The organism is Leucobacter sp. cx-42, assembly GCF_014529985.1.
Classification (GTDB): domain Bacteria; phylum Actinomycetota; class Actinomycetes; order Actinomycetales; family Microbacteriaceae; genus Leucobacter.
In genome coordinates this window covers 1-57,671 of the sequence record NZ_JACVMU010000010.1, presented here as the reverse complement: position 1 = coordinate 57,671, position 57,671 = coordinate 1, and the positions used below count along the sequence as shown (strand labels likewise).

Genomic DNA, 57,671 nt, shown 5'->3' with positions numbered 1-57,671 from the left:
CGCATTGCGCGAGACGCCGACGACCTGGTGCCCGCGCGAGATGAGTTCAGCGGTGATTGCTCCGCCTGCGTAACCAGTGAAACCGAAAACGACGACCTTCGCCATGGGATGCTCCTTGCGTTGAAAAGACTTAATAGTAACTAAGAAATAGTCGCTACCTAAAAGATAGTAACGCGTGAATCTGGGAGTTTGGCGGGGTTAACGAGAATTGCTGGCCCGAGCCGCTAGGCGGCCTCAATCACGCGCTTGATCGCAGCGAGGGTCTCGGGGATGCCGGTGCGAGCTGCGGTCTCGCGGCTCGCAACCTGTGCCTCGGCGTCGTCAGGGAAACGATTGATGACGTACTCCTGGCCCACAGGCAGCCACTCCCAGGTCTCGGTGAGCTCGGTGCCGCCATCTACTGCGCGCATGCTGTAGCTCCAATTGGTTCGGCCGGGGCCGACGCTCCAACCGAACGCGACGCCAGGCTCGGCAGCGATCACGGTGCTCTGGGTTTCCCAGACGCGGGTGCCATCGTCATTGCGGCCGGTGAACACTGCGCCGACCGCGGGACCGTCGCCCTGTTCCCACCAGCACTCACGGCAGACCGGCGACCACTCGCCCGTGCGGGTGACATCGGAGACGGCGGCGTACACCTCCTCGGGGGTGGCAGCGACGAAGATCGAATCTGAGAACGTGCGAGTCGTGTACATGGAGTCATTATGCACCCGTTCTTCGTCTGGTACAGGTACTGCCGAGGGAAACCTGGGTGCTGTAACTGCTGATGAGTACTCAGTTCACTGAAAGAACTGCTCATTCTGCATTTTGGGTTCGTGGAAGACGCATTGCGCTTGCTGGACTTGACTTGAACGGGTGCACGATCCGAGTGGCATCGGTTCGCTGACGCTGCAGAGGCGTGGTGCAACTTTTGAGTGAAAGTGGTGACCACTTCACACTTTTGGCTTAGTGTGAGGAAAAGACCGCTAGCGCCAGAGAGGGCGTGGGCTGGGGTATCACGTGACTCGTGAGATTCCCGGCACTCACGTGACCAGCAATGGTTCTGAGGACGGGGTGAAAGCATGAGCGCAAGGCTTCGGGTGCTATCAAGAGTGCTTGCTGCACTGACGAGCGGACGTGATGTCGAACTCGTCGGTGAAGCTGGGAGCGGTCGAACCGAGTTTTTGAAGACGCTGAAGACCGTGCTCTCCGAACGTCGCTGGACGACCTATGCCGTTGCGGGAAACGCTGCGCAACGGGCAACCCCGTTTGGCGGGCTCGCCCTTGCCGGGTTACTTGGTGACATGCGCCCAGCCATGCCCGCGGTACAGCTCGCGGAAGCGGTCGACCAGCTCGGGGACCGGCTCATCGGGCCGCTTGCCGCGATCCTCATCGATGACGCTGATGAACTCGACAAAGCATCGTGGGCCGCAATTCTTGGCCACACGGCCGGGCATCCAGGTACCAGGGTGATCGTTGCGCGGAATCGAACGGTGCAGCCGGCAATTGGCGAGCACGAGTTGCAGGGGCTCACCATCGAGATCCCCTCGCTTACATTCCGAGAACTCCGTGGTCTCGCTGAAACCCGACTGGGCGCCCCACTCGAAGAGTCTGTGTTGCGTAAGGTCTTTGCCGATTCCGGCGGCATCGCAGGGTTGGCCCGTGACTACATTGACGCGGCCGTCATCAACGGTCGATTGCATCGCGACCGCCGCGAGTGGGTCGCGCACTCAGATCTCTGGTCGGAAGAACTCGTTGGCCGCATCGAATCAATGCTTGCTCCCCTCACCGAGGAAGAGCTGGAAGCACTCGAACTGCTCACCATCATCGGGGTAGCGAGTGTAGATGCCGTGCGGAGCCTGATCGCCTGGAACGTGCTCGAAAACCTTGAGCGGCATAACCTGGTGCGGATCCGCGCCCTGAGTGGTGACCTGCGTATTGCGACGCATCCGCCGCTACTGGCCGACTACTTCCAAAGCCGCTCGCTCGTTGCGCGCCGTGCGCGGTTGACCGAGCTCTCGGCAACGGTGCAAGGTGAGGGACGCGAGACGCTTGAGGACGACGGCTTCGGACTTGACGAATCCTCTGCGCAGGAAAATGCGCTGATTCTACGGCTGTTCCAGGACCAAGCGCAGGGACGCATGCGCGCCGCGCTCACCCAGTGGAAGGATGCCCCCGGCACTCAGACGGCGATCGCGGCTGCGCGAGCGATGATGGAGGTCGAGGAGGCGCTTCCCGGTGTTGAGCGAATCCTGGAATCCGAGCGTGCGAAGAGTGAAAACCGCGGTGACATGCTGCGGCTGCGGCTCCAGCAGGCTGAGTGGTACGGCTGCACACTGATGGACGTCGACCGTGCGGTGACACTGCTGCGGCAAAGCGGATTGAACGGCGATGTTGGCACCCGCGTTGCCGACGCGTTCTCAATCTTGCTCGAGTCCACGCTCGATCGCGTGCCCGCCGACTATGCGGCGCGGCTCGTGCTCACGCCAGATATTCCGCCTGCTGCACAGTTCCGGATGTTGCAGGTGAAGATATCAGCGCAGATTCTTTCGGGAGACTTCGCTGGTGCCGAGCTCAGCCTGAGCGAGCTTGAAGCCATCGTGGTCGAGGGTGACGAATTCTCGCTCGGCTACCTCCGCGCACTCGTGCAGATCGGCACGGGAGATCTTGCGGAAGCGCTCGTCTCATCGCGCCTCGCATACGCGCAGGCGCTCACCGCGCTTGATTCCCACGCACTCATCCGGCATGCGGCCGTGCTCGTTTACGCTTTGGAAGCCCAGAGCCGGTATGCAGAGGCCGAGGATGTGCTTGCGACCGTCCTCCCCATCGCCCACCCACGCGGCATCACCGCGATGGTGTCGTATCTCGTATTGCAGGGCAGCGCGGCGCTGATCGCAGCGCGCGCCGGCCGACTTGAGCAGGCACAGACGCACCTCAATGCACTGCACGATCTCGAACACAACGGTGCATCGGTGCTGCGGCAGCTCCCCGTCGAGGCCGAAGCACAGCTGCTGATCGCGGGAAACCAGCGCATGCAAGCTGCCGAGTTGCTGTGGTCCCGCGGAACAGAATTGAGCGCGCGTGGCTATCTGTTTCCTGGCCTCATGCTGCGGATCGGAGCGCTCGAGGTGTGCCAAGACCCGGCCCGCCTCGCGCTGCTCGCCCCCGAAGTCGCGGCGATGGACAGCGAATTCGTGAGCGCGTACTTTGATGCGGTCTCGTACTTCCATGACCCTGAAAAGTTCGATCCGCGCGCTGTTGTGCGTCGAGTTGCTGACGCTGGGCGGATCGGCATCGCGCTTGCCACCCTTGACTTTGCATCCGTGCTGGTCGAGCCCGACGTGCGTGATGAGCTCCAGATGATTCGTGAGGAGCTGTTGACGCGAGATCCGCGCGCGAACTATGAGACGCGACGGTTCCAGTCGTCGGCAGCGCGCCTGACCGAGCGCGAGTCTGAAATTGCTCATCTCGCGTCTGGCGGACTCACCAACGCGCAGATCGCAACGCAGCTCACGCTGAGCGTGCGGACGGTCGAAAACCACATGCACCGCGTTATCCGCAAGCTTGGTGTGAGCGGACGTCAGGGCGTGCGCGACTATTTGTTCAGTGAACGCGGGTTGTGAGCGGGCGCTTGGGCCGCTCTTCGAATTACCTTTGAATCATGTCGAGTATCTTCGCAGCCACGGTGCTGCTGAACGTCTATGCGGCGCTGCTGGTGTTGCTGCGGGCGCCATTGTTCCAGACAAAGCTGTATCGCCCGATGCTGTGGAACATTTGGTTGTCGGTGCTGCCCGTCATCGTGCTCGCCGTCGGGAGCCTGAGCGGGATCATTCTGCTGCTCGTGTCCCGACCAGCGGCAATCATTGTGCTGGTGGTTACCGCTGTGGTGTGGCTGCTCTTGCTGCCCAACGCGAGCTATCTCATTACCGAGCTCAACTTCTCGCACCGCCGCGATGATGACCGGACGCCGCTTTGGTACGACATCATTCTGGTCATTAGCCTCGCGATGTCTGGCGTCGCGAACGCTGTAGTGAACGTGTTCATCGCGCACATTGTGTTTGCCATCACGATCTTTGGCGATGCTGCCCAATCGTTGAACGAGAACACCTCGATCGTCTTCGTGATCGTGATCATGCTGCTCGTCTCCTTCGGCATGTACCTCGGGCGTTACCCCCGCTTCAACAGCTGGGATCTCAAGCACCCCGTCGGGTTCGTGCGCAAGCTCACCGGTCACTTCTCCGAGCGCAACAACGTGCTCACTGCGCTGGGCTTCACGATCACCCACGCGGCCTTCCTCGCCCTGATGTACTACCTGATTGTCGGCCCGGTGGTGGAGGGGCTCATGCTCGTCGAGCAGGTCAGGCTCGGCGGGTAGCCTGCTTGGCCCGCTCAAGTTGACTCGACAAACAGTGAAGGCCCGGAGAGAGCAGTTGCTCTCTCCGGGCCTTCACTAACGTGCGACGCTACGCGCGTTGCATCAAACGCTTACTCGCCCGCTTCTTCTTCCTGGCGCGTGAATACGGCCATGGTCTCGAAGTGGTGGGTGTGCGGGAAGATGTCGAAGCCGCGCAGCTCGATCAGGTCGTAGCCCTGATCGGTGAGCGTGCGGGTATCGCGCGCGAGTGCGACGGGGTCGCACGCAACGTAGATGATGTTGCGGGGCGACAGCTTCACGAGCTGCTCCGAAACGTGTCCGCCTGCGCCCGAACGGGGCGGGTCGAGCACGACGGTGCCGCGGGTGATCCGCTCACGAACGGTCGGTGCAGCTTCGAGCAGCTCGGCAAGGTACTTGTCGACCTTTGCCGTGATTGCCATCGCGCCTACGAGCTCCGAGAGGTTCTCTGCTGCGTCGTCGGTTGCTGCGCTTTCAGCCTCAACGGTCGTGACCTTGATGTTCGGTCCGACTGCCTCTGCCATTGCGGCTGCGAGCAGGCCCGCGCCACCGTAGAGGTCGAGGTTGGTTGCGGTCGCGTCAACGAGGCCGTCTTCTGCGAGCTCGGCGATCGAATCGCGAACCGCGTTGAAGAGTACGACGGGTGCGAGGTCGTGGATCTGCCAGAAGCCACCAGCGCGCACGGTGAAGCCGCGGTCTTCGACGAGCTCCTGCATTGCATCGCCCTCGCCGTTGCGCTTGCCCTCAGCGGTGATGAGCATGCGCGAATCATCGCCTGCAGGATCAACGAGGTCAATCGCATCAACACCGAGCATCGACTCCTCAAGCGGAGCGAGCTGGTTCAGCGAATCGGTTGCGAGGGGCAGCGACTGCACGGGCACGATGTTGCGGCTGCGTGCGGCGTAGGGGCCGACCGCGCCGGTCTCGGGGTCGACGTGCAGGCGCACGCGAGTGCGGTAGCCGAGGCCGTTGCGCTCGTCATCGCCGGGCACTGCCTCGACGAGTTCGTCGAGCAGCGCCTCGAACTCTGCCTTGGTCTCTTCGTCGTCGTCCTCGCCTGCTGCGAGCTCGATGCCGCCGAAGCGCTGCATCGAATCAACGAGCACCTCTGCCTTCAGGCGACGCTGGCGAGCGAGTGCGATGTGACCGAACTCTGCGCCACCTGCGCGCTCCTCGGGGGCGCGCTCGACCGATGCCTCTGCCCACACGTGGGGGCGGCGGTCGGGCGATGCCTCGAGTACCTCAAGCACGATTGCGCGTGCGAACGACTTCTTCTTGGCGTCGGTTACGCGTGCAAGTACGCGCTCGCCGGGAATCGCATCAGCGACGAAGACCACGCGGCCTTCGTGGCGTGCAACGCAGACACCGCCGTGGGCGATGCCGGTGATTTCAAGTTCAATCTCATCGCCGACGGAGAGGGCTCCGGCCTGCGGGGAACTAGCTTTACGCTCAGACATCCTTCTATTGTCCCATGTTCTGATGACCGGTGCGGCACAGGATTCCTCCCCGGGACTGGGAATATTACCGAAACGGTACGTAAAATCATTACTATGCATCTGAATGAAACCCGAGCGTGGAATAAGTTCTACGCAAAAGGCACTCCGATTGACATTGAGCCAGTGACCGGCTCGCTCATCGATCTGCTCGATGAACGCTGCGCACAGTACGCAGATCGCCCGGCTGCCGCATTCTTCGGTGCCACCACTACGTATCGCGAGCTGGGTGAAAACGTTGCTCGCGTTGCTCAGGGTCTGCACGACCTTGGTGTGCGCGCTGGTGACCGCGTCGCGCTCATCATGCCGAACGCCCCGCAGCACGTTGTGGCGTTCTATGCGGTGCTGCGTCTCGGCGCTGTCGTGGTCGAGCACAACCCGCTCTACACTCGCGACGAGCTCGAGACCCAGTTCCGAGATCACGGAGCGCAGATCGTCATCTCCTGGGACAAGAAGGTCGAAACTCTTCAGCAGCTCCCCAAGGATCTCGGCATCAAGACCATCATCGCGGTCGATGTCACCCGCGCGATGCCGCTCAAGATGCGCGCACTTCTGCGCCTCCCGATCGCGAAGGCGCGCGAGTCGCGTGCGAACCTCACGGCGCCTACCTCGGGAACCGTGCCGTTCGGCAAGCTGCTGAAGTCGGCCCCCATTGCGGCGGATCATCCCCGCCCGAAGAAAAACGATATTGCCTGCCTGCAGTACACCTCGGGCACCACCGGTGCGCCGAAGGGCGCGATGATCTCGCACGAGAACCTGTGGGCGAACGCGCGCATGGGCGCTGCGTGGATGCCTGACTTCGAGCACGGCACCGGCAACATTTACGGCCTGCTGCCGATGTTCCACTCCTTCGGCCTGCTGCTCTCGGTGATCTACGCCGTTGAGACGGGTTCGTGCGCGGTGCTGTTCCCGACCTTTGACCCTGCACTCGTCGCAGATGCTTCGAAGAAGTTCCCGCCGACCTTCATTCCTGCTGTGCCGCCGATGTTCGATCGCATGTCGCGCGTCGCGCGTGACGGTTCGCTCGACCTGAAGAACGTGGTGTACGCGATCTCTGGCGCTATGACGCTGACCCCCGCGATCGTGAACCGCTGGGAAGAGCTCGCGGGCAGCATGCTCAACGAGGGCTATGGCCTCACTGAGACGAGCCCGATTGCGCTCGCGAACCCGTTCAACGAGTCGCGCAAGATTGGCGCGATCGGTCTGCCGTTCCCGTCGACCGATATTCGTGTGGTGGATCCCGAGAACCCCGCACGCGAGGTCGCGCAGGGTGAGACCGGCGAACTGCTGATTGCCGGACCGCAGGTGTTCCAGGGCTACTGGAACCGTCCGGAAGAATCGGAAGCTGCAATCTTCGATGGCCGCTGGCTGCGCACCGGTGACCTTGTCGCGCAAGACGAAGACGGCTTCGTTACGGTCGTCGACCGCAAGAAGGAGCTCATCATCACGGGCGGCTTCAACGTCTCGCCGAGTGAGGTCGAAGCGGTCGTGAACGCGCTTCCCGGCGTCGCTGAGTGTGCGGTCGTTGGCGTTCCTCGCGGCAGCGGCACTGAGGTGGTCACTGCGGCGATCATTCTCGAGCCCGGCGCAGAGTTCGACGAGGAAGCAGCTCGTGCTGCAGCCCGCGAACACCTTGCCGAGTACAAGCGTCCGAGCAGCTACCTCATCTGGGAAGAACTCCCGAAGACCCTCATCGGCAAGGTCATTCGCCGCCACGTGCGGGATGCGCTGATCGCCGACCGCAAGGCAGTGCGCGCAAACATCGACGAGTAGGGGCCCGTGCCGCCGCGCCCGCAACTCTGGGCTCAACCCCTCGAAACAGCCCCTTTCTCCCGAAACTCGCCCTTATTCACGCAAGAAAGGGTCACTCTCGGCAGAAACGGTCGATCTCGAGGGGCTGACCGCAGCCCTGAGCAACCCTGAGCTGATGTGGCACCCAACGCGCAGCATTCCTGGTCCTCGCCAGTGAATAAGGAACGGGCCGGCCATCGGCCGGGCTGCCTTTCCTAATGAGCCGAGGTGCTCACCCAGCTGCACAGCCGAGATTCACCTCACTCCAACGGGCCTGAGGCCGCGCACACAGAGAAAGCCCGGGCAATCACTCGATGAGTGACAGCCCGGGCTTTCGCATTCTTGCAGGGTCTACAGCTTCGCTGCATCCCCCGAACCATCGGCCGCCTTCGCGGTCAAGATCGAAGTCCGAATCTGCTCGCCAATGAGGCCAACGCCGTCGGCGCCGCCCGGCAGGAAGACCGTGGTCGTCTTGCCGGCACTCGCGACGCCAAGCATGGTGTCGAAGTACTGGTTTGCCAGCATGACTTCTTCAGCGTTGGCAACGCCCGCCTCCTGGAGTACGCGGCGCTGCTCGGCCAGGCCTTCGGCAATTGCACGGCGCTGCATCGCGATGCCCTCACCCGAGAGACGCTTAGCCTCGCTGTCGCCCTGCGCCTTACCGATGACGCCGATCTTGTACGCTTCAGCTTCTGCGGTCGCAGCGTCACGCATGCGCTCGGCAGCGTTGATGCGGTTCATCGCGGCCTCAACCTCACCGTCGGGGCGAACGCCCGTGACGAGGGTACGCACGATCTCGTAGCCGTACTCCTGCATCGTGGTGCTGAGCTGCTCATTGACCTCGGACGCGATGCGGTCCTTCTCGGCGAAAACGTCATCGAGCGTCTTGCTCGGCACGGTCGAACGAACCGCGTCGAAGATGTAGCTCGCGATCTGTTCGTCGACGTCGGTGAGCGCGTAGTTTGCGCGGTAGAGGTTGCTGTCTTCACGGGTGTCGACGCTGCCGTCGGTGCGCGACGGGGTGCGTTCGGAGGTTGCGACGCGGTACTGCACCGAGACGTCGAGATCGACGGTCACCTTGTCGTTCGTGATCGTTGAGATGACGCGGTCCATCTGCTGAATACGCAGGCTCATACGGTTCGCAATCGTGTCAACGATGGGGATACGTGCGTTAATGCCAGCCTTTGCCATGCGGTGGAACTTGCCGAATCGCTCGATCACGGCCACCTGGTTGGTTTTCACGATGTAGAGCGAGGCTGCCAAGAGAATGACAATGAGTACGATCGCCACAACGGCGATCACCACACCAAGAATTGCTGAGTCGGACATCTGAGTTCGCCTCCTTTGCGCGCGCTTTCGGTGCGCGTCGCGTTCAGTCCAACAAGTCTCCCAGGAACCACCGACACTTGTCGATGCACCTTAGGCTTGTAGCATGCGCCTCTATCTCGCTTCCACGTCACCCGCACGACTTTCGGTCCTCCGCGGAGCCGGCATTGAGCCGATTTGTTTCTCACCTAACGTCGACGAGGACGCAGAGGTCCAGAAGCGCGAGGCCGAGATCGGCCGCAAGCTCACCGCACCGGAGCTCACTGAGTACCTTGGCCGACTCAAGGCCGAGGACGTCGTCCGCCGCTTCGGCCCCGAGGGCACGAACGAGATTGACGGCCTCGTCCTCGGCGGCGACTCGATGTTCTTGCTTGACGGTGAGATCCTCGGCAAGCCGCACGTCCCCGACGTCGCACTCGAGCGCTCGAAGCAGCACCGTGGGAAGACCGGTGTCCTGCACTCGGGCCACTGGCTCGTTGATGTGACTGGTGGCAAGGTGCGCGATGGGCGCGGATCCGTCGACACCGCAACTGTCACCCTCGCAGCCGATGTCACCGACGAAGAGCTTGCCGCTTATGTCGCGACGGGGGAGCCGCTGCAGCTTGCTGGCGGATTCGCCATCGACGGCCTCGCAGGCGCCTTCATTGAGAAGATCGAGGGTGCTCCGAGCTGCGTCATCGGTCTCTCGCTGCCCGCACTGCGGCTGCTGGTGCGTGAACTCGGCCACGACTACACGACCCTTTGGAGTCTCCCTGCGGCCTAATGGCTTTCACCCCTTGCTTATTCGTGGCAAAAGCATAGATTTATATGCATGAACACAAAGCAAAGAGGCTTGGGCATCGCGCTGGCTGGAGCAACCGTATTGTCGCTGGGGCTGCTCACGGCGTCCCCTGCACTCGCGGAGGAGGCCCCCGCGGATCCCGCTGCAGCTGATATCACGGCGGTCGAAGATGTTCCTTCGAACTGCACGCTCAGCGAAACGCACTTCCTGTATGACACATATACAGAACCTGCGTTGAACCTCTTTGTGAAGAGAACGATTACACCCGATCCGAATGTTCCGTTCGATCCAGACAATCCGCAGCAGTTTTTCCGAAGCGGGACCGGCACGTTCACAAACCAAACCCATCATGTGTTCTACGAGCCGGTGATGTTTATTCGAGACAAGGCTGTCATCCAAGATGTTGGTCCAGGCGCCGTCACCGTATGGTTGGTGTTTGATCCAGCGACCATGGCGTTCCGAAGCTCTACCAACGTAAAGTGGCTACCCACTTGGGAGCCGATCACCGGACGCATGGAAGTGAAGTATCGGGACACCGATACCCCAGTGATTCTTTTTGATGCCAGCGACCTCAACCTCACAAACGGTGGGTCGCGCCCCGGATATCCGCTCCCCAATATTGCACCCGGTGAAACGAAGGCAGTGAATTACAAGACCTCAACCACCGCGCCGACCAGGGGCGGGGGTGCTTACTATGGCTACAGCTGGCACGCAAACCTCGCAGGGAAGACCTGTCTTCCTGTTCCCACTGTTGCGCCGGTGACCGATTCGAGCACCCTCCTGCTCGAGGGCACCGGAACCACTCAGGGCGACGTGATCACGCTGAGTGACGATCTGGGAAATGACCTCGGCACGGCAACGGTGCAACCTGACCTGACCTGGAAGGTCGATTTGGCCGCACCCGTGGACCCCACTGCGCAGAAGGTTGTGGCTGTAGCAACCGACATCTTTGGCTTCACAGGTACGGCCGAGACCGCATTGCTCGGCTCAGTGTCTTGGACAAAAGCGAGTAGCGAGAACTCTGAACTCTTGGACGGATCAGCCTGGAACATCTCCGGCCCCGATGGCTTCACGCTCGATGTGACCGATGGTGGGCAGAGCGACACCAATGCGGAAGCGGGCCAGCTGGGAATTGAGAGCCTGAGACTTGGGAAGTATGTACTGACGGAAACGGTTGCGCCTCAGGGATTTGTGCGGTCAGAGAAGCCGATTGAGTTCGAAATCGATACCAACAATTGGGTGATTGATCTCGGGCAGGTACTCAACGATCCGATCAAGGCCGTGGACCCGGTTAAGCCGGTGGATCCAGCCGACCCGAAGGATCCTGCACACCCTGAGAAACCTGGCGACACCGCGAAGCCAGCGGGGCAGACAAAAGCACCTGCCGGTGGCGGGCTCGCGCGCACGGGCGCTGATTCCCTGTCGCTGCTCGGGTTCGGAGCCGCCGGTCTCGTGTTGGCAGGGCTTGGAACCACGTACCTCGCGTCACGCAGAAAGGCTCGCAACGCGGCCTAACCTCCCGCTGCAGCCGCGCTGATCGTTGCCCTCACCCCCGCGCCAACAGTGCCACGGTGAGGGCAGCGATCGTTGCGCCCTCCGCAAGGTCGACGTCAAGCAGCTCCTCGATGAGTGCAATGCGCTGGTAGAACACTGATCGCGATAGGCGCGCCTCCTGGGCGGCGAGTGAGCGGTTCGTGGGGTGTGCAAGGTACGCCGCGAGCACCACGAGGAGATCGCCGCTGTGGCCAGCACCGCGCTCGCCGTCGTGGGTGACGAGCGGTTCAAGCATTGAGCGAGAGAAGTCCTGGACCTCGGGCGTGGACGACAGGCCACGCACGAGGTAGGCGAGGGGCTGGCGTTCGGCGAGGAGGACGTCGACGCGGCCTGATCCGCGCACCGTGCGAGCGACGGAGCGCGCGGCGGGGCCGGGACCGGCCACACCGGCCCCCGCGCCCGCGGGCACCTCGTGCGCGATGCGCTCAAGCGAGGAGATGAGCGCCTTCGGGCGCCGTGCAGCGACGCCGAGAGAGAGCCGTGCACGCCAGGAAGCCGGTAGTGTCGCGGGGAGCATCATCTCGAGCTCCTTGGCGAGTCGCGACGCGAGGGGATGCGGTGCGTCGGGCAACAGATCCGCGCCCGTGAGCGCGCGTGTCTTGCCAGTGCGCGGATCATCCTCCGGGAACGACAGCAGCGCAACCAATCCGCGAGCTGACTGGGGGTTCGCTGCGAGCAACACCTTGCCGTCTGGGGCAACTGCGCGGCGCAGTGCGGTGCGCAGGGTCGCAAGTTCGAGGCCCTCATGCCCGCCAAAATCACCCGTGCCAGTGAGCGTCGCGCCGAACAGCTCGCGACCGGCCATGGGGAGGCCAGCAGACTCCAGCTGCAGTGTGAGATCGCGCTCGCCGCGGTAGCGTCCCTCGAGCACGGCATCGAAGAGTCGCTTCGATCCGAGTTCGAGCCACTGTTCGCCGTCTGCGTCCGCGAGGCGGCCGAGTGCGAGGGCGAACGCGCCGAGTTCCAGCACGGTCGCGCGGCCAGCTGGGTGCGGCGCCCCTGGTAGCGCCGTCAAGAATCCCCAGCGTTGCCCGCGAGCTTCCACTGCGACCCTGGTTGAGCCGACAGGGGGGCGCGGATCCGCGCCACTGTGCTGCGCCGTAGCCCACACCGCGAGTAACTCGTCGTCTGCAGCAGGATCGGTGCCCACCTGCGGACCAGCCTGCGACCACGCGATGACGCGGTGACCCGCATCCTCCAAGACGACGGGTGCGCCGAGCACATCGGCGATCCGCGCCACGACATAGTCGACCGGGCTGCGGTTCAGACCAAGCTCGGTGAGCATGCTGTGGACAGCCTCACGGGCTTCGAGTGCTTCGTTCTGAGCGGCCAGCACGCGCTGATGCACGCGCTGGGTGATCTGTACGAACCTGACCTCGTTGTGCAGCGCGATGAGTGGAATGTCGTGCTCCAGGCAGCGCGCAACGAGCGCGGGAGGTGCGGTCTCGAAGCCGGCGCCGAGCTCGAAGATTACGGCCGCGGGATCCGCGCCCGTAAGCGTCTCAGCGAGTGCAGCAAGTGAGGCGTCATCGCTCGGCCAGCCTGCGCCCGTGGTGAGTACCAATTCGCCGCCATCCAAGAGCGCGGCAGCGCTCGCGCCCGCGACAACATGCGCCCAACGGACCGGGCGCGTGAGCCCCAGATCGCCCGTCACGAGCTCGGGGGAACCAGCCGAAATTTCCGTGAGGCTCAGCACATCGCGCACGGTGGGAAGCGGGGCGTTCTCCTGCTGCATTGTGGTCTCCATGACTCGATCATACAAAGTGTCCGAAGAATGTGCGCATTGGGGATGATTTGCTGGTCGCGGGCGTTGAATCGGGCTGGCAAGCTAGATCTGCACGGGGAATCACCCCCGAACACTCTGCCTGAAGTTCAATGAGGATCCCAGTGACGGACCTCTTGAATACCCAGGTTTCACCAGTAATCACGAGAAAGGACGAGCACGCATGGCGCTCATTCCTCACGTTATCGGCGGCGAAAAGGTCGAAGCAGCAGCACGCAAGCAGGCTGTCTACAACCCCGCAACCGGTGAGCAGATCCACGAGGTCCCCATCGCAGGCGTAGAGACCGTCGAGCAGGCAATCGCTGCAGCACAGGCTGCACTGCCCGCATGGCGCAAGACCAGCCTGACCAAGCGCGCAGATGTGTTCTTCCGCCTCCGCCAGCTCCTCAAGGCACGCACCCCCGAGATCTCGGCAATCGTGACCGCAGAGCACGGCAAGGTGCTCGACGACGCGGCTGGTGAGGTCGCACGTGGCCTCGAGAACGTTGAGTTCGCAGCAGGCCTCATGAACCTCCTCAAGGGCGAGCGCGACGAGCAGGTTTCGACCGGCGTTGACGTTCACTCGGTGAAGCAGCCCGTCGGCGTTGTCGCGGCAATCACCCCCTTCAACTTCCCCATCATGGTTCCCCTCTGGATGATCGCTTCGGCAATCGCATGCGGCAACACCGTGGTCCTCAAGCCCTCGGAGCGCGACCCTTCGGCTTCGGTCTTCATCGCTGACCTCTTCCGCGAGGCTGGCCTGCCCGACGGCGTGCTCAACGTTGTTCACGGCGACAAGACCGCTGTCGACACCCTGCTCGACGCACCCGAGGTCAAGGCAATCTCGTTCGTTGGTTCGACCCCCATCGCGAAGTACATCTACTCGCGTGCGGCAGAGAACGGCAAGCGCGTTCAGGCACTCGGCGGTGCAAAGAACCACATGCTCGTCATGCCCGACGCTGACATCAAGGTCACCGCTGACGCAGCTGTTTCGGCAGGCTACGGCGCAGCTGGTGAGCGTTGCATGGCAGTTTCGGTGGTCGTTGCTGTTGGTGACGAGGTCGCGGATCGCCTGATCCCCGAAATCGCAAAGCGCATCGCAGACCTCAAGATCGGTGACGGCGCTGCTCCCGGCACCGACATGGGCCCGCTCATCACCCCCGAGGCGAAGGCTCGCGTTGAGGGCTACGTTGCAGGCGCAGAGGCAGAGGGCGCAACCATCGTGGTTGACGGCCGTGACTTCAAGTTCGAGGGCAACGGCTTCTTCACCGGTGCAACCCTGCTCGATCACGTCAAGACCGACAGCGCGGTATACCGCGACGAGATCTTCGGCCCGGTCCTCGCAGTGGTCCGCGTAGACAGCTACGAAGAGGGCCTCCGCATCATCAACGAGCACCAGTACGGCAACGGCACCGCGATCTTCACCCGTGACGGTGGCGTCGCACGCCAGTTCGAGTTCGAGGTTGAGGCTGGCATGGTTGGCATCAACGTGCCGATCCCCGTACCCGTTGGCTCGTTCTCGTTCGGTGGCTGGAAGAACTCGCTCTTCGGCGACACCCACATCTACGGCCCCGAGTCGATCAACTTCTACACCCGCTCGAAGGTCGTCACCACTCGCTGGCCGAACCCCGAGCAGTCGAAGATCGACCTCGGCTTCCCGAGCAACGGCTAACACGCCCCACTCTTCCATCGCCCCGAGGGCGGTCCGTGAGCTGCTGTAATCCCCAGCATGGCAGCGCACGGACCGTCCCGGGGCTTTGGTCCTCGGTATTAGTACTTTCACCGCAGAAGGAACTCTCACACAACATGTCTGATTATGTAGACCTCAACGGCACCGAGCAGGCGTTCGGTGACACCGACGCGCAGCGCGAGGTCCGTTCGAACGATCGCGATTACGTCTTCCATTCGTGGTCGGCGCAGGGCAAGATCAACCCGCTTCCCATCGCCAAGGGCGAGGGCGTTCGTTTCTGGGACTACGACGGCAAGGAATACCTTGATTTCTCGTCGCAGCTCGTGAACCTGAACCTCGGTCACCAGCACCCCGGTCTGATCCGCGCCATCCAGGAGCAGGCAGGTCGCCTCGCGACCATCCAGCCCGCAATGGCAAACGACGTGCGCGGCGAGCTCGCAAAGCGCATCGTTGAGCACTCGTTCGAGGGTGCACGCTCGGTCTTCTTCACCAACGGCGGTGCAGACGCAAACGAGTACGCAGTGCGTATGGCTCGTCAGTCGACCGGTCGCCAGAAGATCATGGCGCGCTACCGCTCGTACCACGGCTCGACCTCGACCGCGATCACCCTGACCGGTGAAGCACGTCGCTGGCCGAACGGCACCCCCGACGCTGGCGTTGTCCACTTCATGGGCCCGTACCAGTACCGCTCGGAGTTCCACGCTGAGACTGAGGCGCAGGAGTCGGAGCGCGCGCTTCGTCACCTCGAGCACACCATTCAGCTCGAAGGACCCGACACCATCGCGGCAATCATCCTCGAGACCGTGACCGGCACCAACGGTATCTTCGTCCCGCCCGCAGGCTACCTGCCCGGTGTTCGCGAGATCTGCGACCGCTACGGCATCCTCCTCATCTGCGATGAGGTCATGGCAGGCTTCGGCCGCACTGGTGAGTGGTTCGCATTCCAGGGCTTCGACGTCACCCCCGACCTCGTTACCTTCGCAAAGGGAGTCAACTCGGGTTACGTCCCCCTCGGTGGCGTGGTCATCAGCGAGAAGATCCACCAGGCGTTCGAGGAGACCTCGTTCCCCGGCGGCCTCACCTACTCGGGCCACCCGCTCGCGTGTGCAGCAGGCGTCGCAACGTACGACATCTTCAAGGAAGAGCAGATCCTCGAGCGCGTTCGCGATCTCGCAGCGCGCGTGATCGAGCCCCGCCTCAATGAGATGGCTGCGAAGCACAAGTCGATCGGCGAAGTTCGCGGCAAGGGCTTCTTCTGGGCACTTGAGCTCGTCACCGATCGCGAGACCCGCGAGCCGCTCGGCGCAGAGGCGTACAACAACGTTGTCGCAGCCTGCAAGAGCGCGGGCCTCTGGCCGTTCGCTGCCGGCAACCGCCTGCAGATCGCGCCGCCGCTCATCACGAGCGAAGCGGACCTCGTGAAGGGCCTCGACATCATCGACGCAGCGCTCGACGCTGCAGATGCTGCTTACGTAGGTAAGTAACCCTTAGCCGGGGATTGGGTGTGAGCCTGATCCCCGGCTCTTGGTTTTCCCGATCCGCCACGACAGACTGGCTACGGGGCAACCCCAACCGCATCCATCCGCGCGCGACACGACTCGTTGCGCGACCGGAGCACCCAACCCAGGACAAAGGAGTTTCAATGTCCAAGTACCGCGTGCAGAACCCTGCAACCGGCGAAATCGTCGAGACGTTCGAAGCAGCGACCGACGCACAGATCGACGCTGCGATCACCGCAGCAGACGACGTCTACCGCGAGTGGCGCGAACGCAGCGTGCAGGAGCGCGCAGGCGTCATCAAGCGCGTCGCTGAGATCTTTGGTGAGCGCAAGGAAGAGCTTGCAAAGATCATCGCAGTCGAGATGGGCAAGACCTACGAGGAAAGCCTCGACGAGGTCCAGTTCGCAACCGACATCATCGAGTACTACGCGGTGTACGGCCCCGGCCTCATCACCGACTACGAGATCCCCAGCACCGTACCCGGCAAGGCGTACGTCGAGCACAAGTCGCTCGGTGTGCTGCTCGGTGTTATGCCCTGGAACTTCCCGTACTACCAGGTCGCTCGCTTTGCAGCTCCCAACCTGCTGCTCGGCAACACCATTCTGCTGAAGCACGCAGACATCTGCGCACGCTCGGCACTCACCATGCAGGAGATCTTCGAGCAGGCTGGCGTTCCCGTCGGTGGCTACCAGAACATCTTCGCGTCGCACTCGCAGATCTCGACGATCATCGCCGACAAGCGCGTGCAGGGCGTCTCGCTCACCGGTTCAGAGCGTGCAGGCGCGATCATCGGTGCGCAGGCTGGCACTCACTTGAAAAAGTGCGTACTCGAGCTCGGTGGCATTGACCCCATGGTCGTGCTCGACTCCGACGATGTTGCTGCGACCGCTGCTGAGGCGTGGAACTTCCGCGTCTACAACGGCGGCCAGGTCTGCAACTCGAACAAGCGCCTCATCGTCATGGACGACATCTACGACGAGTTCGTTGCAGAGCTCAAGAAGCTTGCCGCGGGCCTGAAGCCCGGCGACCAGCTCAACATGGGCGAGGGCGAGTACGCTCCGCTCTCGAGCCGCGCAGCAGCAGAGACCGTCAACGAGCAGGTGCAGCGCGCGGTTGCCGCAGGCGCAACCATCGAGGCTGGCGGCGTGCTCTCGGAAGGCCCCTCGGCGTACTACTCGCCGGCCGTCCTCACCGGTGTTCCCCGCGACTCCGACTCGTACCGCGAAGAGATCTTCGGCCCGGTCGCTACCGTCTACCGCGTATCGAGCGACGAGGAAGCGCTCGAACTCGCAAACGACTGCGACCTCGGACTTGGCGGATCGGTCTTCTCGACCGATGAAGCACGCGCTGCGCGCGTCGCATCGCGTCTCGAGGTTGGCATGGCTCACGTGAACACGATCGCTGCGGAAGCCGCGGAGATTCCGTTCGGTGGCGTCAAGCGCTCGGGCTACGGCCGCGAGATGGGCCCGCTCGGCATTGGCGAGTTCGCGAACAAGCGGTTGTACTTCGTCGCTGCGTAGGGTGCTGAGCGGGTGAGCGCTTGCGCTCTCCCGCTCCACTCTTTTGGGCTCCGCCCGTTCAACCCCTCGAAACTGGCACTTGAGCCCACACCCTGGGGCCAACCCCTCGAAACTGGCACTTTCTGTCGAGATCACCCCTTTCATACGTATGAAAGGCCCCTTCTCGGCAGAAACCGTCGATTTCGAGGGGTTGACTCGTTGGTAGACCCCGTTTCGGGCCTCCAAACCGGCACCGCTGAGCCAGCCTGTCGCCCTGGTGGGTGGGAATGGCCGCCCGGCCACAGGCCGGCCCGTTCTTTCTCCTTGGCAGCGCACATGAGGTGTTGAGGTTTGGGCGCCGCATACCGCGCACCCACTGCGCACCAACCACACCCCAGGCATGCAAAAGGGCCCCTCAAAAGAGGAGCCCAAATGCGTTATGCAAAGGTCAGTGCGCGCCCCCAGAAAGGAGACAGGACCGCGAGGTCAACGGGGGAGCGCACCCGGCGCAGCCGAGGCCGCCAGGCTTACTTGCCGCCGGTTGCCATGCGCATGAGGTCCGAGTCGAAGTCGATACCGAACTCGGATCCGCCAGCACTGCCGAAGCTGTGCTGGTAGCTGTTCCAGGAATCTCCGCGAACGGTCTCGCGGAAGCCCGCCTCGACCAACGCAAGCAGCTCGGTAGCGGCGCGATCCACGCGCTTGCCGAACTCGCCGGTGCTGTAGTCGTCGGGCGAGCTCACGAGTGAGGTCGGAACGGTGATCGTGCGGAGGTAGGAGAAGAGGCCACGCAGCTGGTCGTCAACGACGAGCGAGTGACGTGCGCTGCCGGCAGTCGCGCCGAGCACGACCGGGGTGCCGATGAGCAGGTCGTTGTCGAGCACCTGGAAGAACGCGGTGAAGAGTCCGCTCGCGCCTGCCTTGTAGACGGGCGTCGCCGCGATGATGCCGTCGGCGTCGCGCATGAGATCGCTCGCCCTTTGCAGCTCAGGCGACACGTGCTGGGTGGTGATCGCGGTCATGATGTCGCTGGCGAGGTTGCGCAGGTTGATGACGCGCGCTTCAACCTTGACGCCGCGCTTCTCAGCGAGTGCGAGCACGCGGGAGACCGTGCGATCGGCGAGCATGCCGGTCGACGAGGGTTCGCCGGTGCCGGCGTTGACCACGACGATCTGCTTGACTGCCGAAGCGGTGATTTCGGTGTTTTCAGGGTCGGCGCTGCCAACCCCATCGAACGGTGCGTTCATGAGGTGTTTCTCCAAAGAAAGTCTGTGTGGGTGCTACTGATCGAGTAGCTTGCGGCAGAGTGCCTGGAGCTCTTCGAGCTCGTCGGTCGACAACCTGCTGGTGAGTTCGCGATTCACGCTGCGGCCGTGCGCACGACCGATCTCGCGCTGCACCTCGGTGCCGGTTTCGGTGAGGCGGATCCGCACTGCGCGACCGTCCTCTGGGTCAGGTTCGCGAGCAACAAGCCCGCGGTTCACGAGGCGATCGACGAGCCGTGAGAGGGCGGGCTGGCTGAGCAGCACGCCCTCGCACAGATCGTTCAAGCGCAGTGGCGTCGAGGCCTTCGCGAGGGTGTAGAGCACGTCGTACTCTCGCATGCTCGCGTTCTTCCAGATCGGCTCGGCGCCAAACCCGCCCATGAAGCGTGAGTACACGGTGATGAACGACTCCCAAGTTTCATTGGCGAGACGAATATCGGCGCGTGAGCTGCCTGCTACTGAGTCGGGGGTCATGACACTAATTTTAGTTCAGGCCGAAAGCTGCGCCGCGCGCACCCGGTGAATCCTGGTAGGGGGATCCGCCGGTGACGTTGTCGCCACGGTTTGCGTTCGGGCGCGGCTGGCGAGGTGCCTCGTCGCCGTACTTTGCCTTGACCAGCTGTGCGTGGGTCGGCGCGGTTGCGGGAACGCCTGCAACGCGCTTCGCCTCGAGCTCTGCACGGACAACGGGGACGACGTGCTCGCCGAGCAGGTCGATCTGCTCAAGCACCATCTTCTCGGGGAGACCGGCATGGTCGACGAGGAACAGCTGGCGCTGGTAGTCGCCGAAGGTCTCGCGGAAGGTCAGGGTCTTGTCGATGACCTCCTGCGGGCTGCCGACCGAGAGCGGAGTCTGCTGCGCGAAGTCTTCCATGCGGGGGCCGTTGCCGTAGACGGGAGCCGCGTTGAAGTACGGGCGGAAACGCTCGTGCGCATCCTGCGAGTTCTTCGAGATGAAGGCCTGGCCGCCGAGGCCAACGATTGCCTGCTCTGCCTTGCCGTGGCCGTAGTGCTCGAAGCGCTGGCGGTAGAAGTTGATGAGGCGGAGCGAGTGCTCGGAAGGCCAGAAGATGTGGTTCGCGAAGAAACCATCACCGTAGTACGCAGCCTGCTCTGCAATCTCAGGGGTGCGGATCGAGCCGTGCCAGACGAACGGGGGAACGTCATCGAGCGGGCGGGGCGTCGAGGTGAAGCCCTGCAGTGAGGTCCGGAACTTGCCCTCGAAATCGACCACGTCTTCACGCCACAGGCGGTGGAGTAGGTTGTAGTGCTCGAGTGCGAGGGGCAGGCCGCTGCGAATGTCCTGGCCGAACCAGGGGTACACGGGCGCGGTGTTGCCGCGGCCGAGCATGAGGTCCATGCGGCCATCGACGAGGTGCTGGAGCATTGCGTACTCTTCAGCAAGACGAACGGGGTCGTTCGTGGTGATGAGCGTGGTGCTCGTCGAAAGCTTGATCTTCTCGGTCAGTGCGCCGATGTGCGAGAGCAGCGTGGTCGGTGACGACGAGAAGAACGGCGGGTTGTGGTGCTCGCCGACTGCGAAGACGTCGAGGCCTGCATCTTCTGCGTGCTTGGCAATGCGAACGGTCGCCTTGATGCGCTCCGCCTCACTCGGGGTCTCGCCCGTGATCGGGTCGCGAGTGATGTCACTGACCGACATGATGCCGAATTCCATGATGTTCTCCGTTTCTGCTCGGATCCGCTGGGGTGACTCGGTTGTTCCGAGGTGACGCCCGAGGGGCTAATAACTAAAGTATATGCGCTTGCATGTAAATATAACGTGAAAGGTTGCTGGGTATTCCAACTTTGGGAAAAGTTTTTTGCGTGCACCTCGCTGAGTGCCTCGCTCAGCACCTTCCAGCGCCTCGCTCAGCACCTTCCAGCACCGCGAAATCGGGCCTTTCTCCCGAAACGAGTACTTTCTTACGCAAGTAACGCCCCTGTTCGAGAGAAACGGGTGATCTCGACGGGTTGGGTCGACGAAAACCTCGGCAGTGTGGGGTGAAGCGCTCGAATGACAAAAGGTGCTGACCCAGTGAAACACTGAGTCAGCACCTTTCTGCCGCCTGGCGATAGGCCCTGGCATTTGGCGCACGCGGCGCCGAGTAGTTGTTGCCTAGTAGTAGTACATGTTCGACATGATCATGGCGCCGATAACCGAGCTGATGATCGAGCAGAGCAAGCCGACCGCACCGGTGACTATGCCGGTAATTGCCTTGCCCTGTGCATTGCCACGCTTGAGCGCAAGGATGCCCATAATGAGCGCGGTGATACTTGATGCCCAACCAAGAATGGCGAGAAACCAGGCAAGGACAATCGAGAGAATGCCAAGAATCATCGACGTGGTGGCACCGGCGTCAGACGAGTTTGCGCCGGGCGGAATCGTGCCGTTGCCTGGCACATACCCAGGAGCTCCGTACTGCGGTTGGACGGGCTGACCCGGCTGGACTGGATAACCCGGCTGGACGGGCTGACCCTGCTGCGGCGCATAGCCGGGGTGCGGCGCGTACTGAGGAGCAGTGGGCTGCACCGGTGTCGCCGCAGCGGCCTGACGCTGTGCTTCGGCTTCGGCGATCGCTGCTTCCTGTGCCGCGTCTACTGGCTGTACCGGGTGCTGCGAAGCCTCAACGGGAGGCTCCGGGGGCACCGCGGGTCCTGAGAAAGGTGTGAGTTCTGACACGTCGGCTCCTTCGGGTGCGAAGCCTTCGGGGTGAAGAATCCGCGCTAAATGTCTGACTTGCAGCGTAGCTGACATACGTCATTCATAGGGTTTTCCTGTGCGGAATTGTAGGGAAAGCGAGTAACCACTCAGCGTTGGGCTTCAGAAACTGCGGTGCGGAACCAAGTCGCGAGCGCTGCCGCGTCTTCTGTAATTACACGAAATCCCGGCTTCACACGCATCATTTCGAGGAACACCTGCGTGGCCTCAACGTACGGGAGCCAGTACTTGCCGGTGTCCATCGCATCGATCCGCCAAGTACTCACCTCACCCGCGATGGTTTCGAGGCGCAGCTCGCCCGGGTCGTGTGGATCGAGGGGAGCGGCCTCGCCGCTCGACGCCGTGAGGAGTGCCGAGAGCGCGTCGAATAGCCGCGAGCCTGCACGTGAGCGGGTGGTGTCGCAGCTGAAATCGATGTTCGTGAGCGAGTCCCACGGAAGAAACTCGTCGAACTGGTCGGCCTGCACTCCGCAGATTCCGCTGCCGGAGACCACCGCGTGATTTCCTAGCGGATCGCCCAGCAGAACCTCACCCGCCGCGTGATGCAGCGGGCCAAAGCGCCAGTCAGCAGAGGGGGACATGAGCCGTTAGAACACCATCGGGCGGTCGTACTCGTCCTCGAACGTGCCGCCGAGCAGCGACGGATCGATTTCAACGACGACCGGAACGTGGTCGCTCGGGCCGTCGCCCTTGCGCTCGTCGCGCGCGATGTGAGCGTCGACGACGGTGTCGGCGAAGGCCTCGGAGGCCATGATGAAGTCGATCCGCATGCCTTCGTTCTTCTGGAAGCGGCCGGCCTTGTAGTCCCAGAAGGTGTACCCCTCTGGAACGATCGGACGCACCACATCGCTCACGAGCGGCAGGAACGAGTTGAACACCTCGCGCTCCTCTGCCGAGACGTGCGTCGACTGGCCAACGGTGAAGCTCGGGTCGGCCATGTCTGCGTCGAGTGGTGCGATGTTCCAGTCACCCATGAGCGCGAGCGGCAGCTCGGGATCTTCACCCAACCACGCCTCAGTGTTGGCACGCAGCGCACGCAGCCAGTTGAGCTTGTATTCGAAGTGCGGATCATCGAGCCCACGGCCGTTCGGCACGTACAGACTCCACAGGCGCAGATCACCAACGGTCACGCCGAGCGCGCGCGCCTCGACGGGCAAGCCGTTCGCGCCGGTCGTCTGTACGCCCTCTTGGCCCTTGATCGGGTTGCCGAAACCCGGGATGTTCGGGAACTCGCGCGCAACATCAGTCATCTCGTGGCGGCTCGCGATCGCGACGCCGTTCCACTGGTTCAGGCCAAAGATCTCCACCTGATAGCCAGCCTGTTCGAACGCCTCGATGGGGAACTGCTCAGGCTTGCACTTGATCTCCTGCATGGCGAGCACGTCAATGTCTTCCCGCACGAGCCAGTCGACGACGCGGCCGACGCGAGTGCGGATCGAGTTGACGTTCCAAGTAGCGATCTTCATGCGTTCCACACTACCGGCGACCACTGACATCGGAGGGGAGTGAGGCGACGCGGTCGCGATCCGCCCCCATATATACGTCAGGCGCCAGCGACCGTGACCGAGTCAGCAACCGGAGCAGCCTCCCGCGCTTCCTTCACCTTGCGCACTGCGGGCCGCACGAGTACGGCGAGCATCGCCGCGAGCACGACGGTCACGATGATGCTGCCCTCGATACCGAAGGTGCCGCCGGTGAGGAGTGCGTTGCCCGACTCCGAGGTCGTTGTGGTGAAGACGCTGCCGCCCTTACTGCTCTGGCCAGAAACGGCCGCGCCAAAGAGCCACGACTGCGACCAGTTCCACGCGGCGTGGAACGCGCAGACGCCCCACAGCGCACCGTCGCGAATGGCCCAGCAGCCGAGCACGAGTCCGACGAGCAGCAGGTTGATGATCGGGAGCACGTTCATGCCGTCGTTCTGTCCGTGGAGCGCAGCAAACAGGACTGCCTGCAGCACGATCGCGACGGGGGCGCCGAAGCTGCGCGCGTACGACTGCATGGCGAAGCCGCGCATGGCGACCTCTTCGGCGGATGACTGCACACCGAAGATTGCGATCCACGCCACGAGCATGATCCACTGCGAGCCGGTCATTGCGCCGGCGGTCCAGCTGATGGAGCCCTGCCCGGTGAGCGCAAGCAAGACCATCGAGATCGCCACGAGGCCGACGCCGGTGCCGGCGCCGAGCAAGATCTGACGCGGCGCGCGGTGAGCGTTTGTGAAGCCGAGCGTCGAGAACTTGCGTCCCTCCTTGAACCGCACCCACAGGAAAATGAGGAGCACGATCGCGCCGAATGCCACGATTGTCATCCACGCGGGAGCGTCCATCGTGCCGGTAATCATGGAGTAGATCATGGACGTGCCGATGAGCCCGCCAAAGACTGCCACGACCGTGATGATCGTGCCCAGAATGAACCCAGTCGGGCGCTTCGCGGCGAAGGTTCCGTTCAGCGGCGCAGGCAGAGTGGTGGGACGAGGCACGATTGGCTCCTTGGGGCTTGGTGAGTGCTGTCTCTGACTGTAAGTGATGTGGCTCCTGGTGAGGGTGGTTTGGCAGGAATCAGACAGCCTGTTGTGAGCTCGGGCCGTTAAAAAGGGCCACAGTGCATATATAGATGACGCGTGGCTTCTTGAATGAAAGTTCGAATATTCACTCATTCCCAGCTAGAATTCAGGTTGATTCTTTAAGGAGTTCAGATTTTGTCTAACGACCCCCAGACCGAAGAGAACACTGCTTCGGCCGCGCCTGTTGACGGATCGACTGAGGAGGTTCGTGCAGCCGACGCTGTCTCGGAACCAGTTGCAGACGTTGCCTCAGACATCGATGAACATGACAGTGCGATTGAGCCTGACAGCGTTGAAGCGGACACTGAAAAGGCTGCTGACACCGTTGAAGCTGCGCCTGGTGCATCCGGTGTTCAGGCTCTCCCGTATCCTGCGCCTGAAAATTCAGGCAGCGATGCAGTAACAACAAAACCGGTGAAGAAGTTCTGGGGAATGCCACGCTATGTAGGCCTGGCTGTCATGTCAGCATGCGTCGTCGTTGTCCTGGTAATTGCTGCGCTTCTGGTGACAAACGTTGTGAAGCAGCGCGCAGAAGAACGCGAAACTACGGTCGGCTACTACACGAGTGCAGTGAGCAAATACGTCACTGTTAGCGACGGGTTTGACAAGGAGATCTCAAGAGCCAAAGAACGTCTTGAATCGTTGAAGGATTCCGATGTTTCTACGCCTGAAGATCGTAGTGCGTTCGGGACGGCGATCAAAACTGCAGATGAAGTACGAAATGCGGTGACTGTTGACCGCCTGAATATTGACGAGAGCAGCAACGAAGAACTCAACGATGGCGTTTCCAAATTTGTGGTGGCAAAGCACAAGCTTGAGGCCGCGCATACTGATCTCTCTGTAGCACGCGCTGATATCGATGCTTCCGTTGAAGCGAAGACCAAAGCTGATGAGGCGGCTGCGAAGGCAGCTGCGAAGGCCGCAGCCGCCCCAATCAGTTTCGTTGACCTTTCCCGCGCAGGAGAATCGCTGAAGGGGAACTATTACACCTTCGAAGGCAAGGTAATTCAAGACAGTGGGTCTGGCAGTTACCGAGTTTCCATCACGGCAGATCAGGGCTATTCCATGGTCTTCTGGAAGGATCCCATCTACATCTTGGTAGTTGGTGAGCCTTCTCAGCGCATCATCGAGGACGACATTATTACGTTCACTGGTCAGTCAGCAGGGCTGTATTCGTACGAGTCCGTAATGGGCGCAAGCGTTACTGTACCGCTTGTGATGGTCGAAGGAGCCGACGTGAGCGTGACCGGTCACGACAACTAAGTATTCGAGTGTGTAATTTGGCACGACGAAGCGCCAGGGGCAGGTCCTCTGGCGCTTCGTCGTTTCCGGTGCAGCTGCCATCGGCGCTCACCGGGAGCGGATCGGGAACTTTCGGTCATGTTTCGAGAGATTCTGTGGACAGCGGGATGCCCGGCATATGCCGCGTGGAAAAATGGTGCCAACAGGGCAGGAAGGCAAGCCATGCACATTCGCGATGCGGTTCACGCTGACATTGGAGGAATCACCGAGATCTACAACGACGCGGTGATCAATTCGACGGCGATCTGGAATGACCAGACGGTTGACACCGAGGACCGGCGCGCGTGGCTTGAAGCGCGGCAGGCCGCAGGGTTCCCGGTGATCGTCGCGGTTGACGAAACCGCAGCGGCTGGGTCCGTCGTCATCGCCTATGCGACCTTTGGTGAGTGGCGTGCGTGGGACGGCTACAAGCACACCGTAGAGCACTCCATCTATGTACGATCAGACCAGCAGCGCGGCGGCCTCGGCATGCAGCTCATGACCGAACTGATTGCACGAGCGCGCGCGGCAGAGAAGCACGCCATGATTGCGAGCATTGAATCTGGGAATCAGGGGTCGATCCGCCTCCATGAAAAGCTCGGCTTCACGACCATCGGCATCTTCCCCGAGGTGGGTACGAAGTTTGGCCGTTGGCTCGATCTCACCTGTATGCAACTGACTTTGCAGTCTGCAGCGAGCCCGGCAGAGATGGCGCGGTCAGCCGTGATGGCTGTGCCCGCTACCTGAGTCACAGCCGCGATTCCCTCCATACGGGGGTGACGCGGCGAAATGTTCGCAGATACGATGCACAGAGCGGGGTTGCTCCGCTGAACGCCTGAAAGGACCGTCGGTGCCGATGTTCACGAAGATTCTGGTTGCAAACCGTGGTGAGATTGCGATTCGTGCGTTCCGTGCGGCGCACGAGCTTGGTGCGAAGACCGTTGCGGTGTTCCCGTATGAAGACCGCAACTCGCTCCACCGGCTGAAGGCCGATGAAGCGTACCTCATTGGTGAGGTTGGTCACCCGGTGCGTGCATATCTTGATGTCTCGGAGATCGTACGCGTTGCTGTCGAGTCAGGTGCTGACGCGATCTACCCTGGCTACGGCTTCCTGTCAGAGAATCCAGAGCTTGCTGCCGCGGCAGACGCGGCGGGAATTCGCTTTATTGGGCCAGGCAAGCTTGCGCTTGAAATGGCTGGCAACAAGGTTGCGGCAAAGGAACATGCGATTGCGGCGGGTGTGCCTGTGCTGCAATCCACGCCCCCTTCGACAGACGTTGAAGCGTTGATTGCGGGTGCACGCGAGATTGGCTTCCCAGTGTTTGCGAAAGCCGTCGCCGGTGGTGGTGGTCGTGGCATGCGCCGCGTCGAACGCGAAGCCGATCTGCGAGACGCCCTCAACTCGGCGATGCGCGAGGCAGGTTCTGCCTTCGGTGACTCGACAATGTTCATCGAACAAGCGGTACTGCGACCCCGTCACATCGAGGTGCAGGTGCTCGCCGATCGCACGGGCGCGACCGTCCACCTGTTTGAACGTGACTGTTCGGTACAGCGGCGGCATCAAAAGGTCGTCGAAATCGCGCCCGCACCAAATCTCTCTCAAGCGAAGCGTGACGCACTCACCCGTGACGCGATCGCGTTCGCCGAGTCGATTGGCTACGAGAACGCTGGCACCGTTGAGTTCCTGCTCGACACCGAGGGTGACCGTGCCGGCGAGCACGTGTTCATTGAGATGAACCCGCGCATTCAGGTCGAGCACACCGTCACCGAAGAAGTCACAGACATTGACCTCGTGCGGGCACAGATGCTCATCGCCTCTGGCTCAACCCTCGCTGAGCTCGGCCTCACGCAAGACAAGATCGAGCTCAAGGGCGCAGCGCTCCAGTGCCGCATCACAACGGAAGACCCGGCAAACGGGTTCCGCCCCGACCTCGGCCGCATCACGGCCTACCGTTCACCGGGTGGTGGTGGCGTGCGCCTCGACGGAGGCACGATCGATGCCGGCGCACAGATCAGCCCGCACTTCGATTCGATGCTGGCCAAGCTCACCTGCCGTGGCCGCTCCTTCGACGACGCGGTGGTGCGTGCATTGCGTGCGCTGGCCGAGTTCCGCATTCGCGGCGTCGCGACCAACATTCCCTTCCTCCAAGCCGTGCTGGCCGATCCCGATTTCCAGGCGGGGGACGTCGCAACCTCGTTCATTGAAGAGCGCCCACACCTGCTCAACATGAACAAGCCGAAGGACCGCGCGACCCGCCTCCTGCAATACGTCGCAAACGTGACGGTGAACCAGCCCAACGGTGAAAAGCCAGCCGTCCTCGACCCGGCAGACAAGCTGCCCGCGCTCGACCTTTCGCAGGCGGCACCAGCCAGCGCACGCCAGCGACTCCTCGAACTCGGCCCCGAACGCTACGCACAGGCGCTCCGTGAGCAGACCGCGCTCGCCGTCACCGACACCACGTTCCGTGACGCACACCAGTCGCTGCTCGCTACCCGCGTGCGCACGAAAGACCTCGCGCTGGTTGCCCCGCACGTTGCCCGTCTGACCCCTGAACTGTGGTCGGTTGAAGCCTGGGGTGGCGCAACGTATGACGTCGCGCTTCGCTTCCTCGGTGAAGATCCCTGGGAGCGTCTCGCCGCACTGCGCGAAGCACTGCCGAATGTGCCAATCCAGATGCTGCTCCGCGGCCAGAACACCGTGGGCTACACGCCCTACCCGGCTGAAGTCGCGCAGGCGTTCGTGCGTGAGGCTGCAGCGACTGGCGTTGACGTCTTCCGCATCTTTGACGCGCTCAACGACGTCAACCAGATGCGGGTAGCGATCGATGCGGTGCGTGAAACCGGGTCGGCAGTTGCAGAGGTGGCGATGGCCTACACGGGCAACCTGCTCTCGCCAGCGGAAGACAAATACACGCTCGACTACTATCTGCACCTTGCGGAGTCGATCGTCGATGCCGGCGCACACGTGCTCGCAATCAAAGACATGGCTGGCCTCCTGCGCCCCGCAGCCGCAGCGAAGCTCGTGCGTGCGTTGCGCGAGCGCTTCGACCTCCCGGTGCACCTCCACACCCACGACACCCCTGGCGGACAGCTCGCGACCCTGCTCGCTGCGGCAGACGCCGGAGTCGACGCGGTCGACGCTGCTTCGGCGCCCATGTCGGGCACGACCTCGCAGCCCTCGCTCTCGGCGCTCGTCGCGAGCCTCGCCGACACCGAACGCGACACCGGCATCAGCGAGCAGTCGGTCTACGCGCTCGAGCCGTACTGGGACGCAGTGCGCACGCTGTACCGTCCGTTCGAGTCTGGTCTTCCCGCGCCAACCGGTCGCGTGTACGCGCACGAGATTCCCGGTGGCCAGCTGTCGAACCTGCGTCAGCAGGCAATCGCACTCGGCCTCGCTGAGAACTTCGAGAAGATCGAAGACATGTATGCGGCAGCGGATCGCATCCTCGGCCGCATTCCCAAGGTCACGCCGTCGTCAAAGGTCGTCGGTGACCTCGCGTTGCACCTCGCTGCCGTTGACGCTGACCCCGCAGACTTTGAGCAGCACCCCGCGAACTACGACATCCCTGACTCCGTCGTCGGCTTCCTTGCTGGCGAGCTGGGCGAGATTCCCGGTGGCTGGCCCGAGCCGTTCCGCTCGAAGGTGCTCGCCGGCCGCCGCGTCGGCGGCACCGGAGCAGCTGCACTGAGCGCGATCGAACCCGCTGACCAGACGTCCTTGGCTGAGGCGGGGGCGGATCGTCGGGCCACACTCAACCGACTCCTGTTCGCAGGCCCGACCAAGCAGTTCGAGGCAACCCGTGAGCAGTTCGGTGACCTCTCCGTGCTGAACACGGGGGACTACCTGTACGGGCTCGAACCCGGTGCTGAGCACGCGATCGACCTTGCAAAGGGCGTGCGCCTCTACGTCGTACTCGAAGCAATTGGCGAGCCAGATGACAAGGGCGTGCGCACCGTCATGCTGAAGGTCAACGGCCAGCTGCGCCAGGTCTTCGTGAAAGACGAGAACGTCGCCGTCACCGCTCCCGTCGCAGAGAAGGCAGACCGCACGGTCGCTGGCCAGATCGCAGCGCCCTTCTCGGGTACCGTAACGTTGCACGTTGGCATTGGCGAAGAGATTGAGGCGGGCCAGCCCGTCGCAACCATCGAGGCAATGAAGATGGAAGCGGCGATCACCTCGCCCGTGGGTGGCAGAGTGGCGCGCGCAGTCTTCGCAGGTGCGCGTTCCGTCGAATCGGGAGATCTGCTGCTCGTCATCGAGTAGCCGCAAGGGAGGGGGAGGAGCTTTCGTTCCTCCCCCTCCCTCAGCTCTATCCCGCGGTCAAAACGCGGAACCTGAATCGAGTGTCTAGCGCCGAGCGCCCCGCATCCGTAGACGCATCGTCGTCAATGCTCCGAGACCCAAGAGGATGCTCGCGACTGCGGTCCAAAGCACAGCATCGCTCTGGGCACTACCGGTGTTTGCAAGACCGGTAGTGGGCTTCGTCACGGTGGGGTCGACCGGCTTCACCGGATCGACTGGCTTCGTGGGATCCACCGGCTTGATCGGCTTCTCGGGGTCATCCTCATAGATGTTGATGACGGTGAGTGCGGTGGGATCCTCCCCAATCGTGACAGGATCTGAGATCTCCACGCGGGTGGCGCCGAGCGCATCAGGTTCGGTCGCGGTGCAGATTGCGCCGAGCGGTACGGCCTGCTTCTGCGGCACGAAGCTCGCGTCGTCGGTTGCCGCGGTGATCTCGTACTGCTTCGGGAAGCCTGTGACGATCTTGTCGTTCTTCGTACACACGACTTCGATGGTGAAGCGCGTCGAAAGGGTGATCTCAGGATCGACGTTGCCCTCGGTGCGATCGTCGACCAAGAGCTTGATGATGCTGAGCTCACCGAGACCAGTGCCGGTGCCTGATCCACTGCCGCCGCCCGAACGCTCGAGCGTCGCAGTGGCATCAGAAGTCGAGGTGCCGTTGTAGATCTTTGTCGTGTTTGCGTACAGCGACGCTGTCGAGTCGGTGATCGTGGTGCGGTAATCGAGCAGAATGACTTCATTCACCTCGGTACCCTGCGGCAGCTTCAGTTCAAAGCCATCCTCAGTGCACGACACCAGGTCGTAGCGGCTGCTGTCAATGAGTGCGAGATTGGAAAGATCGCCCGTGATCGGGTCGACGGTCGTCGTACCAAATACGCGCAGGGTGGAGCATTCCAGCTGCTGGTGCTCCCCAACGACATCGGTGAAGACGAGCTCAGGGAACGGGCCGATTGCAGATGCAACGTTCCATGCGATCGCCTTATCGGGTGCGCTTACGCCCTGGTCATCGAGCTGTGTCCACGCACCTGATTTGGCAACGCTGTTGCGATTGATGATCGTTTCATCGATGACAATGTCGTCGGTGAACTTTCCACCTTCGTTCGTGATGAACTCAAGTGTGACGGTTGAACCGTTCCCGGCGTTGGAATTGAATTCTGTGTAGATATGCCCCTCACCGATAATGTCGGTGTGGTTCAGCGCAAAGTCAGTGAGCTTGAAAGTGACCAGCTGCCCGGTCATTATTGCCTCTGCGACTGCCTCACCAGCAGTGTTGCGCAGGATGAATCCGCGAGACAAGGGCTTGAGCTGCTCAGGGAGCGTAATACTGAACGTGTCGCCAGGGTGACTCTCGCCAGGCAGGTTGAACATGAAATCAACCTGTACCCGCGACCAGTTCTTTGCTGCGTCTTCCTTCAGCATGATTGAGGTGACCGCGCCATCAAGCGGGTGCGCAGATGCTGGCGTCGCGAACTGTCCAGACACCACACTCATCGCGAACACGAGGAGGGCGATGACGAGTGCACGAACTCCGGTGACCCGTTGCGTGGATGACTTCGCGAGCGGGCGAGCGGAATGCATACGTGTACCTCCGTGTAGCAGTTTGCCGACTCCAAACAACGAAATGACTATGTAAATCGCAAGACTCGGCGCTGTACTAAGTATGGCTGGACTGCCGGGCAAATCTCAACGCGAGAGTGGGGCAGAGCGCTAGTCCGTGTGCGCAGTCTGCCCAAACACCGCAGGATCCACCGGTCGTAGCCGCGCCGGCAACCCCTCAACGACGAGGAGGTACGACTCGGTGACCAGGTCCCGCACCATCTCGCGCTCGAGTTCCGGCCCGGGATCAAGCGTGATCCAGTGCCGCTTGTTCATGTGCCAGCCCGGAATGATCTGCGTGAACGCCTCGCGCAGCAACGCCGAATCCGCTGGCCGCGCTTTGAGCGTGACAATCGGGCGCCCTGGCTTCTCAGTGACCATCATGAAGATCTTGTCGGTCACGCGGTAGACGTCGTGGTCGTCCCCGAATGGCCGAGTGAGAATAGCGCCCGGAAGCTCCTCGATCCGCTCACGAGCCCACTGCTGAATTTGGGTGGGTTCCATGCGCGCTCCTGGGTTACTGACGAAGTTACTCAAGTTTGACCTTATCCCGCTCAGGGGCACGGATCGCACTACGGCACCACCTCGGAGGTTCCTGAGACTTCATGGACACCTGTCCACGAAGTTGATACGTTGAGGCCATGAACGTCATCGCAGACGGCATACAGGTCGTCGATGCAACCAAGATGGATCCGCGCTCCGAGCGAGTGCGGGCACAGCTGTTTGCTGCCGCGGCCGAGCTGGGCGCTGCGGGGGAGAGCTTCTCCGTGAGTAAGCTCGTGCGCCAGGCAGGGGTGAGCCGGTCGGTGTTCTACCTCCACTTCAATGACCTGTCTGACTTCGCGCTTCACCTGCAGCGGATCCACATCGATGAGATCGCGCGTGCGGCCGCGCTAGATCGGCAGGCGGATCCGCACGCTTCAATGCTCCAGTCGCAGCGCGCGCTCATCTCGCACATCGCGATGAACCGCAGCCTGTACCGTGCGGCCTTCGCGCTCGCTGAGAGCCGGGCCACAGGGGAGGGCACCGCGGCGACGATCGCCGGAGCGCTCCGCTCCCACATCGAAGCGGTCGGCACAATGCCAGCAGGGCTTCGAGTCGAGATGGTGGCGGCATACATCGCGGAGGCGGTGACCGGGCTTATCACTGCGTGGCTCCTCGATGAGTTTGTCGCGAGTGAAGAAGAGCTCGCACAGCACCTCTTCCAGCTCTTGCCGTCGTGGATGCACGACGAGTCACAGACCACCGCCGATACACACGGCGGCTCCAACAATAAGTAAGTACAGAAGGGCAACACCATGAAAGCATCAGTCGTACGCGAACTTGGCAAGGGCTTCGAACTCGCGGATGTTGACATCGCCTCTCCCGTCGGCAGGGAAGTGCTCATCGAGGTCAAAGCATCGGGGCTTTGCCACTCGGACGAGCTCGCCGCGAACCATGATCTTGGCTATGCGCCGCCGATGGTGCTCGGCCACGAGGTCGCAGGCGTCGTCACCGAGATCGGCCCCGACGTCACCCAGTTCAAGGTCGGCGATCACGTCGTCGGCTGCCTCGTGCAGTTCTGTGGCGTGTGCGTTCGCTGTCGCGAGGGCAAGACCTCGCTGTGCTTGAACCCTGACGCGACAACACGTCGTGAGGGTGAGGCTCCGCGCCTCACTGAGAACGGCAAGCCGGTTGCGCAGGGCATGGCGCTTGGCGGCTTCGCGCAGCAGGCGCTCATTCACGAGAACCAGCTTGCTGATGTCCCCAAGGAAATGCCGTGGGCCCAGGCCGCACTGCTCGGTTGCGGCGTCGTCACCGGCGCGGGCGCGGTGTTGAACACGGCCAACGTCCAGCCGTCAGACGCGGTCGTCGTGATTGGTCTCGGTGGTGTCGGCCTCAACGCCATTAACGGTGCAATCACCGCCGGCGCTGCGACGATCATCGCGATCGATATTGCTGACGACAAGCTCGAACGTGCCAAGGCCTTCGGCGCAGCGCACGTCATCAATTCCAAGACGCAGGATCCGGTTGCCGAAGTCCTTGCGATCACCGGCATCGGCGCTGACGCAGTGTTTGATTTCGTCGGCGTTGGCCCGGTCACCGAGCAGGGCTTCAAGATGGTTGCGCCCGGTGGCGGGCTGTACCTCATCGGCGTGCTTGACCCGACTGCGACGCTGAACATTTCGTCGATGGAGATGCTCATGACCCGTCGCCGTGTGCAGGGCGTTTACATGGGGAACACCAACGCGAAGCGCGACATCCCGCTCTACGCGAAGCTCTACCTCGAGGGCCGCTTCGAGCTCGACTCGCTCGTCTCGAAGGAGATCTCCCTCGGCGAGATCAACGAGGGGTACGCTTCGCTCAAGGACCCGACGATCGCGCGCGTCGTCATCACTGACCTGGCGTAGCCGACAGAGCAACCCACCGCAGAGGGGCGCGGATCGCCAGCAGCCAGCACGGGCTTCGCGATCCGCGCCCCTGTCAGTGTGTGATGGCCGATCTGCGTGCAATAGTAAGGTCGCAGTGAAGACCAACACGCAACGGGAGGGAACGAGCGAACATGCAGAAGATCTCCCGCGTCTCATTCGCTGGCTCACTCGTGCTCGCGGGCATGGCGGGCTTCGTGGACGCGGTCGGCTTCATCCTGTCTGGCGGCCTCTTCGTATCGTTCATGAGCGGAAACTCCACGCAGGCGGGCGTCGAAGTGAGCGCGGGAAGCAGCCAGACTGCGCTCGTCGCGATGTCACTTGTCGGCGGGTTCCTGCTCGGCGTCATCGCCGGCAGGTTCTCCGGGGTGCGAATTCCGCACGTGACGACCGGCACCCGCATCATCGGCCTCGGCGTCGCGCTCGCCGCAGCCGCCCTCATCGTCGCAGCGTGGCCAACACCCGGATACTCCCTCGCCGCCCTCGCCGCGGTGATGGGCGCGATGAACACGCTGTTCATTGCAGATGGTCGCGCCCAGGTCGCCATCACCTACGCGACCGGCACCCTGGTGAGTGTGGGTATCGGAGTGGCGGATCAGGTCGCCGGGCTCAACCGTGGCGCATGGATCCGCCCATTTTTGCTCTGGGCATCGATCACGCTCGGTGCCGTCGTTGGCACGCTGTGCTGGCGAGCGCTCGACGTCTGGGCGCTCATGATTGCCGCCGCCGTGCTCTGCGTGCTCGGGGGCTCACATCTGGTGCGGGGGTTGGCCCAGTCTCGGGCCAGGTCGCAGCGCTTATAGCCCGTTGTGGCCCGAAAAGACACCCTGTTTTTCGGCCACCCCCAGGGGTAGCCTGACCCCATGGAAGCAGCAAGCGAACCGCAGGACTCAGCGAAGCACGCGGAAGGGCAGCCCGACAACGCCGCGTCTGCTGGCCCCACACGACGCTCAGTGTTGCGCAGTGGTGGGCTGCTTGCTGCGGGCGCAGCGGTGGGCGCTGCCGGCCTGGGCGCCTGGCGTTCTGCGGAATCACGTGCACACCCTGGTGACCCGTATATTCCGCATGAGTTCTCGGTGCCCAAGCCACGACAGAATCCCGGATTCGATCACCTGGTGGTGTTGATGGGGGAGAACCGTTCGTTCGACAATGTGCTCGGGTATTTGTACACCCCTGATGAACTCCCGCCAGGCGGGAAGTTCGAGGGGCTGGCGTTTGGAAACTACAAGAACACCGCCGAGGACGGCACTGAGGTTGCCGCGCATCGGTACTCAGGCCCAACTGACAAGATCATGCGGCAGCCAGACCCTGACCCTGGCGAAGAGTACCCGCATGTGAATACGCAGATCTTTGGCGAGCAGAACTCCGGCAACCGGGGCCGTGACGTCGGTGACATGAAGCCTCCGTACAACGCGCCTGCGAAGGGGGCGCGTGGATCCATGAGCGGCTTCGTGCGTGACTACGAATCTGAGTTTCTGCGTATCGCGGGCCGTGCGCCATCGGCGGCGGAGCGCAACCAAATCATGGGCTCCTTCGACCCGGCAATGTTGCCAGTGGTGTCGACGCTCGCTCGTGAGTTCGGGGTGTTTGACCACTGGTTCTGCGCGGTACCTAGCCAGACGTTCTGCAATCGAAGCTTCTTCCACGCATCGACCTCGCACGGCTATGTCACAAACCAGCACGGTGGCGGGTACGAGAAGTGGCTGCAGGCCGCCGCTACGCCGACCGTGTTCAATCGGCTCGAAGAGGCGGGGGAGAGCTGGCGCATCTACTTTGACAAGCTGCAGCTAGTGTCATTCACCGGTGTCATTCACGCACCAGTGCTTGAGAAGTACTGGAAGACCGAGCACTTCGCAACAATGGAGCAGTTCGAAGAAGACGCGAAGAACGGCACCCTTCCGGCGTACGCATTTGTTGAACCGCGAATGACCTTCAACCACAACGATTTCCACCCGCCTGTTGGCGTGCTGCGCGAGAGCGAAGTCGACAAGATCGACGTCTACAATGGCGCCCTCTCTGACGTTCGCGCGGGTGACGCACTCGTCCACCGGGTGTACACCGCGATCCGCACAGCAATGTCAGAGCACGGCTCGAACTACCTCAACACGGCGATGTTACTGACCTTTGACGAACACGGCGGCACGTACGATCACGTGGTGCCCCCGGCAGCAGAGAATCCAGATGCTGAGGCAGGCGAAATGGGATTCACCTTTGACCGACTCGGAGCCCGGGTGCCCTCGATTCTCGTGTCTGCACACGTGGAACGCGGCAGCGTGTTCTCTGAAGTCATGCATCATGGATCGCTGGCAGCAACACTGAGCGAACGTTTCTCATTTGAACCGCTCACCGTGCGTGACAAGAACGCTCGTTCGTTGGCAGGGAGCTTTAACCGCAAGGTTCCGCGGCATGTGTCTGACTGGCCACAGCCAGTTCCCGCGTTCGTTCCGCCGAATCCAGAAGACTCTGGTCACCCTGCTGACGCTGATCCAGACCGGCCATTAAGTCCGCCAGCGAAGGGACTGCTCGGGTTGCTGCTCGCCAAGTACGGCGACGCGACCGAAAAGGCGAACCCGCCGCAAACATTTGCTGAGGCGTACGCGGTACTCCAGAAGTATGGTCAGGGTCTCTTCGGGGTGTGATCCGCGCCTCGCTCGAATCACACGATTGACGGGGCCGGATCAATGATCGCCGTACCTAGCCAGCGGCGATCATCAGCTCCCGCACCTCGCGACGCAGCACCTTGCCGATGAGCGAGCGTGGAAGCTCGTCGACGACATCAACGCGCTTGGGAACCTTGTAGGCCGCAAGTCGGCTGCGACAGAAGGTGCGCACGGCATCGGTATCGACGTCAGCGCCCTCGCGCACGACGATCGCCGCAGCGACCATCTCGGAGCCGTCACCGCGGGGGAGTGCCACGACTGCGGCGTGATCGATGTCGGGGTGCGAGACGAGCACTTCTTCGACCTCGCTCGGGGAGACGTTGAAGCCACCAGTGATGATGAGCTCCTTCTTCCGGTCGACCACCGTTACGAAGCCGTCCTCGGAGACGGTCACGATGTCACCGGTTCGGAGCCAGCCGTCCTGCAGCAGGGTCTCGGCGGTGTCGTCGGGGCGGTTCCAGTAGCCCTTGAAGACCTGCGGGCCACGCAGCAGGAGCTCGCCGGGCTGGCCGGGTTCGACCTCGACGGTCGGGTCGTCAGGATCAATCACGCGGATCTCGGTGCTCGGGAACGGCACACCAACCGAACCGGGGCGACGGGCCGGGCCAGCGGGGTTACCGAGCGCAACGGGCGAAGCTTCGGTCATGCCGTAGCCCTCGACGAGGAGTCCGCCGGTGACTTCCTCCCAGCGCTGCACGGTCGAGACCGGGAGCGGCATCGCGCCCGAGATAGCGAAGCGGATCGTCGACAGGTCGAGGTCACCATTCAGTGCCTCGCGGGCGAGCCGGTCATACATCGGCGGCACACCGGGCAAGAACGTCGGCGGTGACTTCTTCGCTGCCTGCTTGACGAGGTCGACATCAAAGGTCGGGAAAAGTACGAGGCGTGCGCCGATGCTCATTGCAAAGGTGAGACAGAGCGTCAGGCCGTACGCGTGGAAGAGGGGGAGTACGCCGTAGAAGACTTCGTCACCCTCGTGGAGGCCGGGCAACCACTCGCGGCCCTGCATCGCGTTCGCGCGCAGGTTCGCGTGGGTGAGGATCGCACCCTTCGGGCGGCCGGTCGTGCCGCTCGTGTACTGCAGCACGGCAATGTCTTCGAGCTGGGGGCCAGCGACGCGCTTCGAGATGCGGTGGCCAAGTAGCGACTCCCACGGGCGCATGTCTTTCGACGCCGGCTTCGCGGTGAGCTTCTTGCGTGCGGTGCGGGCCTTCGAGATCGGGAGGCGCAGCGCGAACTGCTGCAGGCCGGGCATTGCTTTCGTCATGTTGACGGTGATGATGTGGTGCGGGCGTACGTCTGCGGGGAGCGCATCGATCTTCTCGCTCGCGACATCCCAGACGATTGCGACGGTCGCCTCATGATCTTCAAACTGATGGCGCAGTTCGCGCTCGGTGTAGAGCGGGTTGTGCTCGACTACAACGGCGCCGAGTCGCAGCACTGCATAGAACGCGATGACGTGCTGCGGGCAGCTCGGGAGTACCAGCGCTACGCGGTCGCCCTTGCGCACACCGAGCTTGCGGAGGCCGGCAGCGGCACGTTCGACCTCGTCGTACAGTTCTTTATACGTGGTGGTGCGCCCGAAGAACTCGAGCGCGACGTTGTTGGCGAACCGCTTGGCGCTCACCTTGAGTGCGTCGGGGAGGGTCTGCGTGACCTCATCAATTTCGGGACGCACGCCCTCGGCGTAGGAAGCGAGCCACGGTCGCGCCTCATCTGGCTGAGCCTGGTTGTTCGCTGCAGTCATGTGCTGGCCTCCCTGCCAATCGGTATGAGGCGAGCCTAGTCTCTGTCACATCCCCCGTGGGGTATCTATTTCCAGGTGCGGAGGTGTGACTATGAAGTGACTCTGCGTGGTTTGGGCAGGTGCCAACCGCGGGCATATGACGTCAGTCGGAGAGCGGTAGCAACCACGCCACCGACGGCGGTCGCGATGAGGAGATGGCCGGTCATCTGAGTGATCAGCGTAGCGATGATCGCGCCGACTATGGCCGAGACGGCGTAGAGCTCTCTGGTCAGCACACCTGGCACGTCATTCACGAGTACATCGCGAATCACGCCACCGCCAATAGCAACAACCGTGCCGACGAATACGGCCGTGACGAAGCCAAAGCCCTTCTCAGCAGAGATCGCGGCGCCGTACGCGGCAAAGATTCCGAGGCCCAGCGCATCGAACACGATCTCAAAGATACGAATCTTCGAGAGGCTCGGGTGGAAGAAGAACGTCGCGAGGGACGCAAGTAGCGCAGATGTCCAGTAGGGCCAGTGCGTGAATGAGACCGGCGGGTGAACACCAAGAATCATGTCGCGGATCACGCCGCCACCAATACCCGTAGCCAGACCGACGACGAGCACTCCGAGGAGGTCAAGATTGTGGCGGACTCCAACAAGTGCGCCGGATACGGCAAACGCAACAATGCCAATAATCCACAGGGCCTCGATGACCCAGCCAGCAATTTCAACCATGCCCATATTTTATATGGCCGTGGGGGAGTGGGTTCGGAAGGAGCAGTGCCCGGTGCTCGTCAGCGACCGAAGTAGATCTCGTCTGTGCCCCTGGGACTAATTTCGGAGCGGGTGAATTGCGGCTCGACGGCCTTTGACTACGCAGTTAGGGTGAGTGGGCGCTAGCTGTCGGAAACTTGCGGTTTCACTTCAAAATCTGTCATCGGCACGACTGAAACCGGGAATGCGGGATCAACACTGAAGTTGAATGAGTGCTAGGTCGCGCTTGCACCAAAAACACTCACTCATTAAGCGCTTATCTAGAATACGAAGTCCGACGGAAGATAACGCTGGAGCGCTATCGGCGGCAAATCCGTTTGAAGAACGTACTTGCCTAGGAGAATGTAAAAGAGCAGGAGCGGATGCTCCGTACCTGACTTTAGGCGTTTCGAACCGGGAAAAGGAAGCGCATCAACGCCTCTTGCGTTGTCGTCAGAATTCGCGATAACCCCACGGTTAAGAATGCAAACCGTGTCGATACGATGCCAGAGTTCAGAGTTGCTTTCAGCTTGCAACATCGCATTCGTGACAGAGTCGAGGGTCGGGCCATCAAACGATAGGACGAAGTACATCGGAGGTAGTTCTGACCACTTCTTTCCGTAAGCGTAGGTATAGCTCTGGAGAGGGCTGTCCTGCCGGAAGTAAGCTGACTTATCGAGAGTCTTAAGTGCTTTGGCGCTTTCATTGATTGATTGAATGTCGCCTACTTTTAAACTCGTCTTCACCTCGATAGCGGCGATTACACCCTCGACGGGGACGATCCGATTGGCGCTCTCCTCATCTGAGAAGAGAATTGGTGTTCGGGGAGAGTCGTACAGGATGACATCAAGTTGATTGCTAATTGCACCATGTTGGTCAATTACTTGCCCATGGGCTACCCCGATGGAATCTGGAAGATGAGTACGGAAGAACTTGCGAACTGCGCTTTCTACGGCTTCGCCCTTGGTGAGGTTATGCTCAAAAGCTAGTCTGCTGGCCTCGATTGATGTCGAGAGCTGTTTGGAGACGCTAGTCATAATATCCACAAGATTCACCATGACTTCAAGCCTATTCATTAAGTGATATTGGACTTAAGAGGAGCGACGACGGAGATCTGTAGCGTCTCGGATTGGGGCCCTCATAGGTGCGGCATTTTGACAAAACCAGGGGGCCTGACTTTAGATTTGGTGAGTGATTCCCAATGGTTCCTGGCTGATCAGTTGGAACCAACCATGGCCGGGCGGCACTCCTCGTCATAGGCGCCCGGGGTGAGTGGTGCTGGCCTGCGAGCGGAGCTGCTTGAGCGTGTCGCCAAGCTTCACCCTGCCGAAACCGACCGTTTCTCCCGAAACATGGCCTTTCATGCGTATGAGAGGGGTGATCTCGGCAGAAACCCCTGGTTTCGAGGGGTTGGGGCTGGGCGGTGCGAGAAACCCCTGGTTTCGCGGGGTTGCCCCCCCAAGGAGATGGGCGACGCAGAGCGCCGGCTGCCTGATCCGGCTGCCCGATCCGCCAATTCAGCGTCACAACACCAAAAAGACCCGGTCACATTCCGTGACCGGGTCTTTACTCTGGTGCGCCCCAAGGGATTCGAACCCCTGACCTTCTGATCCGTAGTCAGATGCTCTATCCAGCTGAGCTAGGGGCGCATGCTGCCGAATTCTCGGCCGCTAGCTGTTGATCTCTCAACAAAATACCCGGCCACTTTCGTGACCGGGTATTTTTAGCGGTGCGCCCCAAGGGATTCGAACCCCTGACCTTCTGATCCGTAGTCAGATGCTCTATCCAGCTGAGCTAGGGGCGCATGCTACTGATTACTCAGTCGCTATACCGTTGATCTCTCAACAAAAGAAAACTTTACACGGCCTTCCCGCGAAACAAAAATCAGGGCGCTAAGATTTCGCATCCCGCGAGTGTCGTTGGGTCGGAATTCCGCATAGATCTCCCGCTGAACGCCTATTTCCCTCAGAAACTGCGGGTACTCTGGACGTTGTGCCTATGAACACTTCGAGCGAACATTCGTCCACGACTGAGCCCAATGCTGCACTGATCCGCGCAGAAGGCCTGATTGCCGAGCTGCCTGATTACCCGGCTCCTGGCATCCTCTTCCGCGACATCATGCCGCTGCTTGCCGACGGCGATGCACTTCGTGCCACCGTCGAAGCGATGATTGCGCCCTTCGAGGGCAAGTATGACGTCATCGCGGGTCTGGAGGCGCGTGGCTTCCTGCTTGCTTCTGCTGCCGCATACGCTGCGGGTGTTGGCGTGATGCCGATCCGCAAGGCAGGCAAGCTCCCGCGTCCGGCCGCAAAGGCCGACTACGCGCTGGAATACGGCACCGCGTCGATCGAGGCGCACAATGACTTCCCGCGCGGCACCCGTGTGCTGCTTCTTGATGACGTGCTTGCGACCGGCGGAACCCTCGCCGCAGCCCGCGAGCTCATGGCCGAGCTTGGCTACGTCGTCGCCGGCACCACCGTGCTGTTCGAGATTGACGGGCTTGGCGGACGTGACGTGATCGGTGATCCCGATCTGCACACGGTCTTCCATAACGCGCACGAAGCGCAGTAACTAGATTTGAGCTCCATGTCACTTTCCCCTGCATCCGCTGCATTCTTCGCCGGACGCGACCAACTGCTGTCCCTCGCGGGCGACCCCGCGCGCGCTCGCGAAGAGTTCGTCTGGCCCGACGTTGGGCCAGACTTTAACTGGGCGCTCGATGCCTTCGACGTCATCGCGGCCGGCGACGATCCCGCGAGCGAGGGCGGCGACGCGATCGCACTCTGGATCGCAGAGCAGAACGGCACCGAGCAGCAGGTCTCGTTCGCCGAGATGAAGCGACGTTCCGATCAGGTCGCGAACTGGATGCGCAGCATCGGTGTGCGCAAGGGTGACGTTGCGATGCTCATGCTCGGCAACCGCCTCGAGCTCTGGGAAATCATGCTCGCGTCGATGAAGATCGGCGCGGTTATCCTGCCGACCTCAGTCGTGCTCGGCTCGCACGAGCTGGAAGATCGCGTCGCCCGCGGCCAGGTCAAGTGGGTCTTTGCTGCGCCCGAAGATGCAGTGAAGTTCACCACCGTTCCCGGCAAGTACCGCGGCGTCTGCGTCGGCTTCGAGGCTGCTGACAAGAACCAGCGCGCCGCGCTCTGGGACTGGTCGCCGTATGACGAGGCGCGATCCGCCTCGCAGGCTCCGATCTCACGGGTGACCGTGAGCGAGGATCCCGCGCTGATCTACTTCACCTCGGGAACTACGAGCCTGCCCAAGATCGTCGTGCACTCGCACACGAGCTACCCGCTCGGTCACCTCACGACGATGTCGTGGATCGGCGTGCGCCCCGGCGACATTCACTCGGTCATCAGCGCACCCGGTTGGGGCAAGCACGCATGGTCGAGTTTCTACGGACCGTGGCACGTTGGCGCGACGATCTTTGTTGCGAACTATGCAAAGTTCGACGCGGATCACCTGGTCTCCGAACTGGACCGCGTCGGCGTGAATACCTTCTGTGCGCCGCCCACCGTGTGGCGCATGCTCATTCAGAAGAAGCTCGAGCACAAGCCTGCAGCCCTGCGTGAGGTCGTGTCGGCTGGCGAGCCGCTCAACCCCGAGGTCATCGCGCGGATCGAGGACTGGTGGGGCCTGACTATCCGCGACGGATACGGTCAGACCGAAACCACCGCCCTCATCGCGACCATGCCGGGCGACAGTGTTGTGGCAGGCGCAATGGGTCGTCCGTTGCCCGGCGTCGACGTTGTGCTCGTCGACCCGATGACCGGCGAACTGGCTGCTGAGGGCGAAGTTTGCCTGCGCCTCGGTGCAGAAGATGGCGGATCGGCCACCCGCCGACCCGTCAATCTCATGCCCGGCTACTTCGGCAACCCCGAAGCGACCGCAAAGGTCACCGCCGGCGGATACTTCCACACCGGCGATGTGGCTGAGGCTGATTCTTCTGGTGTCTTGACCTTTATTGGTCGCACCGATGACATCTTCAAGTCCAGCGACTTCAAGGTCTCGCCGTTCGAAGTTGAGAGCGCGCTCATCGAGCACGAGTTCGTTGCTGAGGCGGCCGTCGTTGGCGCACCCGATGACACTCGGCTCAACGTCACCAAGGCGTACGTCGGGCTGGCGCCAGACGTTGCAGCTGATGGGGAAGCCGCGCGTGCGATCCTGGCGCACGCACGCGTGGCGTTGCCGCCGTACATGCGCGTTCGTCGAGTGGAGTTCTTCGAGCTGCCGAAGACGATCTCGGGCAAGATCCGCCGCGTTGAGCTGCGCAAGCGCGAGGTTGAGGCCTTCGATGCTGGCACGCGCATCGAGAGCGAGTGGCGCGAGGAAGACTTCCCCGATCTGAAGCGCTAGGCCCGTGGCGCCCGCCCTTGCCGGCGCCACCTCCCCCACTTGTGGGTAAACCCCTCGAAAAGGGCTCTTTCTCCCGAAACAGGCAGTTTCATGCGTATGAATCCCCTGTTCTCGAGAGAAAGAGCCCTTTTCGCTGCCCTGGTCTGTGCTGACGGAGCCTCAGGCAGCCCGGCCGTCGGCCGGCCCGTCTTTTCTTGCGCGCATGCGCGCGGGGTGGCGTGCGCGGGTGGGGAACGCGCCCGAACCTGAGCTTGAACTCATCCACGGTGAAAGCGGAAGTTTGGCCTAAGCCGGGCTAATACAACAGCCTTTGGCGCGAATTACACACATGTAATTATCCACATGTGGATAACCTCATGTGTGTAATTACAAAGTTGGTCACATCCCAGTCGTGGCAATGATTTTGAACTCGGTTGCGCGCGGGCGTTTCGTGCTATGTGTGAGAAACCTGAGAGATTCTCGTCAAGTTATACACAGTTATGCACAAGTTGTGCACCGACGTCCCGGGCGTGTGGGGATAAGAGGCCGGGCGTGTTCGCCCGAATCCGGGGTGCAGCGTCGTGAATCGTTTGCGTGACGAGAAATGGTATGCGTTCGGACGCCGAGCTAGAGCGTGGCGAAGCAGCGCTGCACGCGCTCGAGCCACCACGCTTCGCGATCGGGCGCCGCCCGGAACCGCTCGAGCGCCTCTGGGGCAAGCACAGGGCGTCGCATTGCGAGCTCACCGTCTACGGGAAGCAGCGGATCCGCCGCCACATCGCCATCAAGCAGCGCAACCGTGGCAAGGCCACAGGCACCAGCGAGCATTCCCTCGGGAAGTGCGGCAGCGAGGTGTAGGCCCATAGAGATACCAATTGACGTGTCGAGCGCGCTGGAGATGACGACGGGGAGTCCCGCTTCTGCAACGATGTCGAGTGCCGAGGCGATGCCGCCGAGTGGCTGCGCCTTCACAATGAGGAGATCCGCGGCACCGGCGCGGGCCACAGCCAAGGGATCCTCTGCCTTGCGCACGCTTTCGTCGGCGGCGATGCGCACCGATCCGCCCAACATGTCGCGCAACTGTGCCAGCTCGGGCACGGTCGCAACGGGCTGTTCTGCGTATTCAAGGTCGTAGGGCGCGAGCTTGGTGATTGCCTCGTGTGCTTCGCTCACGGACCAGCCGCAGTTGGAGTCGATGCGGATCCGCGCCTCCTCACCCATGATCTCTCGAACAGCGGCGACGCGAGCAATATCGTCGGCGAGTGATTGGCCGCGTTCGGCAACCTTCACCTTTGCAGTGGTGCAGCCCGGGAAGCGCTCAAGAATGTGAGCAACGCTGTCTGCAGCAACTGCGGGGACGGTCGCGTTGACGGGAATTGTTGTGCGCAACGGTGTTGGCACCGTGCCCCAGCCGTACTCGAGGGAAGCCGCGAGCCAGCGCGCGGCCTCGGCGTCGTCATACTCAGGGAAGGGCGAGAACTCGCTCGCGCCGTTGGGCGCATCGAAGATGACGGCTTCGCGAACGGTGATCCCGCGGAACCTCGTGCGCGTGGGAATCGCAACCACGTGCGCAGATGTGAGCAACGCTTCGAGTGACGGAGAAGTCATACTGTGATCTTCCCACGCCGGGGTGTGAGCGTTGATGGATCCGCGCGGTGCGATGCTGGGTGGCAGGTGCGCATAGCTGTCTGCAGCGGCCGTAGGCGAAGTAGGCTGGGCACATGACGACGCAGGATTCACAGCCCAACCAGGCGCGCAAGGTTTCTGACATCTTCGACCCCGAGGTGTGGGAGGTGGCGCCCGGTTCCGAGCGCTACACCGACATCACCGCGCACCTGAGTCTTGATGGTCGCATCGCGCGCATCGCGTTCGACCGGCCAGAGGTGCGCAATGCGTTCCGCCCGCGCACGGTTGACGAACTCTACGACGCGCTCGATCGCGTGCGTGTAAACCCCCGTGTTGGCGTTGTGTTGCTCACAGGCAACGGTCCGAGCGCGAAGGACGGTGGCTGGTCGTTCTGCTCGGGCGGCGACCAGCGTATCCGCGGACGTGACGGCTACAAGTACTCAGAAGACGAGACCGCGGTCGGTCCCGAGGCATCGGCACGCGCTGGTCGCCTGCACATCCTTGAGGTGCAGCGCCTGATCCGCTTCATGCCGAAGGTGGTTATCGCGCTGGTTCCCGGTTGGGCTGCCGGTGGCGGCCACTCGCTCAACGTGGTCTGTGACCTCACGATCGCGAGCCGCGAGCACGCAAAGTTCAAGCAGACCGATGCCGACGTCGGGTCGTTCGATGCGGGCTACGGCAGCGCGTACTTCGCCCGCCAGGTCGGCCAGAAGTTTGCGCGTGAGATCTTCTTCCTCGCTGAGACCTATGACGCGGATCGCGCCCGCGAAATTGGTGCTGTTAACGAGGTCGTCCCGCACGCTGAGCTCGAGACCAAGGGCATCGAGTGGGCACGCACGATTCTGGGCAAGTCGCCGACCGCGATCCGCATGCTCAAGTACGCGATGAACGCCGTCGACGATGGCATCGTTGGCCAGCAGCTCTTCGCTGGCGAGACCACGCGCCTGGCTTACGGAACTGACGAAGCTGTTGAGGGACGCGACTCGTTCCTCGAGAAGCGCGACCCCGACTGGTCGGCGTTCCCATACCACTACTAAAAGTTGAGTTCGCGCGAGGCTCGCTAGCGTCTCAACCCCTCGAAAGGGCCCCGTTCTCCCGAACGGGGCCCTTTCTTGCGCAAGAAAGACCTCATCTCGGCAGAAACCCCCTGTTTCGAGGGGTCGCGCCGGAAGCCGGCGAGACCCCCGGTATCGCGGGGTTCGCACCGAAGCGCAGGCAGAGACCCCGGCTGTGAGTGAGCTAAACCCGAAATACGCGACCCCGGGTACGATTAACGGGTGACTTCTTCGCAGACGCTTCGCGCGATTCCCGTAGATGACCGAGCGTGGTTGATTGCCGCGCTCGGCGATGCCCTGCAGGGTGGAGCCCCGGTGCTGCCGGTCGGCCCGGGCATTGATGAGCAGGCCGTCGACAAGCTGCGCGCTGCCGACCTTCCCGAGGGCACGGCGGTTGTCGTTCGCACCTCTGGTTCGAGCGGAATCCCGAAGGCTGTCGCACTTTCGGCCGCATCGCTCCTCGCGAGTGCAGAGGCAACCCACGCCGTGTTTGGCGGGCCCGGTCAGTGGCTCGTCACTCTTCCCGGGCACCTCATTTCGGGCCTGCAGATGCTCGTTCGCAGCGCAGCTGCTGGCATTGACCCCGTGTTCTGCGACGAAGCGGGCGACCCCGCGGCGCTCCTCGCTGCGGCAGAGACCATGGATCATGACCGCCGTTACGTTTCGGTCGTTCCCGTGCAGCTCGAACGCCTGCTCGACCTTGCAGAGAACGACGAAGACGCTGCAGACACCCTTCGCCGCTTCGACACCGTGCTCGTCGGCGGCCAGGCGCTGTCGCTCGACCTGCGCACGCGCGCATACAACCTTGGCGTGAAGATCCGCCGCAGCTACGGTATGACCGAAACCAGCGGCGGATGCGTCTACGACGGTGTCGAAATTGGTGACACGGGGGTGCGGATCCGCCAAGGCGAAGTCCAGCTCTCCGGTTCATGCCTGGCCCTTGGATACATCGACGATGCTGAGCTCACTGACGATCGTTTCATTGAAGAAGTAAATCGTGCTGGCGAGCTTGTGCGGTGGTACCGCACTGGCGACGCAGGTGAATTGCTCGGCGGAATGCTGACGGTCACCGGTCGCATCGATCGCGTGCTCATCAGTGGTGGTATCAACGTGTCGCTCGACGAGGTCGAGCGTGTGGTCCGCGAACACCGTGGCTGGGGGAGCGCAGTAGCGTTGTCCACAGGCGCAATTGGTGTTCCCGCGAACGAGTGGGGCGACCGTCCCGTGCTCGTCGTGGAGGCGCCCGCGGGCACTGACCGCGAAGACTTTGAGGAGATCCGCGCCTCAGTTCACAGCGCGCTCGGCCCGGCAGCGGTGCCCGAGTGGGCAGTGGGAATTGAGGCCATGCCGCGGCTCGCGGGGGGCAAGCCGAACCTGCGTGCGATCGCAGAATGGCTGGCGGATCAGGACCTCACCGCACTCGAAAACCTCGACTCGAACTCAGGAGACGCTCGATGAACCAGGCTCGCGAATCGCAGAACCAGGCGCAGAACAAGCTCAAGTCCGGCAACCCGGCAACCCGCGCTGCGGCTGAGCGACAGGTTGCTGCGGGCGCTCCGCCCCGCATCACCTGGCGCAACTGGGTCGGTGGCGCGCGTCTGCGCACCCTGCCCCTCGCGGTCGCGCCCGTCGTTGCGGGCGCAGGCATTGCGAACATGCTGCAGGCGTTCTCTTGGCCGCTTTCGATTCTCGCGCTCGTGGTCGCAGTGTTCCTGCAGATCGGTGTGAACTACTCGAATGACTACTCGGACGGCGTGCGCGGCACCGACGAGTATCGCGTCGGCCCGGCTCGCCTGACCGGATCTGGCCTCGTCAATCCCAAGCACGTGCTCATCACGGCGCTCGTGTTCTTCGGGCTGTCGGCGGTTGCTGGCCTTGCCGCGGTCGTCATCAGCGGTCGCTGGTGGTTCCTCGCAGTGGGTCTCATCGCGATCGTGGCCGCCTGGTTCTACACCGGTGGCAAGAAGCCGTACGGCTACATGGGTCTCGGCGAGATCATGGTCTTCATCTTCTTCGGCCTGGTAGCAACTGTGGGAACCGTGTGGCTGCAGAGCGACATCATCCCGCAGGAAGCGTGGTTCGCTGGTGTCGGTATCGGCCTCTTCGCGGTCGCAGTGCTGGTCGTAAATAACCTTCGCGATATCCCGACTGACCGCCTTGCTGGCAAGAACACGCTCTCGGTGCGGATCGGCGCAGGCTGGTCAAAGGCGCTCTTCATCGCGTGCGTAGTACTGCCATTGCTGGTTCCCGCGATCTTCCTGATCTTCTACCCGGGCATGCTGTTCGTCTTCTTCGTACTCGTACTGGTGGTTCCCGCGATCATCATCGTGCTCACCGCGAAGACTCCCAAGGAACTCATCCTCGTACTGCAGCTCACGAGCTTCGCTGCGCTGTTCTACGGCATCGGCCTCGGCTACGCCTTCGGGTTCTAAGCGGCGAGCTTCCCCGCCTCAGCCTCCTAGAACAGCCAACCCCGCGAACGTGGCCGTTTCTGCCGAGATCACCCGTTTCTGCGGTCAGAAAGGGCAGATCTCGGCAGAATGAGGTCATCTCGAGGGGTTGAGCGTAGCGAGCACTGCGTCGCGGCACGGCCGCGAGAGAAAAGGCGCCCGGTAGTGAATCACTACCGGGCGCCTTCCGTACTTCTGAAGTTTATGCGCGAGCTTCGGGCGCCTCAGGCGCATCGGCCTCAGTCGTGGGCTCTGCCTCAGCCGCCGCCGGTGCAGCCTCAGCCGAAGCCACGTCCGCTGCCCCCGCAGCTGGCGCTGCCGAACCCGGCTCGTCGAGAATGTCGTCCTCAACGATGTCATCTGCGGTGCGGTCGCGGTTGCGCCAGTCGTAGATGCTCTCGGATGCCTGCTCGCGCGGCTTCGACAAGAGCAGAATCGACAGTGCGACGCCAATCAGCGTCGCGAATCCGGCTGACCACCATGGGCCAAGGCCAATGAGGTACAGCACTACCAGCGGGACGAAGAAGAACGCCAGGCGCAGGAGAGTGTAGGTCAGCCATGCTTTGCGATTGCTACGGTTTTCGGTCACGAACGGCAAGTGTACCGGCGCACGCTGAAGACGACCCTCAGGCCAGCGGAAATCGCCTATCCACAGGCGCGTAGTTTGCTCGGACATCGCCCAGCACACCCGAGTAGCATGGGGTCATGGTTCGGTTCTTGATCGTAGGCGTCGTACTCGCCGTTGCATTCACACTCTTCGCATTGGTTGATGCGGCGATGACCGATGCCAAGCGCGCCCGCGGCGTCGCGAAGCCAGTGTGGATCATCTTGATCGTGCTCCTCCCCGTGATCGGTGCGGTGCTCTGGCTGCTCGTCGGCAAGGGCAAGACGGCTCAGGCACAGGTCTTGGCGCCTGACGACGACCCGCGCTTCACTGGCCCAGCACTCTCCGAGCAGGAGAAGAGCGTGCTGAACGACCTTGAGGCGCAGCTCCGTGCGCTCGACAACGAGGTGTTCCCCGGTGAGGGTGCGACTGATCACACTGACCACTCACACGATGCGCAGAAGAGCACTGCGCCGAGCGACGACGCGAAGCCGGCGTCAGAGCCGAAGCCGCAGTCGGGAGCTGGCGAGAACCCCAAGGACTCGGCTGACAATGCTGACCCCGAGAATGGTTCGCGTCGTTCATGAGCGCAGGTTCCGCGCCCGCCGCGCCCGCTCCCGCTTCGATCTTTGCTGTTGAACTCCTCGCAGGCCTGATTCGCCGCGGCGTGCAAGACATCGTTGTCTGCCCTGGCTCCCGTTCGCAGGCGCTCGCGCTTGCAGCAGCTGATGCAGAACGGGCTGGCGCGATCCGCCTCCACGTACGTCATGACGAGCGGGCAGCAGCCTTCTTCGCACTCGGTCTTTCTCGTGAGACCGGGCTCCCGGCCCCCGTGGTCGTGACGAGTGGAACCGCGGTCGCCAACCTCGCGCCCGCCGCGCTCGAGGCGCACGAGGGCCGCGTCCCATTCATCGCCCTGAGCGCGGATCGCCCAGCAGACAAGCGCGGCACCCGCGCAAGCCAGACCACGCTCCAGTACGACATGTTCGGCGCAGCGGCCCGACTCTCGCGCGATGTCGCACCGCCAGAATCGCAGCACGCAGAAGACCCTGATGAGCTCGCGCGCGACGCATTCGCGGCAGCGCTCGGTCGTGCCGGCGGTCAACCCGCCGGTCCGGTGCAGTTGAACCTGCAGTTCCGTGAGCCGCTCTCAGGCACGGCAGGCTTCGAGGCGATGATCGCCGGTGGCTTCGCCGCCGCGGCTGAGGAGGGTGCGGAGGCCCGCACGATCCGCGCCCTAGAAGCAGGCAACGTCGCAGCAGCAGCGTTCGGCACCGCGACGATCAACACCTTTACGCTCGAGTCCGAGCATGATGCAGATGCTGTTGCCGATGCGCGCACCGTGGTCATCGCTGGCGCAGCAGCAGGCACCGAGGCAACCGACTTTGCTCGTGCCGCAGGGCTCCCGCTCCTCGGTGAGGTGGTGAGCGGCTGCCGTGAAGGTGACGAAGCGATCACCGCCTATGCAGTGCTGATCGACCAGCCCGCCCTCGGCGGAACCGTCAACCGCGCAATCGTATTCGGCCACCCAACGCTCACGCGCCAGATTGGCGCGCTCGTTGGCCGCGCTGACGTCGAGACGATCGTCGTTGATCCGCACGTTGATACTGATCACTACGATCCAGCGCGCTCGGCGCGCATCGTGCGCCACGCTCGCGTCGCCCCCGGCTACGACCGTGCGACCAACGCGAGTTGGCTTGCTGCGTGGCAGTCGGCGGATCGTGCCCACGCAGTAGCCGTTCCCGCCATCGCCGCGGGCGCTGCGCCGTCGCGTCGCTCACTTGTTGCAGCGGTGTGGAACTCCACGGCACCGACAGATCGCCTCATGCTTGCAGCCTCTCGCCTCGTGCGCGTACTCGACGGGGTCGCAGCACCGCGCACGGTTGATGTGCGTTCGAACCGCGGTCTTGCTGGCATCGACGGGACGATTGCGACCGCCGCGGGCATTGCCTTCGCGAGCCAGTCTGTAATCCCAGACAGCGTGACGCGGTTGCTCATTGGCGACGTTGCACTGTTGCATGATGCGACCTCGCTCTTCGCGCCAGCGGGAGAGCAGGTTCCTCGCATGCAGATCATCCTCGGCAATGACGGTGGCGGCACGATCTTTGATGGCCTCGAGGTTGCCAGTTCAGCTGAGCGATCAGCCTACGAGCGCGTCATGTTCACGCCGCAGACAGTGAACATCGCGGCCCTCGCAACGGCAGCAGGCTGGCAGCACATCCTCGTCGAAACGCAGCAGCAACTTGAAGAGGCGCTCGCAGAGACGGTTACGGACCGAACGTTCATTGAGGTCGCGCTCGCGCGCTAACTGGCGTCGGTGGCGGCTGCCGCTAGGCGCCGAACGCCGTCGTAATTGGCCGGAACTTCGAGACGGTCTCAAGTAGTTCGTGCTCGGGGTCTGAGCCTGCGACGAGTCCGCCGCCGGCACTCGCCACGATCGACCGGGTGCCGTCAACGGGGCCGCCGATCTGTGCACAACGGAGCGCGATAACCCACTCACCGTCGCCGTTGCCATCAATCCAGCCGACCGCGCCAGAATAGCGACCACGATCAAACGGCTCGAGCTCATGAATGACCTCGACAGCCTCAATCGTCGGGGTGCCGCCGATCGCTGCCGTCGGGTGCATCGCAGCAACCAGCTCCAGCGTCGTCACATCCTCTGCGAGCTGCGCGCGTACGTCGGTTGCGAGGTGCCACACGTTTGGCAGTTGGAGCGCGAAAGGTTCCTCGCTCGTGGTGAGGTCGGTGAGATGGGGACTCAACGTCGTCACCACGCTCTGCGCGGCAAAGGCGTGCTCGTGCTGGTCTTTGTCGCTCGCGAGGAGTTCTGCACGAACTGCCTCATCGGCAACCGCATCAAGACCCGTGCGGGGACGCGTGCCGGCAAGCACGCGAGCCTCAAATTTGCCGTCGATGACGCGTGCGAGCGTCTCTGGGCTCGATCCGACAAGTCCATCAATGGCGAAGGTCCAGCAGTTTAGGTATTCGGCGCTCAGTCGCGCGAGGGGCGTCCGGATGTCGGCGTCTGCCGCGATCCGCCCCTCCAACTGCCGCGAAAGCACGACCTTCTCCAGATCGCCAGCATCGATGCGGCGCACAGACTCAACGACACCCGCGGTGTATCCGGCAATGGTGCCGGGGGACTGCGCGGTGCAGCCCGAAGCAGTAGCAAACGTTTCGGGGGAGGCGAGATCGATGGCGTCCCACGCTGCAAACGGCGTCGCGACCGGAATTTCAGCGTTGCTCACGGGCACGACTGCGCCAACAACAGCGTCAGCAGCAGCGCCAGCGTCAGTAACGCTCACCTCGGTGCGCCACATCTGGTCACCGGATCGCCCGATGATCGTCCGCGGCACAATCAGTACGCTTACGTGTTCGCTGCGCGCGTCGAACGTGAACGTGCCAAACGCCAGCAGTCCAGTGCCGGGCAGGCCAACCGGGTTTTCCACGGTGGCGGCAGCTGCGATCCGCCGCCACATGCGCGAGGCCTCGGTGAACCTGTGGGCACCGCTGAATTCGAGGCGGATCGCCTCACCAATTCCCACGGCTCCGCGGTCACCGCGGTTCCAGTACAGGGGCTGCTGCGGGTCAGCGAATGCCAACAACTCAGGCAGCTCGCCGTCTGTGAGCAACGGTCGCGTCACCGAGCGAAGCTGCGGGACAGACGACTCAGACACACAACTAATCTAGCGCGGTCGACTGGGAAAGTTTGAGGCGCGCTGCAAGTGCACCACTATATGAGAGTTCATGTCAGTGGAACGGGCTAGCATGGTGGGGTGACTCGCCCAGATACCGCGACCAAGGCCGCCGCAGACGTCTCCGCAATGTTTGATGACGTCTCCACGAAGTATGACCTCATTAACGATGTTTTGACGTTCGGCAGTGACCGCTATTGGCGCCACATGACGACGGAAGCGGTTGCGCCGCACACCGGCATGCGTCTGCTCGATCTTGCTGCAGGCACCGGTACTTCTTCGGCATCTTTCGCCGCGCGCGGTGCACACGTCGTCGCAGCTGACTTTTCTGAGGGCATGCTCGCAGAGGGCCGCCGCCGCCAGGCTGGCAACGAGCGCATCGAGTTCCAGTGGGCAGACGCGACTGATCTTCCATTCGAAGACAACTCGTTCGACGCGGCGACCATTTCGTACGGTCTCCGTAACGTACAAGACCCGAAGAAGGCCATCGCTGAGATGACCCGCGTAGTGAAGCCGGGCGGCCGCATCGTGATTGCCGAGTTCTCGCGCCCAACCAACGGTCTCATCCGCCTGGGTTATGGCATTTACGGTCGTCAGATTCTGCCCCGCGTTGCGGGTCTCATTAACCGCAGCGCTGCAGCTGCGTATGAGTACCTCAACGAGTCGATCGAGCAGTGGCCCACGCAGGAGGATCTCGCGAAGTGGCTCCGCGAGGCCGGCCTCGAACGCGTTGGCTACCGCAACCTCACCTTCGGTATCGTCGCGCTTCACCGCGGCTTCGTGCCGGCTGAGGCGCCCACCGAGAGCCCCGAGTCTGGAGATGCAGAGTGACCGATCCGATCGTCGCTGACACGACTACTCAGGCGCTGCCGATGCGCATGTTCCGGAGCGCGCACGAGCGCCGCTTCGAGAAGAAGATGCGCGAGCAGCTCGACCTCATCGAGGTCGGCCTGAACGAGCACCTCACCTTTGCGTCGCCCATCGCAGACGCACCCGCGCGCTACCTTTCTGAGGCAGGCGGCAAGCGGATCCGACCCGTTCTTACTGTGCTTGCAAGCCAGCTGGGCGATGGCCCGAACGAGCTCGTACGCCGCGCTGCGCAGGCCGTGGAAATGACGCATCTCGCATCGCTCTACCACGACGATGTCATGGACGATGCAAAGCTTCGCCGTGGTGTCCCCGCAGCACAGATCGTCTGGTCGAACTCGGTCGCGATCCTCGCGGGCGACTTGCTGTTTGCGCGTGCTTCGACGCTCGTGTCTGGCATGGGCGAAGACGCGATTCTGCTGCAGGCGCGCACCTTCGAGCGCCTCTGCCTTGGCCAGCTCCATGAGACCGTCGGCCCGCAGCCGGAGGACGACGAGATCGCGCACTACATCCAGGTGCTTGCAGATAAGACCGGTGCCCTCATCTCGACCGCTGCGCGCATGGGCGCAATGTTCGGCGGCGCAAGCACCGAGGTCATTGAGGCAGTCACTGAGTATGGTGAGCGGATCGGCGTCGCCTTCCAGCTCATCGACGACGTCATCGATCTTTCCCCGAAGAAGGAACAGACCGGCAAGCGCGCTGGTACCGACCTTCGCGCGGGCGTAGTCACCCTGCCCCTGCTGCTGCTGCGCGAGCGCGCGGCACAGGGCAATGAAGCTGACGCGGCTCTCTTGCAGCGCATCGACGCAGGTGTCGAAGCGATTGCCGGTGGCGCGGATCCCGCAGTTCTGGACCCCGAGGTTGAGGCACTCCGCAACCACGAGGTCACGCTGGAAACCGAAGCTACCGCCCGCAAGTGGGCAAACGATGCTGTCACCGCACTCGACGTGCTCCCGAAGTCTGCCGTGAAGCAGGCGCTCGTGGAGCTCGCCGATGCGATCGTGACCCGAGAGGGATAAGTACCTATGGAAAAGATGCGTGTTGCAATTGTTGGCGCGGGTCCCGCAGGAATTTACGCGGCAGACCTGCTGCTGAAGGCCGAGCGCGACTTCGATGTCGAGGTGGACCTGTTTGAGCAGCTCCCCGCACCCTACGGCCTTGTCCGTTACGGTGTCTCGCCCGATCACCCCCGTATCAAGGGCATCATCACCGCGCTCCGCGACGTGCTCGACTCGGGTGCGATTCGCTACTTCGGCAATGTCCGCTACGGCGTTGACGTCACCCTCGACGACCTGAAGAAGCACTACAACGCGGTCATCTTCTCGACCGGCGCGATCCGCGATGCAAATCTCAACATCCCGGGTATCGACGCTGAAGGTTCTTACGGCGCAGCTGACTTCGTGAGCTGGTTTGACGGTCACCCCGACGTGCCCCGCACCTGGCCCCTCGAAGCGCAGAGCGTTGGCGTTATCGGTAACGGCAACGTTGCGCTCGACGTCTCACGCATGCTCATTAAGCACGCAGATGACCTGCTGCCGACTGAGATTCCCGACAACGTGTACGAGGGTCTCAAGGCAAGCCCGATCCAGGAACTCCACCTGTTCGGTCGCCGCGGCCCCAAGTACGTGAAGTTCACGCCGCTCGAGCTCCGCGAGCTCGGCGAGGTTCGCGACGTCGACATGGTCATCAACGAGGCAGACTTCGATCGCGAAGACGCCTACGCAGACGAGACGCTCATGAAGAACAAGCAGGTCGTTGTGATGACCCGCATCATGGACAAGTGGCGCGCTGAGCAGAAGGAACGCGAGGCCGGCGACGTCGCTCCCGCATCGCGCCGTCTGCACATGCACTTCTGGTCGAAGCCCGTCGCGGTCGTCACCGAGGAAGGCCGCGTCACCGGCCTCAAGATTGAGCGCACCGCACCCGACGGCAACGGCGGAGTCATCGACACCGGCGAGTTCGAAACCATCCCGATGCAGTCGCTGTACCGCGCGATTGGCTACTTCGGTTCGCCGCTCGACGAGATCCCCTTCAGCGAAGAGCGCGGTGTCATTCCCAATGACAAGGGTCGTGTCCTCGACACCACCGGTGAGCAGATTCCCGGCGTCTACGCGACCGGCTGGATCAAGCGTGGCCCGATTGGTCTCATCGGCCATACGAAGTCCGACGCTATGGAGACCCTCGAATGCCTGATCGCGGATCAGGCAAACCTGTGGTCGCCCGAGGCGACCGACACCGAGGCGATCCCTGCCCTGCTTGAGTCGCGTAACGTCCCCTATACAACCATTGATGGCTGGCACCGCCTTGACGCTCACGAGCTTGCGCTCGGAGAGGCTGCGGGCCGTACCCGTATCAAGGTGGTTCCTCGCGATGAAATGACCAACATTTCGCGCGGTGAGTAACGTGTTTGGCGCGTAGCGCTCGCTGACTGAGGTGCCCGGTTCCGTTTGGAGCCGGGCACTTTTGTCTGCACCGGATCAAAGTATCGAGCACTCACCCAGTACAGAATTGGTCACCATCCACAGGAAACTGGACTATTTTTCCCTGGGGTTTTAGGGTTCATTGAGGGGGGGCATTCTTACCAATTTTCAGAAATGGTGAACGCCTTGAACAATTCAGCCGTAAGGTTTTCTGTCAGGCCGCGCAAACGGTCGGCATCGCGGGCAGTCGCAGTCATTGCCAGTGCGGTAGTGCTTGGTGCATCAGCCAATTTGTATTCGAGTGGGCCCGCGCAAGCGTGGGAAGGGTATCTCTACACGACCATCGGTGAATGGGGAATGAGTGGTACAACGGCTACCGGGCTGATTGCAAACAGCAGTATGGGGAGTGACCGCGGGCTCTTCCGAATCCCCAACCTGGGAAACACCGCAGACATTCTCTACCAAACTGACACGGGTGAACAATGGTGCCTGGCAGCTGAACAACCAGATGCCGTAAATGGCTTGCGATGGATCCCGGTTGGCGAGGGCACCTGCCAACTCGTCACCACGGTGCGCGTTGGTGCCACCTGGACGCAGTTTGGCTTCGTCGCGAAAGACGGGAAATACCGCGGAAAGTATCTCGGCCCGAGGTCGGGTTCTCATGACATCGTGTGGGGTGGGAGGAGCTACCACTTCATCCAAACGCCATTCCCCATCAATTACGTCGAGATTCTGGGTCAGTCGACAGTGAGCGTGACCCAAACACCGCTCATTTACGGCAGGGCAATTGGGCGCAACGATCTGACTCTGAGAAACGGTGCTACCGATGAGCTGCTGGCGACAGTTTGGGTCGAGCGTGATGGGTACTGGTTCTACCGATTCAAGCATCCCTTGGCATGGGGTGACGAGGTCGACGTCGTGGCGACACAAACCGTCAAAGGTAAGACCTCGACAGCCCGGCTGAAAGTCAAAGTAGCTGAACTTGCAACGATCAACCTCGACGCGCTGGACGCAACGGCCCGTACCGTGACCATGAGCGGGCGTGCGACACCGGGTTCCTTGATTGGTATTTACAACGCAGAACGCACGATCATCTGGCGGCGAATTGTCAATCCCGAAGGCGTGTGGGCCCCAGTTACCATCCCTAACCTGTCATACGGCAAGAACGAATTCTTCATTGAACAACACATTCTTGATCAAGAAGTGGTGAACCCAGCTGGTGCGTCGGTGGTCTCCTTTGACCTTGTGAAGCCAGCACCACCGAAAGAGCCGGAGCCGCCGAAGCCGCCGAAGCCGCCGGAGCCGCCGGAGCCGCCGGAGCCGCCGAAGCCGCCGGAGCCGCCGGAGCCGCCGAAGCCTCCTGATCCGCCGGAGCCGCCGAAGCCTCCTGGTCCGCCGGAGCCGCCGGAGCCTCCTGGTCCTTCGGGGGATCCTGATCCGCCGGAGCCTCCTGGTCCTTCGGGGGATCCTGATCCGCCGGAGCCTCCTGGTCCTTCGGGGGATCCTGATCCGCCGGAGCCTCCTGGTCCTTCGGGGGATCCTGATCCGCCGGAGCCTCCTGGTC

General features: G+C 62.4%; 46 protein-coding genes and 2 tRNA genes (1 of these 48 running past the window's edge). 26 read left to right on the top strand and 22 right to left on the bottom strand.

Features of this window, described 5'->3' with window-relative positions; all coding sequences use genetic code 11:
* Together ICM05_RS10335 and ICM05_RS10330 are read right to left on the bottom strand one after the other, a co-directional pair.
* A protein-coding gene (locus ICM05_RS10335) for an NAD(P)-dependent oxidoreductase (protein WP_188024507.1) crosses the window boundary here: on the bottom strand, positions 1-105 show its 5' portion. The gene continues 528 nt to the left of window position 1, outside the view; the window shows 105 of its 633 coding nt (coding positions 1-105); it begins with the start codon at positions 103-105; its stop codon lies off the left edge, out of view.
* Between the two features lie 119 nt (positions 106-224).
* Positions 225-692, bottom strand: a complete 468-nt coding sequence (locus ICM05_RS10330) for an SRPBCC family protein (RefSeq protein WP_188024506.1) — start codon at positions 690-692, stop codon at positions 225-227.
* 366 nt (positions 693-1,058) lie between these two features.
* On the opposite strand from ICM05_RS10330, the gene ICM05_RS10325 reads away from it, so the two are divergent.
* Together ICM05_RS10325 and ICM05_RS10320 are read left to right on the top strand one after the other, a co-directional pair.
* Positions 1,059-3,599 (top strand): LuxR C-terminal-related transcriptional regulator, encoded by a 2,541-nt coding sequence (locus ICM05_RS10325; RefSeq protein ID WP_188024505.1) that lies wholly within the window; start codon positions 1,059-1,061, stop codon positions 3,597-3,599.
* A 38-nt stretch (positions 3,600-3,637) separates the two neighbouring features.
* Positions 3,638-4,351 carry a DUF1361 domain-containing protein gene (locus ICM05_RS10320; RefSeq protein ID WP_188024504.1) on the top strand — a complete coding sequence of 238 codons (714 nt, stop codon included), beginning with the start codon at positions 3,638-3,640 and terminating at the stop codon, positions 4,349-4,351.
* A 110-nt stretch (positions 4,352-4,461) separates the two neighbouring features.
* On the opposite strand, the gene ICM05_RS10315 is transcribed toward ICM05_RS10320, so the two are convergent.
* Positions 4,462-5,826, bottom strand: coding sequence for a class I SAM-dependent RNA methyltransferase (locus tag ICM05_RS10315; protein ID WP_188024503.1), 1,365 nt, complete (start codon positions 5,824-5,826; stop codon positions 4,462-4,464).
* Between the two features lie 93 nt (positions 5,827-5,919).
* Between ICM05_RS10315 and ICM05_RS10310 the strand changes: the two genes are divergently transcribed.
* Positions 5,920-7,635 carry a long-chain-fatty-acid--CoA ligase gene (locus tag ICM05_RS10310; RefSeq protein WP_188024502.1) on the top strand — a complete coding sequence of 572 codons (1,716 nt, stop codon included), beginning with the start codon at positions 5,920-5,922 and terminating at the stop codon, positions 7,633-7,635.
* 369 nt (positions 7,636-8,004) lie between these two features.
* On the opposite strand, the gene ICM05_RS10305 is transcribed toward ICM05_RS10310, so the two are convergent.
* Positions 8,005-8,982: an SPFH domain-containing protein gene (locus tag ICM05_RS10305; protein ID WP_188024501.1), complete on the bottom strand. Its 978-nt coding sequence runs from the start codon at positions 8,980-8,982 to the stop codon at positions 8,005-8,007.
* Positions 8,983-9,085: 103 nt separating this feature from the next.
* Here ICM05_RS10305 and ICM05_RS10300 point away from each other — a divergent pair, with 103 nt between their 5' ends.
* Both ICM05_RS10300 and ICM05_RS10295 read left to right on the top strand, forming a co-directional pair.
* Positions 9,086-9,742, top strand: a complete 657-nt coding sequence (locus tag ICM05_RS10300; protein ID WP_188024500.1) for a nucleoside triphosphate pyrophosphatase — start codon at positions 9,086-9,088, stop codon at positions 9,740-9,742.
* Between the two features lie 48 nt (positions 9,743-9,790).
* Complete coding sequence (locus tag ICM05_RS10295) at positions 9,791-11,275, top strand: prealbumin-like fold domain-containing protein (RefSeq protein WP_188024499.1); 1,485 nt, start codon at positions 9,791-9,793, stop codon at positions 11,273-11,275.
* Between the two features lie 31 nt (positions 11,276-11,306).
* Here the strand turns inward: ICM05_RS10295 and ICM05_RS10290 are convergent, their stop codons facing one another.
* Entirely contained in the window at positions 11,307-13,061 is a 1,755-nt protein-coding gene (locus tag ICM05_RS10290) for a PucR family transcriptional regulator (RefSeq protein WP_251364627.1), read from the bottom strand.
* Positions 13,062-13,260: 199 nt separating this feature from the next.
* Here ICM05_RS10290 and ICM05_RS10285 point away from each other — a divergent pair, with 199 nt between their 5' ends.
* The 3 genes from ICM05_RS10285 to ICM05_RS10275 all read left to right on the top strand — a co-directional run bounded on the left by ICM05_RS10285 (position 13,261) and on the right by ICM05_RS10275 (position 17,785).
* Positions 13,261-14,748 carry a CoA-acylating methylmalonate-semialdehyde dehydrogenase gene (locus ICM05_RS10285; protein WP_188024498.1) on the top strand — a complete coding sequence of 496 codons (1,488 nt, stop codon included), beginning with the start codon at positions 13,261-13,263 and terminating at the stop codon, positions 14,746-14,748.
* A gap of 134 nt (positions 14,749-14,882) precedes the next feature.
* The gene (locus tag ICM05_RS10280) at positions 14,883-16,250 is read left to right on the top strand and encodes an aspartate aminotransferase family protein (RefSeq protein WP_188024497.1); all 1,368 of its coding nucleotides are present in this window, start codon (positions 14,883-14,885) and stop codon (positions 16,248-16,250) included.
* Between the two features lie 158 nt (positions 16,251-16,408).
* The gene (locus ICM05_RS10275; RefSeq protein ID WP_188024496.1) at positions 16,409-17,785 is read left to right on the top strand and encodes an NAD-dependent succinate-semialdehyde dehydrogenase; all 1,377 of its coding nucleotides are present in this window, start codon (positions 16,409-16,411) and stop codon (positions 17,783-17,785) included.
* A 506-nt stretch (positions 17,786-18,291) separates the two neighbouring features.
* On the opposite strand, the gene ICM05_RS10270 is transcribed toward ICM05_RS10275, so the two are convergent.
* From ICM05_RS10270 to ICM05_RS13000, 7 genes are all read right to left on the bottom strand, one after another.
* A complete protein-coding gene (locus ICM05_RS10270; RefSeq protein ID WP_188024495.1) occupies positions 18,292-19,011 on the bottom strand; it encodes a CE1759 family FMN reductase in 720 nt (239 codons plus the stop codon).
* Between the two features lie 33 nt (positions 19,012-19,044).
* The gene (locus tag ICM05_RS10265) at positions 19,045-19,503 is read right to left on the bottom strand and encodes a MarR family winged helix-turn-helix transcriptional regulator (RefSeq protein ID WP_188024494.1); all 459 of its coding nucleotides are present in this window, start codon (positions 19,501-19,503) and stop codon (positions 19,045-19,047) included.
* Positions 19,504-19,513: 10 nt separating this feature from the next.
* A complete protein-coding gene (locus ICM05_RS10260; protein WP_188024493.1) occupies positions 19,514-20,704 on the bottom strand; it encodes a CE1758 family FMN-dependent luciferase-like monooxygenase in 1,191 nt (396 codons plus the stop codon).
* A gap of 441 nt (positions 20,705-21,145) precedes the next feature.
* Entirely contained in the window at positions 21,146-21,709 is a 564-nt protein-coding gene (locus tag ICM05_RS10255) for a DUF4190 domain-containing protein (protein WP_188024492.1), read from the bottom strand.
* Positions 21,710-21,837: 128 nt separating this feature from the next.
* A complete protein-coding gene (locus tag ICM05_RS10250; protein ID WP_188024491.1) occupies positions 21,838-22,329 on the bottom strand; it encodes a hypothetical protein in 492 nt (163 codons plus the stop codon).
* Positions 22,330-22,335: 6 nt separating this feature from the next.
* The gene (locus ICM05_RS10245) at positions 22,336-23,214 is read right to left on the bottom strand and encodes an exodeoxyribonuclease III (RefSeq protein ID WP_188024490.1); all 879 of its coding nucleotides are present in this window, start codon (positions 23,212-23,214) and stop codon (positions 22,336-22,338) included.
* 77 nt (positions 23,215-23,291) lie between these two features.
* Positions 23,292-24,227 carry a CPBP family intramembrane glutamic endopeptidase gene (locus ICM05_RS13000; RefSeq protein ID WP_188024489.1) on the bottom strand — a complete coding sequence of 312 codons (936 nt, stop codon included), beginning with the start codon at positions 24,225-24,227 and terminating at the stop codon, positions 23,292-23,294.
* 219 nt (positions 24,228-24,446) lie between these two features.
* Here ICM05_RS13000 and ICM05_RS10235 point away from each other — a divergent pair, with 219 nt between their 5' ends.
* The 3 genes from ICM05_RS10235 to ICM05_RS10225 all read left to right on the top strand — a co-directional run bounded on the left by ICM05_RS10235 (position 24,447) and on the right by ICM05_RS10225 (position 29,859).
* Positions 24,447-25,574 (top strand): hypothetical protein, encoded by a 1,128-nt coding sequence (locus tag ICM05_RS10235; RefSeq protein ID WP_188024488.1) that lies wholly within the window; start codon positions 24,447-24,449, stop codon positions 25,572-25,574.
* Between the two features lie 201 nt (positions 25,575-25,775).
* The gene (locus ICM05_RS10230) at positions 25,776-26,339 is read left to right on the top strand and encodes a GNAT family N-acetyltransferase (RefSeq protein WP_188024487.1); all 564 of its coding nucleotides are present in this window, start codon (positions 25,776-25,778) and stop codon (positions 26,337-26,339) included.
* 109 nt (positions 26,340-26,448) lie between these two features.
* Positions 26,449-29,859: a pyruvate carboxylase gene (locus ICM05_RS10225; RefSeq protein WP_188024486.1), complete on the top strand. Its 3,411-nt coding sequence runs from the start codon at positions 26,449-26,451 to the stop codon at positions 29,857-29,859.
* An 84-nt stretch (positions 29,860-29,943) separates the two neighbouring features.
* Here the strand turns inward: ICM05_RS10225 and ICM05_RS10220 are convergent, their stop codons facing one another.
* Positions 29,944-31,479 (bottom strand): Ig-like domain-containing protein, encoded by a 1,536-nt coding sequence (locus ICM05_RS10220; protein WP_188024485.1) that lies wholly within the window; start codon positions 31,477-31,479, stop codon positions 29,944-29,946.
* A 129-nt stretch (positions 31,480-31,608) separates the two neighbouring features.
* Positions 31,609-32,001, bottom strand: coding sequence for an MmcQ/YjbR family DNA-binding protein (locus tag ICM05_RS10215; protein WP_188024484.1), 393 nt, complete (start codon positions 31,999-32,001; stop codon positions 31,609-31,611).
* Positions 32,002-32,138: 137 nt separating this feature from the next.
* Here ICM05_RS10215 and ICM05_RS10210 point away from each other — a divergent pair, with 137 nt between their 5' ends.
* From ICM05_RS10210 to ICM05_RS10195, 4 genes are all read left to right on the top strand, one after another.
* Entirely contained in the window at positions 32,139-32,777 is a 639-nt protein-coding gene (locus ICM05_RS10210; protein ID WP_188024483.1) for a TetR/AcrR family transcriptional regulator, read from the top strand.
* Positions 32,778-32,795: 18 nt separating this feature from the next.
* Complete coding sequence (locus ICM05_RS10205) at positions 32,796-33,887, top strand: zinc-binding dehydrogenase (RefSeq protein ID WP_188024482.1); 1,092 nt, start codon at positions 32,796-32,798, stop codon at positions 33,885-33,887.
* 152 nt (positions 33,888-34,039) lie between these two features.
* Positions 34,040-34,708, top strand: a complete 669-nt coding sequence (locus tag ICM05_RS10200; protein WP_188024481.1) for a YoaK family protein — start codon at positions 34,040-34,042, stop codon at positions 34,706-34,708.
* Positions 34,709-34,768: 60 nt separating this feature from the next.
* Positions 34,769-36,544: an alkaline phosphatase family protein gene (locus tag ICM05_RS10195; protein ID WP_188024480.1), complete on the top strand. Its 1,776-nt coding sequence runs from the start codon at positions 34,769-34,771 to the stop codon at positions 36,542-36,544.
* Positions 36,545-36,599: 55 nt separating this feature from the next.
* Here the strand turns inward: ICM05_RS10195 and ICM05_RS10190 are convergent, their stop codons facing one another.
* From ICM05_RS10190 to ICM05_RS10170, 5 genes are all read right to left on the bottom strand, one after another.
* Positions 36,600-38,312: a long-chain-fatty-acid--CoA ligase gene (locus tag ICM05_RS10190; protein ID WP_188024479.1), complete on the bottom strand. Its 1,713-nt coding sequence runs from the start codon at positions 38,310-38,312 to the stop codon at positions 36,600-36,602.
* An 89-nt stretch (positions 38,313-38,401) separates the two neighbouring features.
* Entirely contained in the window at positions 38,402-39,031 is a 630-nt protein-coding gene (locus tag ICM05_RS10185) for a trimeric intracellular cation channel family protein (RefSeq protein ID WP_188024478.1), read from the bottom strand.
* Between the two features lie 299 nt (positions 39,032-39,330).
* Positions 39,331-40,107, bottom strand: a complete 777-nt coding sequence (locus tag ICM05_RS10180) for a DUF6602 domain-containing protein (protein WP_188024477.1) — start codon at positions 40,105-40,107, stop codon at positions 39,331-39,333.
* A 514-nt stretch (positions 40,108-40,621) separates the two neighbouring features.
* Positions 40,622-40,698 (bottom strand) — tRNA-Arg (locus ICM05_RS10175).
* An 81-nt stretch (positions 40,699-40,779) separates the two neighbouring features.
* Positions 40,780-40,853: transfer RNA gene (locus ICM05_RS10170), tRNA-Arg, on the bottom strand.
* A gap of 194 nt (positions 40,854-41,047) precedes the next feature.
* Here ICM05_RS10170 and ICM05_RS10165 point away from each other — a divergent pair.
* Positions 41,048-41,620, top strand: coding sequence for an adenine phosphoribosyltransferase (locus ICM05_RS10165; RefSeq protein WP_188024476.1), 573 nt, complete (start codon positions 41,048-41,050; stop codon positions 41,618-41,620).
* A gap of 15 nt (positions 41,621-41,635) precedes the next feature.
* Positions 41,636-43,411, top strand: a complete 1,776-nt coding sequence (locus ICM05_RS10160; RefSeq protein WP_188024475.1) for an AMP-binding protein — start codon at positions 41,636-41,638, stop codon at positions 43,409-43,411.
* Between the two features lie 606 nt (positions 43,412-44,017).
* Here ICM05_RS10160 and ICM05_RS10155 read toward each other — a convergent pair.
* Complete coding sequence (locus ICM05_RS10155) at positions 44,018-44,998, bottom strand: o-succinylbenzoate synthase (protein WP_188024474.1); 981 nt, start codon at positions 44,996-44,998, stop codon at positions 44,018-44,020.
* Between the two features lie 113 nt (positions 44,999-45,111).
* Between ICM05_RS10155 and ICM05_RS10150 the strand changes: the two genes are divergently transcribed.
* The 3 genes from ICM05_RS10150 to ICM05_RS10140 all read left to right on the top strand — a co-directional run bounded on the left by ICM05_RS10150 (position 45,112) and on the right by ICM05_RS10140 (position 48,503).
* Positions 45,112-46,053 (top strand): 1,4-dihydroxy-2-naphthoyl-CoA synthase, encoded by a 942-nt coding sequence (locus ICM05_RS10150; protein ID WP_188024473.1) that lies wholly within the window; start codon positions 45,112-45,114, stop codon positions 46,051-46,053.
* Positions 46,054-46,293: 240 nt separating this feature from the next.
* Positions 46,294-47,529, top strand: a complete 1,236-nt coding sequence (locus ICM05_RS10145) for an AMP-binding protein (RefSeq protein ID WP_353055885.1) — start codon at positions 46,294-46,296, stop codon at positions 47,527-47,529.
* Entirely contained in the window at positions 47,526-48,503 is a 978-nt protein-coding gene (locus ICM05_RS10140; RefSeq protein WP_188024472.1) for a 1,4-dihydroxy-2-naphthoate polyprenyltransferase, read from the top strand. The genes ICM05_RS10145 and ICM05_RS10140 overlap by 4 nt, the downstream gene beginning before the upstream one ends.
* 220 nt (positions 48,504-48,723) lie before the next feature.
* Here ICM05_RS10140 and ICM05_RS10135 read toward each other — a convergent pair whose 3' ends face one another.
* Positions 48,724-49,110: a DUF4229 domain-containing protein gene (locus ICM05_RS10135; protein WP_188024471.1), complete on the bottom strand. Its 387-nt coding sequence runs from the start codon at positions 49,108-49,110 to the stop codon at positions 48,724-48,726.
* 116 nt (positions 49,111-49,226) lie between these two features.
* On the opposite strand from ICM05_RS10135, the gene ICM05_RS10130 reads away from it, so the two are divergent.
* Positions 49,227-49,712 (top strand): PLD nuclease N-terminal domain-containing protein, encoded by a 486-nt coding sequence (locus ICM05_RS10130; RefSeq protein WP_188024470.1) that lies wholly within the window; start codon positions 49,227-49,229, stop codon positions 49,710-49,712.
* Positions 49,709-51,433 (top strand): 2-succinyl-5-enolpyruvyl-6-hydroxy-3-cyclohexene-1-carboxylic-acid synthase, encoded by a 1,725-nt coding sequence (menD, locus tag ICM05_RS10125; protein ID WP_188024469.1) that lies wholly within the window; start codon positions 49,709-49,711, stop codon positions 51,431-51,433. The genes ICM05_RS10130 and menD overlap by 4 nt, the downstream gene beginning before the upstream one ends.
* Before the next feature lie 22 nt (positions 51,434-51,455).
* Here menD and ICM05_RS10120 read toward each other — a convergent pair whose 3' ends face one another.
* Complete coding sequence (locus ICM05_RS10120) at positions 51,456-52,802, bottom strand: isochorismate synthase (protein ID WP_353055884.1); 1,347 nt, start codon at positions 52,800-52,802, stop codon at positions 51,456-51,458.
* A 99-nt stretch (positions 52,803-52,901) separates the two neighbouring features.
* Between ICM05_RS10120 and ubiE the strand changes: the two genes are divergently transcribed.
* The 4 genes from ubiE to ICM05_RS10100 form a co-directional block, all read left to right on the top strand.
* Positions 52,902-53,651, top strand: a complete 750-nt coding sequence (gene ubiE, locus ICM05_RS10115) for a bifunctional demethylmenaquinone methyltransferase/2-methoxy-6-polyprenyl-1,4-benzoquinol methylase UbiE (RefSeq protein WP_188024468.1) — start codon at positions 52,902-52,904, stop codon at positions 53,649-53,651.
* Between the two features lie 41 nt (positions 53,652-53,692).
* Positions 53,693-54,706, top strand: a complete 1,014-nt coding sequence (locus ICM05_RS10110; protein WP_188024586.1) for a polyprenyl synthetase family protein — start codon at positions 53,693-53,695, stop codon at positions 54,704-54,706.
* 6 nt (positions 54,707-54,712) lie between these two features.
* Positions 54,713-56,089: an FAD-dependent oxidoreductase gene (locus ICM05_RS10105; RefSeq protein ID WP_188024467.1), complete on the top strand. Its 1,377-nt coding sequence runs from the start codon at positions 54,713-54,715 to the stop codon at positions 56,087-56,089.
* A 375-nt stretch (positions 56,090-56,464) separates the two neighbouring features.
* A partial coding sequence (locus tag ICM05_RS10100; RefSeq protein ID WP_188024466.1) for a hypothetical protein occupies positions 56,465-57,671 on the top strand: 1,207 nt, incomplete at its 3' end.

Bases quoted from the DNA above. Each gene is read 5' to 3' on its own strand.
- ICM05_RS10225 (WP_188024486.1), top strand. From the start codon at position 26,449: ATGTTCACGAAGATTCTGGTTGCAAACCGTGGTGAGATTGCGATTCGT.
- ICM05_RS10165 (WP_188024476.1), top strand. From the start codon at position 41,048: ATGAACACTTCGAGCGAACATTCGTCCACGACTGAGCCCAATGCTGCA.
- ICM05_RS10230 (WP_188024487.1), top strand. From the start codon at position 25,776: ATGCACATTCGCGATGCGGTTCACGCTGACATTGGAGGAATCACCGAG.
- ICM05_RS10185 (WP_188024478.1), bottom strand. From the start codon at position 39,031: ATGGTTGAAATTGCTGGCTGGGTCATCGAGGCCCTGTGGATTATTGGC.
- ICM05_RS10130 (WP_188024470.1), top strand. From the start codon at position 49,227: ATGGTTCGGTTCTTGATCGTAGGCGTCGTACTCGCCGTTGCATTCACA.
- ICM05_RS10110 (WP_188024586.1), top strand. From the start codon at position 53,693: ATGCGCATGTTCCGGAGCGCGCACGAGCGCCGCTTCGAGAAGAAGATG.
- ICM05_RS10275 (WP_188024496.1), top strand. From the start codon at position 16,409: ATGTCCAAGTACCGCGTGCAGAACCCTGCAACCGGCGAAATCGTCGAG.
- ICM05_RS10195 (WP_188024480.1), top strand. From the start codon at position 34,769: ATGGAAGCAGCAAGCGAACCGCAGGACTCAGCGAAGCACGCGGAAGGG.
- ICM05_RS10215 (WP_188024484.1), bottom strand. From the start codon at position 32,001: ATGGAACCCACCCAAATTCAGCAGTGGGCTCGTGAGCGGATCGAGGAG.
- ICM05_RS10295 (WP_188024499.1), top strand. From the start codon at position 9,791: ATGAACACAAAGCAAAGAGGCTTGGGCATCGCGCTGGCTGGAGCAACC.
- ICM05_RS10290 (WP_251364627.1), bottom strand. From the start codon at position 13,061: ATGGAGACCACAATGCAGCAGGAGAACGCCCCGCTTCCCACCGTGCGC.
- ICM05_RS10200 (WP_188024481.1), top strand. From the start codon at position 34,040: ATGCAGAAGATCTCCCGCGTCTCATTCGCTGGCTCACTCGTGCTCGCG.
- ICM05_RS10140 (WP_188024472.1), top strand. From the start codon at position 47,526: ATGAACCAGGCTCGCGAATCGCAGAACCAGGCGCAGAACAAGCTCAAG.
- ICM05_RS10220 (WP_188024485.1), bottom strand. From the start codon at position 31,479: ATGCATTCCGCTCGCCCGCTCGCGAAGTCATCCACGCAACGGGTCACC.
- ICM05_RS10180 (WP_188024477.1), bottom strand. From the start codon at position 40,107: ATGGTGAATCTTGTGGATATTATGACTAGCGTCTCCAAACAGCTCTCG.
- ICM05_RS10190 (WP_188024479.1), bottom strand. From the start codon at position 38,312: ATGACTGCAGCGAACAACCAGGCTCAGCCAGATGAGGCGCGACCGTGG.
- ICM05_RS10245 (WP_188024490.1), bottom strand. From the start codon at position 23,214: ATGAAGATCGCTACTTGGAACGTCAACTCGATCCGCACTCGCGTCGGC.
- ICM05_RS10150 (WP_188024473.1), top strand. From the start codon at position 45,112: ATGACGACGCAGGATTCACAGCCCAACCAGGCGCGCAAGGTTTCTGAC.
- ICM05_RS10310 (WP_188024502.1), top strand. From the start codon at position 5,920: ATGCATCTGAATGAAACCCGAGCGTGGAATAAGTTCTACGCAAAAGGC.
- ICM05_RS10315 (WP_188024503.1), bottom strand. From the start codon at position 5,826: ATGTCTGAGCGTAAAGCTAGTTCCCCGCAGGCCGGAGCCCTCTCCGTC.
- ICM05_RS10155 (WP_188024474.1), bottom strand. From the start codon at position 44,998: ATGACTTCTCCGTCACTCGAAGCGTTGCTCACATCTGCGCACGTGGTT.
- ICM05_RS10160 (WP_188024475.1), top strand. From the start codon at position 41,636: ATGTCACTTTCCCCTGCATCCGCTGCATTCTTCGCCGGACGCGACCAA.
- ICM05_RS10105 (WP_188024467.1), top strand. From the start codon at position 54,713: ATGGAAAAGATGCGTGTTGCAATTGTTGGCGCGGGTCCCGCAGGAATT.
- ICM05_RS10325 (WP_188024505.1), top strand. From the start codon at position 1,059: ATGAGCGCAAGGCTTCGGGTGCTATCAAGAGTGCTTGCTGCACTGACG.
- ICM05_RS10210 (WP_188024483.1), top strand. From the start codon at position 32,139: ATGAACGTCATCGCAGACGGCATACAGGTCGTCGATGCAACCAAGATG.
- ICM05_RS10260 (WP_188024493.1), bottom strand. From the start codon at position 20,704: ATGGAATTCGGCATCATGTCGGTCAGTGACATCACTCGCGACCCGATC.
- ICM05_RS10280 (WP_188024497.1), top strand. From the start codon at position 14,883: ATGTCTGATTATGTAGACCTCAACGGCACCGAGCAGGCGTTCGGTGAC.
- menD (WP_188024469.1), top strand. From the start codon at position 49,709: ATGAGCGCAGGTTCCGCGCCCGCCGCGCCCGCTCCCGCTTCGATCTTT.
- ICM05_RS10320 (WP_188024504.1), top strand. From the start codon at position 3,638: ATGTCGAGTATCTTCGCAGCCACGGTGCTGCTGAACGTCTATGCGGCG.
- ICM05_RS10300 (WP_188024500.1), top strand. From the start codon at position 9,086: ATGCGCCTCTATCTCGCTTCCACGTCACCCGCACGACTTTCGGTCCTC.
- ICM05_RS10265 (WP_188024494.1), bottom strand. From the start codon at position 19,503: ATGACCCCCGACTCAGTAGCAGGCAGCTCACGCGCCGATATTCGTCTC.
- ICM05_RS10285 (WP_188024498.1), top strand. From the start codon at position 13,261: ATGGCGCTCATTCCTCACGTTATCGGCGGCGAAAAGGTCGAAGCAGCA.
- ICM05_RS10250 (WP_188024491.1), bottom strand. From the start codon at position 22,329: ATGTCCCCCTCTGCTGACTGGCGCTTTGGCCCGCTGCATCACGCGGCG.
- ICM05_RS10270 (WP_188024495.1), bottom strand. From the start codon at position 19,011: ATGAACGCACCGTTCGATGGGGTTGGCAGCGCCGACCCTGAAAACACC.
- ICM05_RS10330 (WP_188024506.1), bottom strand. From the start codon at position 692: ATGTACACGACTCGCACGTTCTCAGATTCGATCTTCGTCGCTGCCACC.
- ICM05_RS10305 (WP_188024501.1), bottom strand. From the start codon at position 8,982: ATGTCCGACTCAGCAATTCTTGGTGTGGTGATCGCCGTTGTGGCGATC.
- ICM05_RS10205 (WP_188024482.1), top strand. From the start codon at position 32,796: ATGAAAGCATCAGTCGTACGCGAACTTGGCAAGGGCTTCGAACTCGCG.